The organism is Tolypothrix sp. FACHB-123 (assembly GCF_014697075.1).
In the GTDB taxonomy this organism is placed as follows: domain Bacteria; phylum Cyanobacteriota; class Cyanobacteriia; order Cyanobacteriales; family Nostocaceae; genus Aulosira.
Map to the genome: position 1 here is coordinate 1 of NZ_JACJRE010000026.1, position 57,671 is coordinate 57,671.

Annotated in this window: 32 protein-coding genes and 1 tRNA gene (1 of these 33 running past the window's edge); 20 read left to right on the forward strand and 13 right to left on the reverse strand. The window is 39.6% G+C overall.

What is annotated here, in order from left to right:
• Positions 1 to 243: 243 nt before the first annotated feature.
• On the reverse strand, positions 244 to 3,837 hold the full coding sequence (locus H6G41_RS17840) for a PAS domain S-box protein (protein ID WP_190747527.1): 3,594 nt from the start codon (positions 3,835 to 3,837) through the stop codon (positions 244 to 246).
• Positions 3,838 to 5,569: 1,732 nt separating this feature from the next.
• Here H6G41_RS17840 and H6G41_RS17845 point away from each other — a divergent pair.
• A complete protein-coding gene (locus tag H6G41_RS17845; RefSeq protein WP_190747528.1) occupies positions 5,570 to 9,298 on the forward strand; it encodes a PAS domain-containing protein in 3,729 nt (1,242 codons plus the stop codon).
• Between the two features lie 354 nt (positions 9,299 to 9,652).
• On the opposite strand, the gene H6G41_RS17850 is transcribed toward H6G41_RS17845, so the two are convergent.
• From H6G41_RS17850 to H6G41_RS17860, 3 genes are all read right to left on the reverse strand, one after another.
• Entirely contained in the window at positions 9,653 to 11,509 is a 1,857-nt protein-coding gene (locus H6G41_RS17850; RefSeq protein WP_190747529.1) for a response regulator, read from the reverse strand.
• A gap of 582 nt (positions 11,510 to 12,091) precedes the next feature.
• Positions 12,092 to 12,165, reverse strand: a tRNA-Val gene (locus H6G41_RS17855).
• Positions 12,166 to 12,219: 54 nt separating this feature from the next.
• On the reverse strand, positions 12,220 to 13,713 hold the full coding sequence (locus H6G41_RS17860; RefSeq protein WP_190747584.1) for a hypothetical protein: 1,494 nt from the start codon (positions 13,711 to 13,713) through the stop codon (positions 12,220 to 12,222).
• A gap of 182 nt (positions 13,714 to 13,895) precedes the next feature.
• Here H6G41_RS17860 and H6G41_RS17865 point away from each other — a divergent pair, with 182 nt between their 5' ends.
• On the forward strand, positions 13,896 to 14,672 hold the full coding sequence (locus H6G41_RS17865; protein WP_190747530.1) for an SDR family oxidoreductase: 777 nt from the start codon (positions 13,896 to 13,898) through the stop codon (positions 14,670 to 14,672).
• Between the two features lie 143 nt (positions 14,673 to 14,815).
• Here the strand turns inward: H6G41_RS17865 and H6G41_RS36215 are convergent, their stop codons facing one another.
• Both H6G41_RS36215 and H6G41_RS17875 read right to left on the reverse strand, forming a co-directional pair.
• Positions 14,816 to 14,962, reverse strand: a complete 147-nt coding sequence (locus H6G41_RS36215; RefSeq protein WP_190747585.1) for a transposase — start codon at positions 14,960 to 14,962, stop codon at positions 14,816 to 14,818.
• Between the two features lie 582 nt (positions 14,963 to 15,544).
• Positions 15,545 to 15,916 carry a response regulator gene (locus H6G41_RS17875; protein WP_190747531.1) on the reverse strand — a complete coding sequence of 124 codons (372 nt, stop codon included), beginning with the start codon at positions 15,914 to 15,916 and terminating at the stop codon, positions 15,545 to 15,547.
• 174 nt (positions 15,917 to 16,090) lie between these two features.
• Here H6G41_RS17875 and H6G41_RS17880 point away from each other — a divergent pair, with 174 nt between their 5' ends.
• The 4 genes from H6G41_RS17880 (at position 16,091) to H6G41_RS17890 (ending at position 20,322) form a co-directional block, all read left to right on the forward strand.
• Positions 16,091 to 17,272: a HAMP domain-containing sensor histidine kinase gene (locus H6G41_RS17880; RefSeq protein WP_190747532.1), complete on the forward strand. Its 1,182-nt coding sequence runs from the start codon at positions 16,091 to 16,093 to the stop codon at positions 17,270 to 17,272.
• 67 nt (positions 17,273 to 17,339) lie between these two features.
• Positions 17,340 to 17,813, forward strand: a complete 474-nt coding sequence (locus tag H6G41_RS36010) for a response regulator transcription factor (protein WP_306790435.1) — start codon at positions 17,340 to 17,342, stop codon at positions 17,811 to 17,813.
• A complete protein-coding gene (locus H6G41_RS36085; RefSeq protein WP_308796220.1) occupies positions 17,807 to 19,141 on the forward strand; it encodes a response regulator in 1,335 nt (444 codons plus the stop codon). Before H6G41_RS36010 ends, H6G41_RS36085 begins: the two co-directional genes overlap by 7 nt.
• An 89-nt stretch (positions 19,142 to 19,230) precedes the next feature.
• Entirely contained in the window at positions 19,231 to 20,322 is a 1,092-nt protein-coding gene (locus tag H6G41_RS17890; RefSeq protein ID WP_190747533.1) for an AI-2E family transporter, read from the forward strand.
• A gap of 315 nt (positions 20,323 to 20,637) precedes the next feature.
• On the opposite strand, the gene H6G41_RS17895 is transcribed toward H6G41_RS17890, so the two are convergent.
• The 5 genes from H6G41_RS17895 to H6G41_RS17915 form a co-directional block, all read right to left on the reverse strand.
• On the reverse strand, positions 20,638 to 21,237 hold the full coding sequence (locus H6G41_RS17895; RefSeq protein ID WP_190747534.1) for a hypothetical protein: 600 nt from the start codon (positions 21,235 to 21,237) through the stop codon (positions 20,638 to 20,640).
• Positions 21,234 to 22,604 (reverse strand): DUF2254 domain-containing protein, encoded by a 1,371-nt coding sequence (locus H6G41_RS17900; protein WP_190747535.1) that lies wholly within the window; start codon positions 22,602 to 22,604, stop codon positions 21,234 to 21,236. The genes H6G41_RS17895 and H6G41_RS17900 overlap by 4 nt, the downstream gene beginning before the upstream one ends.
• Complete coding sequence (locus H6G41_RS17905; RefSeq protein WP_190747536.1) at positions 22,601 to 23,608, reverse strand: mechanosensitive ion channel family protein; 1,008 nt, start codon at positions 23,606 to 23,608, stop codon at positions 22,601 to 22,603. The genes H6G41_RS17900 and H6G41_RS17905 overlap by 4 nt, the downstream gene beginning before the upstream one ends.
• A gap of 168 nt (positions 23,609 to 23,776) precedes the next feature.
• A complete protein-coding gene (locus tag H6G41_RS17910; protein ID WP_190747537.1) occupies positions 23,777 to 24,436 on the reverse strand; it encodes a general stress protein in 660 nt (219 codons plus the stop codon).
• A 105-nt stretch (positions 24,437 to 24,541) separates the two neighbouring features.
• Positions 24,542 to 24,775 carry a hypothetical protein gene (locus tag H6G41_RS17915; protein ID WP_190747538.1) on the reverse strand — a complete coding sequence of 78 codons (234 nt, stop codon included), beginning with the start codon at positions 24,773 to 24,775 and terminating at the stop codon, positions 24,542 to 24,544.
• 101 nt (positions 24,776 to 24,876) lie between these two features.
• Here H6G41_RS17915 and H6G41_RS17920 point away from each other — a divergent pair, with 101 nt between their 5' ends.
• Both H6G41_RS17920 and H6G41_RS17925 read left to right on the forward strand, forming a co-directional pair.
• Positions 24,877 to 25,998 (forward strand): universal stress protein, encoded by a 1,122-nt coding sequence (locus H6G41_RS17920; protein ID WP_190747586.1) that lies wholly within the window; start codon positions 24,877 to 24,879, stop codon positions 25,996 to 25,998.
• Between the two features lie 291 nt (positions 25,999 to 26,289).
• Entirely contained in the window at positions 26,290 to 30,270 is a 3,981-nt protein-coding gene (locus tag H6G41_RS17925; RefSeq protein WP_190747539.1) for a DUF2157 domain-containing protein, read from the forward strand.
• 100 nt (positions 30,271 to 30,370) lie between these two features.
• Here the strand turns inward: H6G41_RS17925 and H6G41_RS17930 are convergent, their stop codons facing one another.
• Positions 30,371 to 35,152: a tetratricopeptide repeat protein gene (locus H6G41_RS17930; RefSeq protein ID WP_190747540.1), complete on the reverse strand. Its 4,782-nt coding sequence runs from the start codon at positions 35,150 to 35,152 to the stop codon at positions 30,371 to 30,373.
• A 514-nt stretch (positions 35,153 to 35,666) separates the two neighbouring features.
• On the opposite strand from H6G41_RS17930, the gene H6G41_RS17935 reads away from it, so the two are divergent.
• The 7 genes from H6G41_RS17935 to H6G41_RS17965 all read left to right on the forward strand — a co-directional run bounded on the left by H6G41_RS17935 (position 35,667) and on the right by H6G41_RS17965 (position 47,331).
• A complete protein-coding gene (locus H6G41_RS17935; protein WP_190747541.1) occupies positions 35,667 to 37,106 on the forward strand; it encodes a hypothetical protein in 1,440 nt (479 codons plus the stop codon).
• Between the two features lie 109 nt (positions 37,107 to 37,215).
• Positions 37,216 to 38,571 carry a DUF1822 family protein gene (locus H6G41_RS17940; RefSeq protein ID WP_190747542.1) on the forward strand — a complete coding sequence of 452 codons (1,356 nt, stop codon included), beginning with the start codon at positions 37,216 to 37,218 and terminating at the stop codon, positions 38,569 to 38,571.
• 55 nt (positions 38,572 to 38,626) lie between these two features.
• Positions 38,627 to 39,118, forward strand: coding sequence for a hypothetical protein (locus H6G41_RS17945; RefSeq protein WP_190747543.1), 492 nt, complete (start codon positions 38,627 to 38,629; stop codon positions 39,116 to 39,118).
• A 32-nt stretch (positions 39,119 to 39,150) separates the two neighbouring features.
• Entirely contained in the window at positions 39,151 to 41,496 is a 2,346-nt protein-coding gene (locus H6G41_RS17950; RefSeq protein WP_190747544.1) for a CHAT domain-containing protein, read from the forward strand.
• Positions 41,497 to 41,541: 45 nt separating this feature from the next.
• Entirely contained in the window at positions 41,542 to 44,001 is a 2,460-nt protein-coding gene (locus H6G41_RS17955; RefSeq protein ID WP_190747545.1) for a CHASE2 domain-containing protein, read from the forward strand.
• Positions 43,994 to 44,698 carry a hypothetical protein gene (locus H6G41_RS17960; RefSeq protein WP_190747546.1) on the forward strand — a complete coding sequence of 235 codons (705 nt, stop codon included), beginning with the start codon at positions 43,994 to 43,996 and terminating at the stop codon, positions 44,696 to 44,698. The genes H6G41_RS17955 and H6G41_RS17960 overlap by 8 nt, the downstream gene beginning before the upstream one ends.
• 383 nt (positions 44,699 to 45,081) lie before the next feature.
• The gene (locus H6G41_RS17965; protein ID WP_190747547.1) at positions 45,082 to 47,331 is read left to right on the forward strand and encodes a caspase family protein; all 2,250 of its coding nucleotides are present in this window, start codon (positions 45,082 to 45,084) and stop codon (positions 47,329 to 47,331) included.
• Between the two features lie 253 nt (positions 47,332 to 47,584).
• On the opposite strand, the gene H6G41_RS17970 is transcribed toward H6G41_RS17965, so the two are convergent.
• Entirely contained in the window at positions 47,585 to 48,772 is a 1,188-nt protein-coding gene (locus H6G41_RS17970) for an ATP-binding protein (RefSeq protein WP_190747548.1), read from the reverse strand.
• A 207-nt stretch (positions 48,773 to 48,979) separates the two neighbouring features.
• Here H6G41_RS17970 and H6G41_RS17975 point away from each other — a divergent pair, with 207 nt between their 5' ends.
• From H6G41_RS17975 to H6G41_RS17995, 5 genes are all read left to right on the forward strand, one after another.
• Positions 48,980 to 49,969, forward strand: a complete 990-nt coding sequence (locus H6G41_RS17975) for a DUF6263 family protein (protein ID WP_190747549.1) — start codon at positions 48,980 to 48,982, stop codon at positions 49,967 to 49,969.
• Positions 49,970 to 50,502: 533 nt separating this feature from the next.
• On the forward strand, positions 50,503 to 51,402 hold the full coding sequence (locus tag H6G41_RS17980; protein ID WP_190747550.1) for an alpha/beta hydrolase: 900 nt from the start codon (positions 50,503 to 50,505) through the stop codon (positions 51,400 to 51,402).
• Between the two features lie 481 nt (positions 51,403 to 51,883).
• Positions 51,884 to 54,034 carry a long-chain fatty acid--CoA ligase gene (locus tag H6G41_RS17985; RefSeq protein WP_190747551.1) on the forward strand — a complete coding sequence of 717 codons (2,151 nt, stop codon included), beginning with the start codon at positions 51,884 to 51,886 and terminating at the stop codon, positions 54,032 to 54,034.
• A gap of 173 nt (positions 54,035 to 54,207) precedes the next feature.
• On the forward strand, positions 54,208 to 56,577 hold the full coding sequence (locus H6G41_RS17990) for a 3-hydroxyacyl-CoA dehydrogenase/enoyl-CoA hydratase family protein (protein WP_190747552.1): 2,370 nt from the start codon (positions 54,208 to 54,210) through the stop codon (positions 56,575 to 56,577).
• 202 nt (positions 56,578 to 56,779) lie between these two features.
• Positions 56,780 to 57,671 carry the 5' portion of an acetyl-CoA C-acyltransferase gene (locus tag H6G41_RS17995; RefSeq protein WP_190747553.1) on the forward strand. The gene runs 290 nt beyond the window's last position, so only the first 892 of its 1,182 coding nucleotides appear in the window; the start codon lies at positions 56,780 to 56,782; the stop codon falls past the right edge of the window.

Sequence of the window (57,671 nt, forward strand, 5' to 3'; positions counted from 1 at the left end):
CCCTAACCCCTTCTCCCTGAGGGAGAAGGGGAATTAAATCTCTTGCTCCCCTCTCCCTGAGGGAGAGGGGTTGGGGGTGAGGGCAAAACCTTGTCACAAAGAGGGTTTCACGTTAAGTTGACACCAATGGGCACGGCACGACAGTGCCCTTACGTGTGTATTGGACTCAACCGAAAACCGCTATATTAATGGGCATTGGAGATTGGTTATTTCTCCCCTGCCCCCTGCCCCCTGCTCCCTTGGCTAGACAGCGATGGGTAGGGTGAAGAAAAATGTACTACCTACACCTAGAGTACTTTCAACCCAGATTTTCCCACCATGTTGCTCGATGATGGTACGACAGATGGCTAAACCTAAGCCTGTACCGCCTTTGACACGAGAGTCGGAAGCATCTACTTGCTGAAATCTGTTAAAGATGGCTTCTAATTTGTCTGTGGGAATTCCTCTACCGCGATCGCTAATTTTAAATAATACTGTATCTGTTTGCTGTTGCGCACTTATGGTAATAGTGGAATCGGCAGGGGAGAATTTGAGGGCGTTACTTAAAAGATTTGTGAGCGTTTGAATTACAGCGTCGTTTGCTGCCCAGACTTGCTCATTGCTAGCATGGATATCAAAGGTAATATTTTGTTGTTTGGCGATCGCTTGTAGTGCTGCTACTGCTTGTTCAATTAAATCGGCAGCTTTGCAGATGGTTTTTTGTAAAGTTACACTACCTGAATCTAAGCGTTCTAAATCAAGAATATCGTTAACTAGGCGGACTAAGCGCTCGCTTTCTTGAGCGGCAATCTCAATCATCCGCTGAGATTTTTCTGGTTTTTGAGCGTAGATCCCACTTTTTAATAAGCCCATAGAGGCGTGAATTGAGGTTAAAGGTGTACGCAGTTCGTGACTGACAATGCCAATAAACTCACTCTTCATCTCCTCAATTTTTTGTTGCTCGGTAATATCTTCTGCCAACCCAGCAATCCGAATTATTTCTCCTAGTTCATTTTTAATCGCAAATGCGCGATCGCGAATCCAACGCATAGAACCATCAGGGCGAATAATGCGATATTTTTGCTCAAATTGCCCGGTTTTTAGCTGTTCTACCATTTCCAGGTTAACTTGAGCGCGATCGTCAGGATGCACGGCTTCTATCCAAGCTAAAACGTTTTCATAAAGCTCTGCACGACTGCGTTGCCAAATAGCTTCATAAGCTTGGCTGATATAAAGAACTTGCTGATAGTCCTTATCTGTCATCCAAAATACAGCTTGAATATTTTCTGCCAACTGGCGGAATTTTTCTTCACTTTCGCGCAAAGCGGCTTCGATGTGTTTGCGCTCGGTGATATCAAACAATGTTGAGCGACTCATAATAAAATTGCCAGCTTCATCTTTAATAGCTGTTGCATTCAAGCTGATCCATCGAGTTGTGCCATCTTTGTTGAAAAGCTCAAACTCCAGATTATTAATCCAACCCTGTTGCTGAAACTTAGGAAAATTATCGTGAAATAATTTTTTACTTTGGGGGGTGAGGAAATCGGAAAAATTCTTGTGCAGTATTTCCTCACGGGTATATCCCAGCAATTGGAGTTCTGTATCATTGATCCGAATAAAATTACCATCCACATCTAGGGAATGGTAACCACAAGGCGCATTATTATAAAGATCCTCAACTTCTTGTAAATACTTTTGTACAGCAGCTTGGGCTTGTTTTTGTGCTGTAATATCATTATTAATTTCTAAAATCTTGACTGGTTTACCAGCATTATCTTTTTGTAAAACCCAACGACTGGAAACAGTTACAGGTTGAGCATCCTGGCGGAAATTGATTAGTTCTCCTTCCCAGTAACCTGTTGCTAAAAATTCCGCTTCAATTTCACTTAATGGTTGGGGAAATTGGGTTTTTAAGAGAATATGGGAGATTTTCCCTAAAGCCTCAGCTTTGCTAAAGCCATACATAACTTCGGCTCCCTCATTCCAGAAGCCGATTACCCCGTTTAAATCTCTGGTCATGATGGTATCATGTGCCAAATCTAGGAGTTGTGTCTGCTCTAAAAGCAGGAGTTGGGTTTGTTGCTGCTGAATTACTGTGTCTAACAGGCGATTATTGGTTTGTTTCAATTCCTCTGTGCGCTGGTTTACCCGTTCTTCAAGCTCGGTATTCATTTGCTCCAGAGCAATTTGTGCCTGTTTGCGTTCTGTAATATCGTTCCCAAAAATGATAATGCCGCCAATTTCACCTGTTATTGTATGCCAAGGGTGAATTTCCCAGCATAACCACTTTTGGCTACCATCTGCCCGGACAAACAAATCTTCATCGCATTTTTCAATCACCCCAGCCAAACAGCGTTGGTGAATATGTCGCCATTGCTGGGTAATTTCGGGAAAAATTTCGTAGTGCGATCGCCCGATGAGGGATTCAATAGAATCAAGATGATACTCTTCTACCCATCTTTGACTAGCGATGACATAGCGCATCTGGCGATCGAACATGGCAATACCCGCAGGTGCATACTTGACAAATAACTGTAAAGTTGCTTCTCTTTCCTGCAAAGCTATTTCGGCTTTTTTTCGCTCTTGCAGTTCAGTTTCTACCTGTGCAAACAAAGCTGCTTGCTGGATGGCAATGCTCACCTGCGCGCCTAACTGTCGCAGCAGCTCAATTTCTGTTGATTGCCATTCACGGGGAGCCGCACAGTGATGCGCCGCTAATAATCCCCATAGTTCTTCGCCCAAGAGAATGGGAATTACTAAATTAGCTCTTACCCGGAGACTGGCGAGAAATTCAACGTGACAGGGACTGATTCCCGCCGTATAAATATCAGATTTAGCAGTAACTAAACCGCGTTTAAAAGGTTCAACGTTTTCTTCGCCAATACAAGGGTCGTAAATCTCAAGTGGTAAGATAGACATCCATTCAGAAGCTACCGATTCTACAACAGTTGTGCCACCCCAACCGGGAGAAAATTGGAAAATAGTAACGCGATCGCACTCCAAAAACTGCCTGACTTGATCAACAGTAGCTTGCAAAATCTCTTGTAAATTAAGCGATCGCCGAATGCGCTGAGTCATTTCCATCACTAAGCGCTGTTGCTCAAATTGTTGTTGCTCTATGCTTTGAGCTTGTTTGCGCTCGTCAATCGCCATGATAGTTCCACTCATGCGCACAGGCGCACCTGTGGCGTTATAAAATGCTTGTCCTCGTCCCTCAACCCAGTGAATACTCCCATCAGGCCAAATTACGCGATATTCACGCTGGTAAACGCTATGAGTTTGCATGGCCTGTTGTAGTGCCTGGTAAATTAAAGTGCTATCGTCTGGATGTAAACAAGCATCAAAAGTTTCATATTTACCATCAAAGCTACCAACAGTTAAGCCAAATAAATATTCATGTTCTGGCGACCATGTAATTTTAGCTGTCACCATATCCCAATCCCACATTCCCATTTGCGCCGCCGATAAAGCCATCCGCAGTTGCTCGGCATTTTCCTGCGCTAATTTTTGCCCTAGTTGCTGAATCTTATGTCTACTGTGGTAAAGAGTGCCCGTAATAAAATTAATTGTCAAGCCAACTAGTAGGAAAAGACCCAGGCGAAATACATCCTCTAGTTTAGAGATAGAAAATTCAAATCGCGGGGGGATGAAAAAATAATTGATTGCTAACGTAGAAAGGGTAACCGTGACGATCCCTGGACGAAAACCACCATACCAGGTAGTCACTGCGATCGCTATATAAAACAAAGTCCCAATAGTCCGTGATATTAGGTGTTCTAGGCAAAGTGACAGCAAAAGTGCGATCGCCGTTGAACCAATTGCGATCGCATAAGAGAATAATCGGCGATCGTATCTCATAATTCTTTACCTCTGCTGGCTCTAACTACCTGCCAGCGGGAGCGCACTCGCTGAATGCAGTTAATTACTCGCATCATAAGTTCCGACCTGACATCGGCTTGCTGATATAATCATTACTCCCACTGGCACAAGCTTGCTAAAGGGATGTTGGATCACTATAGGCTATCACGACCAAAAATCACAAAATCCTACCCCTAGGGTCTTGACAAATTACTTAATAAAATCCTCTGTCAGTCATGATCGTCAGACTGAAAAATTCTGCTGACACCATTTGCGCTCAATTACTGGCGATATGCCATTGCTCTGGAAGATAAACACCCCAAACAAAGCCATTCCCCCAGGGTAGGTTAGCGGAACGACGCAATTTTAAACAAAGTCGTTGCTTTATTAAATAAAGTTGTTCCGTTATTAAATAAAGTTGTTCCGTTATTAAATAAAGTTGTTCCGTTATTAAATAAAGTTGTTGCTTTATTAAATAAAGTTGTTCCGTTATTAAACAAAGTTGTTCCGTTATTAAACAAAGTTGTTCCGTTATTAAACAAAGTTGTTCCGTTATTAAACAAAGTTGTTCCGTTATTAAACAAAGTCGTTGCTTTATAGTGCTATTTAGATGATTATCTATATAGATCCGTCCCACACCAAACTTTCATGCTTGGCTGTGAAACTTGTTTCATTGGGACTGCCTTCTGCCTTGTCATAACGACAATTTTTAACACCGAGCTATTTACTTACAGTTGTTTGCAACTTGCTGAGGAACAGATAAACAGATGATTGTAGGGAAAATGTAGAAAATGTTCTTTAACCCTATATATCTTTGCCAAACCCAGAGCCTAACTAGCTTTTGTCTTTGTCATGGCGCGAGCGCAAAGCCCAAAACTCTTATTCATTCATGGACTCACGGCAACTTTATCCTTGAAAAAACGGCAAACAATGCCTTTAAGTCACACACATGAATCCTTACGAATCTCTTAACTACATCTGAATTATTTTTAAATTTTGATATTATATTTGATTTACATATAATTGTATAATAATTATTTACATCAAAAAATAGTGATTTAATTTTTGAAATTCTCTAAAAATGAGTTAAAAAAATAGTAAAATTTTAGATGATGTAAATCATAATACGATAAATTAATGCAACGTCTAATTATTTAAAAATATTTTTTATAAAATTTTTAACTTCCAAAATCAAGAAACTATAAAACTTTAATATATTCGGACAAATACATAATAAATAACTGAAATTGATAGTCAATTGATTAGTTGTCTATTTTAGTTTAATTTGTATTAAATCTCATTTTCAACTAACTAATTATCAATGCCATCTCTATACAAAAAACTGAAAGCTCCTGCTTTATTTGTAAGATTTATAAGAGATTGTTTGAAAAGTTGTTGGCTGTAATTTTAGATACTAATCGATCCCCCATACCTCCATTAAAAAGGGAGAAATACAATCCAAGTTCCCCTTTATAAGGGGAGCCACTGCGCCCTTGGTGGTTCCCCCTGTTGAAGCAAGTGGTGTGGATTTAGGGGGATCTAAAACTTTTTGCTACCAACGAAAAGACTTTTAAAACATCCTCTAACAATAATTTCACAGAAAACAATATCAAACACAGATAGAATTTACTGAGTTTGCTAATCATAATTATTATCAAAATATTTAATCACTGGTAGAATTAGTCTGGATATTTAAGTATTTTTGAGCTATCTACTAATTAATAAAAGATTTATGAGCCAGAAACAGCGTACTGTTTTAATTGTTGATGATAGCCCAGAAGACTGTGATCTGTATCAGCGGTATTTATTACAAGATAGGGAATACCAATACAATATTTTGGTAGCAGAATTGGGGCAAGTAGGCTTAGAACTATGGCGGGATCATCAACCGGATATTGTATTGCTAGATTACCAACTACCAGACTTCGATGGAGTGGAATTTCTCACACAATTGCAAACAATGATCCGCCAGTCATTCTTACCTGTAATTGTAGTAACAGGCCTAGGAAATGAGGCGATCGCTGTGCAGGCTATGCAAGCAGGCGCACAAAATTATTTAGTCAAAGGCGCAATTACTGCCCATGAACTCCGACAAACAGTAAATGGGGCAATTGAAAAGCTGAAGTTACGTACTCAACTGCAAAGGAGCCTAGAAAAAGAGCGATTATTAAACCAAATTATCCAACAAATTTATAAATCTTCTGGCTTGCCAGAAATTCTTCAAACCACTGTCAACGAGGTGCGGCAATTCCTACAAACGGATCGGGTAATCATTTTTCGATTACATGCAGATGCTAACGGCCAGGTAATTGCAGAATCTGTAGGGGCACAATGGCAACCTATTATCAATTATTCCATGACAGATCCCTGTTTGGCAGAGGATTATATTGAACGCTATCATCAAGGATTAGTCAACCTCGATCCAACTGCTGTAGATTCTTATATCGAACGCTATCGTCAGGGATTAGTTACCTTCAAAACAGATATCTATGATGGTACTATTGACCAATGTCACGTAGAACTGCTGGCTCAGTTTCAAGTCCGGGCAAATTTGGTAGTGCCAATTGTGCACGACAACTACTTTTGGGGGATTTTAATTGCTCATCATTGTGCCGCACCCCGAAATTGGCAACAGTCAGAAATTGATTTGCTTCAGGAATTAACAAATCATATAAGTATTGCCATCCGCCAGTTTGAAGCTTTACAACAAGCACAACATGAACTAGCCCAACACAAACGTACTCAGGCGATTTTGCAAGAAAGTGAACAAAGACTCCAGTTAGCTCTGAAAGCTGCCCATATGGGGACTTGGGACTGGAACATTCTTACAGGTGAAATTAAATGGTCTGAGAACTTAGAGGCTTTGTTTGGGTTGGAAGCGGGAGAGTTTGATGGCTCCTTAGCAATGTTTTTTTCTAGGTTACATCCAGACGATCGCGATCGCGTACAGCAAGCAATTAATGCTGCCATTACTACAAACGCAGAGTATAAGATCGAATTTCGGGTAGTTTATCCCAATCACAATATTCGTTGGGCACTCAGCCAAGCTCAAGTTTTCTACAACCAGGCAGGGCAAGCTGTACGCATGGCAGGTGTAGATTTAGATATTACCGATCGCAAACTTGCCGAAGAGTTACTCAAATCTAGCGAAGAGCGTCTGCAACTTTCACTAGAAGGATCGGGTAATGGTTTATGGGACTGGAACATAGTCACTGATGAGCTTTATCTCAGCCCCCGGTGGCTAGAAATGCTTGGTTATCAAGTTGGGGAACTGCCAAGTCACATTGATACTTGGAAAAAACTGATTTATCCAGAAGATAAACCTTTTGTCATAGAGCGTTTAAACGCCCATCTGCTCGATAGCTCGGTACCTTACAAATTTGATTATCGAGTGATCGCAAAATCTGGGGAACCAAAATGGATTGGTAACTACGGTAAAGTAGTAGTACGAGATGAGAATGGTCAGCCTTTGCGGATGGCAGGTATTCATCAAGATATTAGCGATCGCAAACTTGCCGAAGCAGAACTGCAACTAAAAGCACAAATCCTAGCGCAAACACATGACTGTGTCGTATCCACTGATCTTAATGGTTACATTACCAGTTGGAATCAAGGTGCGGAAAGAGTCTTTGGTTACTCTGCCCAAGAGGCAATCGGTCAACCAATTGAGATGCTTTATGCACCCCAAAGGCATGAATTTTTACAAAGTCAAGTGATCGAGCCGCTAAAAGCTCAAGGTAGCCATGAGGTAGAAGTTACAGCACAAAGCAAATCGGGTAAACCCATAGAGCTTTTGCTCTCACTTTCTTTACTGCGCGATCGCCATCAGAATCCTGTAGGTATGATTGGATTCTCAATGGATATCACTGCTCGCAAACAAACAGAAGAAGAACTTCGCCAAAGTGAAGCTCGTTACCGTTTCTTAGCAGAAACCATTCCTCACCTCGTCTGGACTTGCGATGCCAATGGTAATTGTGAATATGTAAACCAAAAATTATGTGAATATACTGGATTAACATTTGAGAAAGCCTTGGGATTTGGTTGGCTATCGGCAGTACATCCAGAAGATCTAGAATCAACCCAAGCTATGTGGTTATTAGCCGTCGCAAATAGTACATTTTATAAACATGAATACCGCTTCCGGCGAAACTCAGATGGTAGTTATCGCTGGCATTTAATTTTAGGATTTCCACTCAAAGATGAACAAGGGCAGGTAGTGAAGTGGTTTGGTAGTTGTACAGACATTCACGATCAAAAAGAATTAGAAATTGAACGCGATCGCATTTTGCAATTAGAGCAAGTAGCTCGCAATGAAGCTGAAAGAGCTAACCGCATCAAGGATGAGTTTTTGGCAATTCTCTCCCATGAGTTGCGTTCCCCCCTCAACCCTATCCTTGGTTGGACGAAACTGCTACAAAGTCGTAGATTGGATGAAAACAAAACAGTTGAAGCCTTAGCCACAATCGAGCGTAATGCCAAGTTGCAAACTCAACTGATTGATGACTTACTTGATGTTGCCAAAATTTTGCGCGGTAAACTCAGCTTTAACTCTAACCTCGTTAATTTAACACCTGTGATTGAAGCTGCCATTGATACAGTCAGAACAGCTGCTGTTGCTAAATCAATTCTGATTCATCCAGAGTTACCCAATATTGGGCAGGTATCTGGTGATGCTGGGCGCTTACAACAAGTAGTATGGAATTTGCTTTCCAACGCCATCAAGTTTACTCCTAATGAGGGACGGGTAGAAATCCGGTTACAACGCTTAGACAACCAAGCCCAAATCATAGTCACAGATAACGGTAAAGGTATCAACCCCGATTTTCTTCCATACATATTTGAATCTTTCCGTCAAGAAGATGTCTCAGTTACCCGCAAATATGGCGGATTAGGGTTAGGTTTAGCAATTGTGCGGCACATAGTCGAAGCCCATGCAGGTACAGTGACTGTTGACAGTCAAGGCGAAGGACAAGGAAGCACTTTCACTGTCAGTTTACCCCTGATCAACATTGAACCAGAAAGCGATCGCACTGAGGCGTTATCCGCAGATGAACTCAATCTTACAGGTATTAAAATCTTAACTATCGATGATGAAGTAGACAGCCGTGATTTTCTCACAATTATGCTAGCTTATTACGGCGCAGAAGTAATGACAGTTGCTACTGGTTCCGAATTTTTAGCAGCCATAGAATCATTCCAGCCAGATGTTTTGGTCAGTGACATTGGTATGCCTGAAGTTGATGGTTATACACTAATGAGACAAGTGCGTTCCCTACCATCAGAACGCAGCAAACAAATTCCCGCGATCGCTCTGACAGCTTATGCGGGTGAAATCAATGAACAACTTGCTTTAGCTGCTGGATTCCAAAAGCATTTATCCAAACCTATAGACCCAGATATTTTAGTACAGGCTGTAACTCAATTAATCAGGGGTGTGGTTAAAAGCAGTTGGTCGATCTGAATTTTCACGGGATGTGGAAAAGGGGGAGAGGTTCGCGGAAGATTTACGCGAAGGGAAAAGTTGAAAAATTTTTTTAAACTCTCTCTGGGTAGCGTTGTTAGCCGTTACGGCGTAGATCTAGCGTAGCTGACATCAGGGGCAAAATAGTACAATTTGACCTAAAACCAAGGTTTGTAGTATGCCAATGACAGGACTGAAACCCTTATTATTTCGTTATAACCTTGTCTAACAACAAGCAAACAAAACTTGGATGATTTATCAAAAATCGATAATTAAAAGCTTATACAGCAATACTTTCAGTCCATCTTGCCCCTAGTGTCAGCTACGCTATATTTACCCCAACTTAGCAAATTTCTAGCGACGACCAGCCGCCATGCAACTACGCACGCGCTGAATGCGGTTAAATATTCTTGTCACCAGTTCCGGCCCTTGCACCGGCTTAGTAATAAAATCATCGGCTCCAGCTGCAAAAGCTTGCTGAAGAGATTCTCCATCAGTATGGGCTGTCACCACCAAAATCGGTATATTTCCCCAATCAGCATCTTGCCTAATGATTTGACACAAATCTAAACCATTAACTGTCGGCATTTGTAAATCTAATATCACTAAATCTGGAGCATTTGCCTTCAGTGCTTCCCAGAATTGTTGCGGTTGGGAAAGAGTTGTAACTTCCAGCCCCCAAGGAGTGAGTAAGGCTGATAAGCCAGCTAGCATTACCGGATCGTCATCAACAATTAATACTTTCGCTTCTGAGGTTTGGCGTTGAGGTAGCACATAAGCGATCGCTTGCATAATTTGCTGGATGGTTGCGGGTTTATGCAGATATTGGCTTGCGCCTAATTGGGACACAGTTAAGCGATCCATGAGACTATCACGCCCAGTAAAGACAATAATCGGTAATTGAGGCGATCGCTCTTTTAATTCCCGCAACAGCGTTAAGCCATCTTCTTCTGTACCCGGAAAGCTTAAATCTAGTAGTACCACATCAGGCATTGCCAAAGCTAAGCGCGAGCGAGCAGTCGCCAAATCAGTAGCAATTTTGATCCGCAATCCCCAAGCATCAGCTTCTGCCAGCAATCCTTCAGTTAAAGTAGTATCATCATCAATCACCAGTACCCGATAAGTTTGGCGCATGGGTACAGGTTTAGTAGTTACAGTTACAGGTTCCTTAGTTAATTCCTCTTGCAATGCCGTTACCAAATGAGAAAAGCGAGTAATTTCCTCATCACTCTGGTAATGGTTATGCATAAGTAATTCTTCTAATTGCTTTGCCAGCTTGGAACCTTCAGGATAGCCAAAAGATCCCATTGCTCCAGCCAGCTTGTGTGCTTCCTGTAATGCTTGCTGTTGTAAATCCTGGTGCCAATTTTTAGTCAAAAGTGCAGTTTTCGCTTCCTCTAGCACTGCTAACCTTTGACTAAATGAATTACGAAATTTTTCTAATACCCGATTAACTGTAGCTAAATTTTGGCTTTGGGGTGGTGCTTTGGTTTCTGGCTCATCGACAATTACCCCAGAACTCGCCACAGCAACATCCGGTGCAGGCTTTAACCGATAGCCAATTCCATACACCGTTTCCAGAATCTCTGTAGTTAAACCAGAAGCTTTGAGTTTTTTACGGATATCTTTAATATGAGTTGTAATTGCATTTTCTAGTGGCGCATCATCAAAGTCCCAGAGGCGATCGAGAATGACTTGTCTACTAAAGATGCGATTGGGATTTTGTAAAAATAATTCCAGTATCTTGTATTCGATTGCCGACAGGGGAACTATCTCCTGTTCATAAGTAACTTTGGCCGAGATTTGGTCTAAACAGAGATTTCCCCAAGTTAACTTTGACGAACAGATGGCTCCACTACGCCGCAACAAAGAGCGAATCCTTGCCAGCAATCCTTCCGAGTCATAAGGCTTGATGACATAATCATCAGCTCCCGCATCTAAACCCGTGACAACATCGACATTACTATTCTTCGCACTCAGCAACAGAATTGGTTTATTGTAACCTTGCGATCGCAGTTGCTTACATAAACTAATCCCATCTAATTGAGGAATTTGCCAGTCCAGTAAAATTAACTGATATTCAGCCGATATAGCCATATCTAACCCAGTTTGCCCATTATTGGCTATGTCGATATTGTAATTATTTGCACTTAGCAACTCTACCAGCGCTCGACTGAGTAATATATCGTCCTCTACCAGCAAAATTTTCATCAGCTGCATCCTTGGTTGACTGACTACCAAGAGTCTGCAAATATTTTACTTATTCCCCAAGGCGATCGCCCTTAATTTAGAGAACGATTGATCGATAATTTTTCCGCGATCGCGCATTTGCAATAACTAGAAAAATTCACTGAGAGAATTAATTAATATCACACCTTATTTCTGATGTCTTTACATTCGTAAACTTTGATAGTAGAGGTTATTGGAGAATTAAGGGAATTCCAGAAAATAAATTATCCAATTTCCCAGAGAAGATATTGTTATTTTTCCCCCTGCACCCTGCCTCCTGCCCCTCTGCCTACACAGTGATAGTATATTTTTTTAGTTGCAAGTCCCTAATCCTGGATATCTCCGTTACAAACAGGTTCGTGCTGCTTTAAATGAAACACGACGTGAAATTGGAGTGTAAAGGTATTAAACTTAAAAAGGGTAGACTTTAGTTAGCTTCTGTCTTTACAGATGGAAAATTGCAAGGATAACTTTGCCGCCCTCTATTGGAACCATAAGCTTGCCATCGCGGCAAATTTATGGGTAAAGTCACAACGACAGTAATTAGTCACTATAAAAATATAATGGACGTAACTGGATTCGAACCAGTGACCTCTACGATGTCAACGTAGCGCTCTAACCAACTGAGCTATACGTCCTTAACTCACGATTATCAACGTTAGCATACCTATTTACGATAAGCAAGCATTTAATTATTGCAATCTTTTCTGAGCAGATGCTAGCAGTTTTTGGGCTTCAGGGTAGGCAGTTGTCCCTGCTTGGATAGTTTTGAGACGATTTATAATGCCTTGAATTCTACCTTTGAACTGCTGAGGATCGCTGGGAGGAGAAGCAATTAAACTTTGGATTTGCTCATTCGCAGCTTTTAAAGATGCTTGTGCTTCACTTTCGGCTGTGCGGCGAGTTTCGATAATACCTAAATTAGTTTGATACTCAGCGAGTAATTTTTGTGCTGCAACATAGCCAGGTTCTTCAACGCGAATGTTTTCAAGCTGATCGATTGATTTGCGCCATAATTTAGCGATTTGCTCCCATTTAGCTACAGAATGGGGGGGATTTTGTGATGCTTTGGCGGCGGCTAAAGCAAATTGCTTTGCTGCTTCTATATATGTATCGCTACGCGGATCAACAACTGTTTTGAGTTTGACTTGATAGCCAGCTAGTAATCGTTGTGCTTCTAAATAGCGAGGATTTTCTGTGGGGATTTGGTTGAGACGCTTCACCGCCTGTTCCCATAGTTCAGATGCAGCTTTAGGTTGAGTAGCTTGAATTTTTTCTGCTTCTAAATCAAATTCTTGTGCAGCTGCGATAAATGTACCGATACGTGCATGATCAAAATCGCGTTGATAAGCTTTGAGTTTAGCTTGTGCAGTTTCTCCCGCAAATGTGGAGTCGGGGATTTGTTCTAATTGATCTATGGCTGCTTGCCAAGATGCGATCGCATTTTCTTTATCCTTAATAGTAATAGCTTTTTCATACTGCTGGCGTGCTATATTTACCAGCTGTTCCCCTTGAACCAGTGGTGTCAAAGCATTCTTATCTTGAAAAGCTGTAGCTTCTATCCGCGCCACTCGTCGGCGCGCTGCTTCAAACTCATCTACAGTAAACTTCCAAGTGCAACCAAAAAAATTACAGTAAGCTTGAGGATAGTAACCTAAAAACCAAACTGGTAAATTATCTAAATTTTTTTGTGCTGCTTTCGCTTTTAGGGAACCTTGCTCAATATCAACCGCACTAGTAGCTTGATTAATGAACTGATCAGCTTGCTCTAAGTTTTTAATAGCCTCGCGATAGTGATAATCCATATTGATATAGCTAGGCAACAATAGAATCGGCGCAGTCTTCGCAATAGGCCAGCGTATCATTGGATAAGGTAAATTAATTACCCATACTATCCCTGCTGAACTACCTAAAAGTATAGTTGCCCATTTGATTTTGCCAAAAATACCAGCTGGTTGATTAGCTTTTGCGGCTTGTTTGAGTACCTTCTCGCTAAATTGGGGATATATATCAATAACACTATCCCGCAATTCATCTAACTCTGCTGGCGAACCTTTTTCCTGAGAGAGTTTTTCTAGGCGCTTACTAACTATTTCCTGTTCAATTTTGCTGACTTGATCGTTACCACTACATCTTTGAACTTCAACACGCAAAATTTGCCAGGCTCTTTTATTTAACCGATACATAGACACAAGATGTAACTTATAATTCTAGTATTCCCAGCTATTGGTCAAAAATTAGCAGTCAAGAGTCAAGAGTCAAACAAATGAAAAATGACCAATTTGGCATATTACTCTAGATGGTTAAAAATGTTAATTATTATGGTTAATATTTATAAGCTGATTTAATTTTTATCAAAATACCTAGAATGTCAACTGCTTTAATTACAGGTGCCTCTAGTGGTATTGGTAAAGCCTTTGCCCAACAACTAGCAGCACAGAATACAAATCTTGTCTTAGTTGCCCGTTCGCAAGAAAAACTCTATCAAATCACGAAAGAACTACAAGAAAATTATCAGATTCACATAGAAGTTATAGTTAAAGACTTAACAGAACCTCATGCAGCACAAGCCGTTTTTGATATTATTCAAGCCAAAGAACTAACTATTGATTTATTAATTAATAATGCTGGTTTCGGCGATTATGGCGATTTTGCAAGTTCTGATGGAGAAAAGCAAGTCAAGATAGTGCAATTAAATATTCTAGCTTTAGTAGATTTAACTCACAAATTTTTACCTTTAATGCGGCAACGTCAATCGGGAAGCATAATAAATGTTTCTTCAATTACTGCATTTCAACCTATGCCATATCTTTCTGTTTATGCTGCCAGCAAAGCTTTTATTGTCAGCTTTAGTCAGGCATTATGGGCAGAAAATCGTCCTTATGGGATTCGAGTTATTGTTACCTGTCCCGGCCCCATAGAAACTAACTTTTTTGCCCAAGCTAATTTTCCTCCTCGTTTGGCAGGAAGTAGCGAGCAAATGTTTACTAGTGAAGAAGTAGTACAACAAACCCTAAAAGCTTTGGGAAATTCGCAGCCAGCCGTTGTGATTGGAGATGTCAAAACTCAAATTAGAACTCTATTAGCCAGAATAGTTCCCCGCAAAATTTTGTTGAATATGTTAGCAAGAAGCTTTAAATCGTAATTCGTAATACCAATTTAAATCGTGTTTGCTGCACATCAATTTATTCTAGAGGGCATGGCATTGCCATGCCCCTACCGTCTGTCGTATTCTTTTTTCAAATTGGTATAATTCGTAATTCGTAATTATAGCTGTAGCCACATGAGTTAGGACGCTGCTTGCTTGAGAACGGTTTCTATTGCATCACGCAAATTATCGGATTTGGGTAACAACTTACGAACCCTACTTTTCAGCCATGCCCAACACTTTTCAATCCGATTGAGGAGGAGTGAGTAGGGCGGAAGGTAGACGATGTGGCATCAGGCGGCTTCAATTTAGGCATTTATTATAGTTATATAAATTACTTTTTTCTACTTAAATGCCATCTCACTTCTGGAGTCACTTTTTTACGCTTCTATTTGTGTATTAGTGGTTTATCCCGATAAGTGCAAGATATAAGGTACCCAAAAAGTAATTCGGCTTACTAAACGAAAAGTAACTGCAAATTCTTGTTTGCTGGGTGGATTAGAGAATGATTTTAAATTATTTAACATTTACACTTCATAATAATTATTTCATCAAGGGTTCAGAGTAGCTAATTTAAAAGCATTGCTGACTTTAATTGCTTAATCTTGCAAATTTTAATTAAAAAATATCGGATTAATTTAGAGTCAAATTAAAATCAAAAATGAACTATTTATAAATTAAAGATTAAAAGTGGAAAACTAGTGGAGAATATGTATATTCTGCTTAAATTACTACTTGGGAAAGACCTTGCTCAAACTATAGATAGATTATTTGTTAAGCAAATAAACCATAATTATATGGCAGGATTAGTCATAATTTCGGGCTAACAATAGCTAAATAGTCAATAATATTTCTGATTGATTATGTATTTATTTCAAAGCTGCTGCTACTTGAAGAGCTAGTTTCTGAGGATTAAATGGTTTACTGATGATGCCTCTAATACCCATTTTAACAAATAAACGCTGATCAAATGTACGCCCTCTAGCTGTTAATAAAATTACGGGTATATCTTTAGTTAATTGATTAGCTTGCAGTTTTTGAAAAGTTGTCAAACCATCCATATCAGGCATCATTAAATCCAAAAGTATGGCATCTGGTCGAGATGACTGAGCTAAAAGTAATCCTTGACTACCTGAATTAGCTGTCAACACATTCCAACCACCCATTATTTCTAGACAAGTCTGAATCAATTGGCGGATGTCTTCTTCATCATCTATAACTAAAATTTTTTTAGTATCCATCGTTCTTATTTTAGTTGCTGTGGAAAATTATTATTTCTGACTACTTTAATTCCTAAGATCCACGATTTATAATTACCATACTCTTAAGATTGATTTTCAAAGGTAAAACTTGAAAGTGGAAAACTCGTGTAGAACCAACATCAACCTCAGGGCATAATTTAGAGTTAATAAGCAATGTGGAGATTGAGGCGATCGCAAATTCTAGGCTATAGCATTGCTTGCTTCAGCGTTCTAGTAGCTTTAGTGCTGAAACTGCTGTTATGGAAACTACATAGACTAAATTCTATTTATCCATTATTTTTAGCTGCTGTCATGGTGAGTTCCTGGTATGGTGGTTTCAAGCCAGGATTGGTGGCTACTCTTTTGTCTGCTATCGTCTGCGCCTATTTCCTTTTACCGCCTTTGGATTCACTGGCGGTGAGTGGGTTTAGTGTAGTGGGATTAGTTCAGTTTGTGTTAGTGGGATTGTTGATTAGCTCACTCAACTCTGCACTGCGCCAAGCGCGATCGCAAAAAGAACAACTACTACGAAGCGAACAAGCCGCCCGCGCTGAAGCAGAAGCAGCAAATCGTTCTAAGGACGAGTTTTTAGCAATAGTTTCTCACGAACTACGCACCCCCATGACTGCAATTATCGGTTGGGTGGGGATGTTGCAAACGGGTATGCTGGATAACGCTAAGGCTGATGTTGCTCTGGAGACGATTGAGCGTAATGCTAAGTTGCAAATGCAACTCATTGAAGACTTACTTGATATTTCCCGAATTGTCAGGGGTGAACTCTCTGTTTCCTTTGGTTGGGTTGACTTAGCAGAAGTGATTACAGCCGCAGTTGCGGTTGTACAATCACTAGCCGATGCTAAGACTATTCAACTTGAGACTATATTTGATGATTCAGTAAATCCGATTTGGGGTGATAGCGATCGCTTGCAACAGGTTGTGCTAAATCTACTTACCAATGCCATCAAATTTACACCCAATGGCGGACGGGTTGAGGTGCGCTTGTCACAGAGAGTGGGGATGGGAGAACAAGGGAGCAAGGGAGCAGAGGAGCAGAGGAGCAAAAGAGAAATAAGTAATGACTATTGGCTCTTGCCCTATACCCAAATTCAAGTCAGCGATACTGGTAACGGTATCAGTCCTGATTTTCTGCCTTATTTATTTGAACGTTTTTGTCAAGCAGACAGTACTGATACTCGCTCAAATAAAGGATTAGGTTTAGGATTGGCGATCGCACGTCATGTGATAGAACTTCATGGTGGTACAATCACAGCCCAAAGCAAAGGAATAGGAAAAGGAGCGACATTTACAGTCAGGCTACCATTTACAAAAATATTCAGCATTCCTCCTTGCCTTTGATAGATGTTTAAGCGCGTAAAAATAGACATAATTTATCTGTGGAGATTGTTATTGGCAAAATATTTGAATGAGAATTCTCATAGTTGAAGACGATAGTTCCCTGGCTCAAGCTGTTGCAACAGTTCTTGCTCAACAACATTATGTAGTTGATATTGCTGCTGATGGGCAAGAGGCTTGGGAGTTTGTGAATGTGTGTAACTATGATTTGATTTTGCTCGATATCGTTCTGCCCAAGCTAGATGGGATTAGCCTTTGTCAACAATTACGGCAACAAGGCTATCAAATGCTGATTATTCTGTTAACTGCAAAAGATACCAAGACTGATAAAGTTATGGGTTTAGATGCAGGAGCAGATGATTATGTTGTTAAACCTTTCGATTTTCAAGAGTTATCGGCTCGTATTCGTGCTTTACTTCGTCGGGGAAATTCTTCTTTACCTCCAGTTTTAGAATGGGGGAGTTTGCGTCTAGATCCGAGTAGTTTTGAAGTTACTTATGATAGCCAAACCCTACATTTAACCGCAAAGAATTTAGTATTTTAGAACTTTTTTTACGCAACAGCCAGCGCGTATATAGTCGGAGTGCAATCGTAGACTTATTGTGGGGCGCGGAAGAAGATCCACCAGTAGCAAATACTATTAAGTCTCATATTAAAAGTCTGCGGCAAAAACTCAAAGCAGCAGGTGGTAACTATGATTTTATTGAAACGGTTTATGGTGTGGGTTATCGCTTAAAACTTTTATGCCAGGAAATCGAGCAAGAAGCAACACAAGAGCAGCAGCAAACTTTGTTAACAGCAGTTGCTCAGGCGCGAGAGGCTTTCAAAGCTAAAGTTGGCTCGCGCATTGCTGTATTAGAGCAAGTAGCCAATACTTGCAGACAGGGTACCCTTGACGCTCAACTGCTTCAACAAGCAGAACAGGAAGCTCATAAGCTAGTTGGTTCTTTGGGAAGTTTTGGTTTTACAGAGGGTTCACAATTAGCTGAGGAAATAGAAAATTTACTTGAAGGTAAAGCATTTATCTCATTATCACAATGTTTACGTTTAGATAAACTCGTGATGCAGTTACAACAGGAGTTAGATAAAACTCCTGTTGAGCTAATAAATAGTGAACCTCGTCAAAACCTGCTACTTGTAGTTAGCAATGATGTAGAAGTAGTAGAACCCTTAGTTAAAGAAGCTGCGACTGAGGGAATGGAAGTGAAGATTGTCAATCATCTTGCTGCTTTAGGTGATGCGATCGCATCTTCCAACCCCAATGCAATTTTACTTGACTTGAGTGTTGGCGATTACACTCAAGATAGCTTAAATTTTTTCAAGGAGTTGTCTAGGCGATCGCCTGCAATACCTACATTAGTAATTACAGACAAGAATAATTTTCTTGAGCGTCTCGAAGTAGCGCGTGCTGGCGGATGCTCTTTTTTGCAGAAATCTTTGCCACCCCAGCAAATTTTACAGGCTATTACTCAAGTCATACAACCAACTCAGATTACTGGTAAAAGAATCATGGTTGTTGATGATGATCCAAAAGTCTTAACTGATATACAAAAACATTTGGCACCTTGGGGAGTGAAATTAAATACCTTGAATGATTCACGACGCTTTTGGGAAATTTTCTTAGAATTTTCTCCCGATTTATTGATTTTAGATGTAGATATGGCTGATATAAATGGCATCGATATTTGTCAGGTAGTACGCAATGAACCCAACTTTAACTTATTACCAGTGTTGTGTCTTATTGATAGTTTAGATGCAAATATTGTTGAGCAGTTATTTGCAGTTGGCGCTGATGATTGTTTGAGTAAGCCTATCCTAGGTGCAAAACTTATCAACCGCATTTTTAACCTCTTAAAACGAAATCAACCTTAGGTGGATTTAATATCAGTATTTTAGTAGCTATTTTAAATTACATAGGTAGACAAAATTGCTAAAAATAACAGCAACCTTGGGGGTGCATTGTGGGGTTGGGACAATTAATCGGCTTTCTCGCTCTTGTTATATGTCTTTACATTTCGTGGCAAATTCGGCAAATTCTGTTAGTGATATTTGCAGCCATAGTTTTAGCGACAATTCTCAATCAAATCGCGATTTTTTTCCAAAGATTTCGTATTAAGCGGGGTATTGCCGTTACTATCTCAGTTGTGCTTGTGCTGCTTGTTTTAGTTGGTTTCTTTGCCCTGATTGTGCCGCGTCTTGTAGAGCAATTGCAACAATTTAGTGATATTATGCCTATGGCATTAGAACGGTTGCGATCGTGGAATAACTGGTTACTAAATGTTATTCCTGACCAAATGCTAGAAAATATTCGAGGGTTGAGATATATAACTCAAGGTTTACAATCTTGGTTAGATCAACTAATTAATAACTTCTTTTCATTGCTTAGTAGGTCTTTGAGCATTGCTTTAGGATTATTGCTCTTTGTTGCCCTCACTATCATGCTCTTAGTTAATCCAGCGCCATATCGCCAAGGATTTATACTTTTATTTCCTGCTTTCTATCGTCGGCGGATTGATCAAATTTTAGACAAGTGTGCAGCATCTTTAACTGGCTGGATCAAAGGCACACTTTTGACGATGTTACTTATCGCCACATTGAGCTATATTGGCCTATTAATTTTAGGAATACCATTACCACTAGTAAACGCTGCTTTAGCTGGATTGCTAGAGTTTATTCCCAACCTAGGCCCAACATTGAGTGTAATTCCACCTGCACTTTTAGCTTTGAGTGTAGCGCCTTGGAAAACTGCTGCGGTGGTAGCTCTATACTTTGGTATCCAGCAGTTTGAAAGCCTAGTTATACTACCTTTCATTATGAAAAGTCAGGCCGATGTGTTGCCAGCAGTTACTTTGGTAGCAGTAGTAATTTGTGGTAACTTTTTTGGCTTTTTAGGTGTGTTTCTGGCTGTACCATTGGTAATTGTGCTGCAAACTTGGATCAAAGAAGTTCTAGTAAAAGATATACTCAATAATTGGCAGGAACATAAGAAAGATAATCAAGCACCACAACCTGTAATTACAGATAATAAGCAAGCTAATTCACTAGTTAAGTAACTGAGTTTATCACATAAAACTTGCCTATAAATTAATACGGTTCAGTTAAGGATAATTGTAGGTTGGGTTGAACGAAGTGAAACCCAACAAACTCCTGGAGATGTTGGGTTTCGTTCCTCAACCCAACCTACGCAGCTTAATGTTTTTGGCGCTAACTGAACTGTATTGGCCTATAAATTTAAGGCTGGGTATTAGGTTGTGATGGTAGTAGTTCAGGTATGACTGTTAATTGCAAAGTCTGTCCATATATTTGATACCTTAGGCTTTCCGCTTGATAATTCAGGTAATTTTAGACTTCAACCTTCAGTTGACATATTACCTACCTCTATGAGTAATTGAATACTCAGATGTTGCATGAGTCTTTGTCCATTCTTGTAATGCCCAAAGACTAATTAAAGCTGCTAAACCAGCCCCTAAAGAGTCCATAATTAAATCGATGATAGTATCATCTAAGCTGCCAATTACTTCAGTACTCAAAATTTTGCCAGCCGACCATTCCGTAACCTCCCATATAGCACCAATGGCAATACCAAAACTGGCAATAGTTACCAAATACAAAAGTGTATGATTCCGAAAAATATTCAATATAGAACTATAAACTAAAAAACTCAGTGCTAAGGTAATCGCAAAAGTTGTATAAGCATGAACAATTTCGTCATAGGGCCCCGGCATATAAAACAAACCCCAAACCCAGCCCATCGCATTTACCAAAGCTGCTACTACAAATAAAAAATCAAATAAAGTGGGTAATTTGTCATCCCGAATCACAAATACCAAAGATGCAATCAGAAAAAATCCTAAAGCTAAGGCATTTAACCAATTACCCTGAACTGATGCAAAAATTACAAAGATTGCTAATACTGCCTGTCCTACCCAAGCGATCGCTCGATATCCTCGCCAAGTTATACTTTTCATCTGGTTTTTTTATGTTCTACAAAATTCCAATTTTTAATAGCATTGTTGTAGTCTAAAGCTTTAATAATCGCATCATACTGTCGCTCTACATCTTGGCGGTCTTGCTCTTGCACAAGTCCTTCTCGACTATCTTGCAAAATCATTTCAGCATGACGCTTGAGGGATGCACAATATTGGCGATTATTTGTGTAGTTAGCAATAGTCCCTAGAGCTTCTAACAACCTAATAGTTACTCCTACATCCGACTTACTATACTGCCGAATTTGGTTAAAGGCGCGATTGATTAATTCTGTAAAATTAGTTCCTTCCGCAATAACGCGCAGTTTGTGATTGTGATCGTAGCGGTAAGGTGAAGGAAAATCTCTTTGAATTAATTGGCAAAAACCTGCACTAAGTCTGTCAATACAACGAATTGCTGTAAATGGATCATTGATACCAGGAGAGATGGCACGTAAGGCAATTTCTACTAATTGATCGATGGGAAATTCTATATCTTGTTGCTCTGTACGTTCTATCCCTAAAATAAAAGCATCATTGATTTGTTTGACAAGTTTGGCATTCACTATTTCTTCCGGAAAAACTCTGACTAAATCGCTACCTTTAACTAAAAATTTTCCTGGTCGTGTTTGCAAGCCTATCAATAGATTATACTTGCAAGCAATATTCATGATTTCTTCGTCATCAATGGCTTGCAGATAACCTGTTTTCATTGCTGGAATGGGGTATGATTCTTCCTCAAAAGAAATGAGAATTGATGCAGTAACGTCTTGTTCGGTTTTACCTTCTCCAACTTTTTCGGGAAATAGGCGCTTGATTGTTTTCTCTAAATCATCACTTACATTGATAATGACGTGGGATGCCTGAATAATAGTTGAAGCATGATGGATAAAATAAATCAGGACACCAATGCTAATAATTGCTAGTAAAATACCGACTGTAACAGATAGTTGCGGCACAAATTGGCTGTATCCATCTCCCTCGCCACGAATCGTCCGCAGTACCAGCAAGCAGTAAATAAACGTACTAAGAAATGTACCCAGAGCAAATTGATTACCCGTATCTTGCATAAAGTTACGTAGCAACCGAGGGCCAAAATTGGATGCAGCAAGCTGAAGGGCGACGATTGTAATTGAAAAGGCTGTAGCAGCAACACTCACCATCGAACCTGCAACAGCTTCCAGTAGCGATCGCGCTCCATCGGCACCACCAGTATAAATCCACCAGTAATTAATATCTGCATTGCCAGAGCGGTCAAGACTTAGCATAATGAATGCCAAAGCTGTAGCCGCTACCGCCATAACTGCGGGAATAAACCAGTAGCTTGAGTGGAGCTGATCCCAAAGCTTGCTTAACTTAACGTTTCTCATTGTTCTTCAAATTGAGAATCTATGTTGCCATTCCCATCATTAGAGGAACGTTTTTGCGCCAGGAACCTCAGAGAATCGCTGATGCGGCGAGGTTTTGGTACTTCCCGATTCCCAGCCGGCCAACCTTCACGCTGACGGGAGCGATCGCCATCTGTTTCTTCGGTTTGGTCGTGAAATAAAATTTGTTGTGTGGGGAAAGGCAGATCTATGCCATTGGCGGTGAGGGTTTTCTTGATTGCAGTTAATACGCGATCGCGTGAAATCAAATTATCTGCCCTTCTTGGTGGTTTAACCCACCAACGGGCGCGGATATTCACAGTACTTTCAGCTAATTCCATTACCAATACATCAGGCGCAGGGTCTGACAACACCTCATCGACACTCTGCATTGCTTCCATAATTAATTGCTTGGCTCGGTCGATATCATCACCATAACCAATACCCACATCATACTCTAAGCGGCGACTTTCAAAGGCAGTGTTTACAGTTACAGAATTGGTGAATAATTCGGAGTTAGGAATTACAATCCGCCGACCATCATAGGTTCTGATTGTGGTGGCGCGTGTCTCAATATTTTCTACAGTTCCCTCAAAGTTTTTAAAGACTATTTGGTCATTAATTTGAAAAGGTTCAGTGAGTAAAATTAAAATTCCAGCTAAAAAGTTCTGTAAAATATCACGGAAAGCAAAACCAATTGCTACCCCACTAATTCCTAAAAGTTGCACTAAATCGCCTGCTCTGAATGTCGGTATCACAATTGATAGAGCTATAAACAGCCCTATTAAAATTGTTGTACCCTGTGCTAAACGTCCTAGTACCAGTCCTAAATTACGAGCTTGACGACGGTTACGTGTTACTCGTTTGACCAGGCGCTTAATTGCCCTAGCTATGATAAAGAAGACGACAAAGACAATTAATGCCAACACCATATTTGGAAGCAGTGCAATAAATCCATTGATCATGCCTTGAATTTGCTTCCAAACTACGGTTATTTCTCCATTCATGTTAATAAATTAATGGGTGTAATTTTCTAATTTAGTGCTTACGCTAGCTGTAACTAGCCAAAAATTTTAAAGAAACTACCAGCAATAAATTGTGCTTTATTGCTGGTGGACATCAATAAAGTTTTCTCCTCAATGCATTTGCGATCGCTATGCAAAATTGCACTGCAATTAGTGCATCTGTTGACGCTTATCAACAATTTCTACTGTGGAATCATTGCTGGTAGCGGGAGTATCTACAGTTCTTTGACGATCGCCATACATCTCATTGGCTCTATCAGGAGTGCGATTGGGAGCATTAGAGATGTTATATGTTTTCCAATCACGAACCCCACGATTTCTGAGAATTGAACCAGCACGCTCAATTTCATTACCAAAGCCTTCTACCATTACCAAGTAGTCACCTTGGGAGACGCGATCGCCGTAACGTCTGGCTTCTTCTTCTGGAATACCTAAACCAGTTAGCGCGCCGATAATACCGCCTGCTGCTGCGCCAATTCCCGCACCAGCCAAGGTAGTTGCCAAGGTTCCGGCTGCTAAAAATGGGCCTGCGCCTGGAACTACTAAACTTCCAAGACCGACAAGTAAGCCACCTACACCTCCCAATACTGTACCTGTGACTGCACCAGCACCAGCACCTTCTCTAGCCTCATTATCACTTGTATCTCTCACCTGGGTACCAGCAATTTGCTCATTGCGTTCTGTATCTCTCGCCAATACAGAAACTTGATCCATTGAAAACCCGGAATTTCGCAGTTCATTTAAAGCTTCTTCGGCTGCTTGTCGGTTAGAAAATGTACCAACTGCACGTTTGTATTGTTGAGTTGTCATTTTTCCTCCTAAGACTATGACAAATGTATTCACATTTGTTCAATTACTGTTACAGTCTCTCTTCTCAAATGAAAATTTTCATCAGTCAAGAGGTTTACTTGTTATCTATCTAAAGTCAGTATTACAGAGACAGCAAGGCATAAAATCGCAATCATATAAAATTCCAGCAACGGTATACCAATTTACAAAATGATGGCATTGTTGGTCGAAATACTTGGAGTACCACCCTGGATACTGTAAGTTAGTTTGAACAGTAGCGATTGCACCATTCTCATAACAATCATATGCGATCGCTATTACCGCCATAGCAAGCAAAAAAGCCAATGGGGCATTGGGCATGGGGTATGTGTTTAATGCGATCCCTTGTTGTCCCTGTGTAATTTTTTTCTAGCTCTTTGCTTTTCTTCGATAATTTATTTGTTGAAATTGCCTAAAGATAAATTTTGAATAACCATACAATCTCCCCTGATAGTTCTTACATCCGCCCCGATCGCCGGGGGAAGCATAAAATTTTCATCGGTATGGCTCCCGGTGTCGGTAAAACTTACAAAATGCTAGAAGAAGCACATCAGCTCAAGGAAGATGGGATTGATGTTGTCATCGGGATTGTGGAAACTCATGGACGCAAAGAAACAGCAGAAAAAGCTCTAGGTTTAGAGGTGATTCCTCAAAAAATCACTATTCACCAACAAGTGACTTTGCAGGAAATGGATACTGATGCAATTTTCAAGCGATCGCCTCAACTTGTATTAGTCGATGAACTGGCGCACACTAATGTACCTGGCTCGGTGCGCGAAAAACGCTACCAAGATGTAGAACTAATCTTAGCTGCTGGTATTGATGTTTACTCCACCGTCAACATTCAGCATTTAGAAAGTTTAAATGACTTGGTAGCTAGAATTACAGGCGTTGTCGTGCGTGAACGGATTCCTGATAGGATACTTGATGAAGCTGACGCGGTTATTGTTATTGATGTGACTCCCGAAACTCTAGAAGAACGCTTGCGGGAAGGCAAAATTTATGCATCTGAAAAAATCCAGCAATCCTTAGAAAACTTCTTTCAGCGTCGTAACTTAATTTCTTTACGCGAACTCGCCTTAAGAGAAGTTGCAGATACAGTTGAGGAGGAAGCAAACACTTCTCCTTTACAAGCACAAAGCTGTAATATTCACGAACGAGTTTTAGTTTGTATATCAACTTATCCTAATTCCGTGCAATTGCTGCGTCGAGGCGCACGTATTGCTAATTATATGAATGGGCGACTTTATGCCATTTTTGTCGCCAACCCCGAACGCTTCCTGACGAAAAAAGAAAGTTTACACATCGATACTTGCGAAAAATTATGTAAAGAATTTGGTGGAGAATTTTTACATGTTAAGAGTCCGAATGTAGCTCAAGAAATTGCTCAAGTTGCAGCTAAGTATCGCATCACTCAAATTGTCGTTGGTGAAACTCAACAGCCTAGATGGAAAAGATGGATTAAAGGCTCTTTTACCCAACGATTGATGGAGTTAATTAGAAAACAAAATATTGATTTGCATATTATTGCAACGGAAAAATAATTTTTAATTCGTAATTCGTAATTAATATAAAGTATTAAATGTATGGTGTGTTGTCGCCTAGCGCAACGCACCAATACCTAAATTACAGTCAACACTTCGAGTGAGCTTCAGTGCGGCGCAGTCAACAGTCAACAGTCAACTGTTAACAATTAATAAATAAATTGATGCTTTGCTCTTACCCTATCGTAGGCTTACTGAGTATTGGTTAGGTAAATTAAGTGGCACATATCCAGCCACAATATATTTTCTAGCAAGATTTGATAAACGTATATCCTTATACAGATGCGGTTTATGTTACCAGATATCCCGCTAAGATTTGAAATTAAGCTGCCATCTTACCATCCTCAGTTATTGGAGGGACTGGACTTATGGTTGCGTTTCGGTTTGATATCGGATAGCCAAGTTAGACAAATTTGTCGCGAATATCTTGTGTGTCCGATAACAGTGCAGGTTCCCGTAGTCAAAGCAACTGTCGATCCGGTGAAACCATTACCTGTAGAGATGTTACAGGGAATTTCTATACCATCAACAGTATCGCCAGTCACAGCAGAACCAGCTAAGCCAGCAAAACCCAATTTTTTCACGACCATGTTGCAGTCTTTGGGTGAAGAATTGAGTGTCCGTTGGTTGCTGTTTTTAGGCGTATTTTTAGTAGTGGTATCCTCTGGGGTACTGGCTGCGAGTCAATGGGAAAGGTTTCCGGCTTCGGGACAGTATGGGGTTTTATTTGCTTATACTTTAAGCTTTTGGGGCTTCGGTTTTTGGGCGGCGAAACAAAATAACTTGCGATTGACGGCGCAAACATTACTTTTGGTGAGTCTGTTATTAGTTCCTGTCAATTTTTGGGCAATGGACAGTTTTAAACTGTGGCACAATCCTTTAGATTGGATTACGGTGGCGATCGCAGCTCCAACCCTGACAGTGATGACTACTTTACTGTTCAGTAATCGTCTATTTTCGATTAATTTACGTACTGATAAGTTACTGTTAGTTAATATTCTGGGCTTATCTTTCTTACATTGGGGTTGGAAATTACCCAATTTTCCCCTAATTGCCGTTTATTTGGCAATGATTGGCACCACTATTATTACTATTTATCATAATCGCTACCGCAGACAGAAAACTCCAGATGCTACACCGACTGAAGGTAGTAGCCGCATTAGTTTAGGAATTCGCTTACCAGCTGCGATTATTGTATATGCCCTGATAGTTCTATTAATGCGGGCAATTTTTATTGTCCAAGTAGATGTTACTCAGCTGGGGTTAGCGATTGGTATTTGCGGCTGGTTAATGACTTGGTTGGCGCAGCGGGAGATAACAGAGCAGGCTTCTCTGCGAGAGGCTGCGCCAACGGCTCCGCTCAGCCTGCGAGGTGGGAGCAGGGAGCAGGGAGCAGGGGGAGTAATTTCTTCCTTGTCTGCCTTTATCATCTGGGAAAGACTGGGCAGCATTGTACTATTCTTGGGTTGGTTGGTTGCAGTTTTCAACTATCCGGGGCAAGCTATTGCTGTGAGTGGGTTGGCTTTGCAGTTTTATGGAAGTCGCTTGCAAAGGTATAGTTTACAGACTGATTTCGTTGCAGTATTTGTCATTGGTTTACAGGCGATTTGGTTAGGTTGGCGGTTAGTACCTGCAAATATCCAAGCACAAGCGATCGCATTTGGTACACAATTAACTAATTCCCAAAATGAACCTTGGGCTTTGTTGAGTATTGCTTTCTTTCCCTACCTGCTTTTAATGGCGGGGTTGACGGATTTGTTTTATCGTCAGCAAAAGCGCCAGTTGGTAATCTGTGGTGATGGATTGACGCTGATTTTAGGGACTGTGTTAACGACAATCGCCTTGGTAAATCCGATATTGCGATCGCTCAATTTATTATTATCTACCATCACTTTAGTTAACATCACCAAACGCCGCTTACCCAGACAAACAGAATCTTCTCCCTTGGTATATCTCACCCACATCATGGGAGTTTTGACGCTTTGCTCGACTGTGAATTGGTTATTCCCAACTTTGGGTAGGGAATTCTGGGCAACTATTTTGTTAGTGTTGATGGTGGTGGAGTTAGGATTAAGTCTAACTCAGGGAATTTGGCGACAAAGTGCTTGGCTGATTGGTTTAGGATTAGCCGCCGCCAGTTATATGTTACTTTGGGCAAATGGCGAATCAGCTTGGTATGGTCAGGTGCGCAGTCAGCACCAGTGGGGAATTATCTGGTTAGTTACGCCGTTAACTCTCACAGCTATCGCCAGCCGTAACAATACCCAGGAGCGCAGAGTTAATACTACCTTGAGTATTGTCTCCTTAGGATTGGCGCAGTTACTAACTATACATTTACCAGGGACAAGATTAATCGCTTTAGCAGTAGCTACGGCGGTGATGTATTTTAATACGAGTTATTTACGCTACGAACTAACAGCCGCAATTACTCTAGGCTTTGGACTGAGTTTTATCGGGACGCTGTTGTGGAAAGGAATACCTGGATTACCCCATTTAAGTGTTGCAGGTTGGTTTTTAGTAGGCGCGATCGCTACTTTTAGTTTATGGTTTGGGCGGGCAGTTTTAATTCGCCAAAACAACCCACTCGCAACTATATATGCAAAGGCTAGCGATAAATGGGCGATCGCATTTTGTAGTCTAGAATTATTCTTACTGACAGTCCATTCCCTGGCTGTTTACGAGAAATTTCAGACACCGGGAGTTTTATATTTAACTAGTATCGCCATCACCTTGGCGGGTATTGTCTATCGCAGTTGGCGCGAACCTAATAACTGGGCGTTTTACGGTATCGGCTGGGGTTTAGAATTACTGGTAGCAGAAATCCTTGGCTTTTGGGGACGTTCGACAGTAAATATGGCGATCGCGAATATTGCCTTGGGTTTAAGCGCCGAAGTTGTGGGAGAATGGTGGCGACGACGCTATCAAGTACGCCTCAGCAGCTTGCATATTCTGCCATTGGTGTACGCTGTCTTAAGTGTGATATTACGCTTAGATACCTTTGAAAGTTGGACAGGCTTATGTTCTCTTGGCGTAGCTTTAATTTTCATTGGTGTTGGGCGCAGAACCGAGAAATTCCAACCCCTGCTGTATTTGGGAATTATTGGTGTTTCCCTTTCTGCTTATGAACTGCTGTTTTACCAAATGTCCCAAGCCAAAGGTGGCGCTTATGGGGATGCATTAATTGCAATGGCAGCTTTGGGTACAGGCATTATGTACGCCTACCGGATTTTATCACCTTGGGTAGGGGATTATTTACGCCTAACTCCCAGACAATTAAAAGCCATTACTCATCTGCACTGGGCTTGGAGTAGTTTTCTGTTATTAGCGGGAATTCTTGCACCCATCGAAGTGAATCGCCTGTTAGGTTTGGGTACGGGAATTGTCTTGATTCAGTATGCAATATTTGAAGGCAGGAATATTACTGCATCTAGCCAAATCCTGGGTAACATCACCATAGCCGAGATGTGGGTGTACCTCGGTTTATTACAACTAGCCGCCCTGAGAATATATTGGCGGGGGACAATTGTCGAGCATCTTCTCAGTCATGTATTAGTACCTTGGAATGGTGCGATCGCTTGTGTGTTTGCCTACTTCCTCTACATTTTACCTTGGGAGGATTGGGGCTGGTCAAGACGACCTTGGCGCAACGCTGCATATATTATCCCACTGATAATTTTAGCGGAAACCAGCCTGAAAGTTTACCCGATTACTTTAGCGATCGCCGCTTGTTACTATATCTTCCTCGCCAAAATAGAAAACAACATCCGCTTTACCTATATCAGCGCCGCCTTAATTGATTGGGCGTTATGTCGCTGGTTTGCTGACTTACGCCTCAATGATAGTTTGTGGTATGTCACAGTCATTGGTTTATCTTTACTGTATATTGCCCAAATAGATCCTTGGCTCAGGCTACCAGAAGGTAAAGGAACTCGCCACAGTTTAAGGATGGTGGGGAGTGGCTTAATTTGCGGTTGGGCTGTTTTCTTTAATCAAGATACCGCCGTCATACCGGGAATTTTCAGCTTAATTGCTATTTTCGCCGGCTTAGGATTGCGAATTCGCGCCTTTCTCTATGTGGGTACAGCCGTCTTTTTATTTACTAGTATTTACCAGCTAGTAATTTTCAGCCTGCGTTATCCATTTTTAAAATGGGTAGTTGGCTTGTTTGTGGGGATAGTTTTGATTTCTATCGCTGCTAACTTTGAAACCCGACGGGCGCAGATTAGTTCCTTATTGCGCAATACCAATGATGAATTTCATCATTGGCAATAGGGGAATTTGTAACTGAATTTTATCCCAATTTGCAAAAAGAAAGCCACATATGGTATGGGCATGGCAGTGCCATGCCCTCTAGAATATTATTGATGTGCCACTATAATCCATTACCCATTAAAATAAATGGTGACCAATAGTAAGGATGTGCATAATTATTTGCATTGTCTTGATTTCTTGGAGATGCACCAGGCTTGGGTCTAACTTCAATACCACCACGTTGTTTATCATTTCCTTTCGTAACTTTATTCGCGTGTAATAAACTCAATTGTGCTTGCCGTAATGCTTCTGATTTTGTCATTTTACCAGTAGCTAAATTTTTATAAAATTCTTGCATTAATTGGGCAGTACTAGCATCACTAACTAACCATAGAGAAGCGATTACAGATTTAGCACCACGTACCATAAACTCATGAGCCGTAGAGTTAATTTCTATCCCATCTTGCTCAAGTGAATCAGCAAGGGCGCTACGACAAGCAGACAGTACAACTAAATGAACTTTTCCCAAGCCAGTCAGAGTTTTAATTTTAGGAATCGTTAAATAATCGCCTGTTCCTAAGAGTATAAATGACTCGTATTTCTTAGCTTGTTTGTTAGATACAAATTCACCATGAGTAGCTAGGTGTAAAATTTGCTTACCAGCAAGATTATCTCGTAGAGTCCGAAAGTCAAACTTTTTATTCAGGAACTGCAACCCCGGATAAATTTTAACAATGGTTTCAATTTCTTGTTGAACACTCGGTAAACTAGAAAATTGTCCCACAGCTTCAGATACACCCATTGCTAATACTTGAGTATCTTTACCTGCTTGTAAGTTGGGTTCTTTAACATCTGTTAGACTCGATGAAAGTAGGTTGTGAACGCTGTATTTTTCAATTAAATATTGTTTGCCATCATACAATGCACTCATAGGAACATAACGCACCACCCTATCAAGCGCAAATACAAGATTTTTCACTGGGTTTGCGTTCAACTCTGGTTCTAAGGGTTTAATCAGTAAGTTATATAGCTTTTGACTAGCTAATTGTATTTTGGGAATATCAGCAGCCGTGCAAACAACACCAGGTTTTTCACAATGTTCCATCAAATTCCGAAATTCTTTGACTGCTTTTCCTAAATCTTTTCTACTAACTTGCACTTCAACAGCCTTATGTACTCCTCCAGGTGCAGTCAATAGCAACCACATTTTATCTTCTAGAACAAAAGGAGAAATCATGACTGTACCTGGTTGGGCTTCCACAATTTCTATAGCTTTACTTTTAATTCGTGGATCAAAAGCACCATCATCTTTTTCAATTCGGGAACGTATCTCTTCTTCGATTGCTTTTAAGTCTTGATCGTATTGGGTATTGATAGCCTCAACTTGGTCTAAAAGTTGACTTTTTTCACTTGGGGAACATTTCTTTTGTTCATCACATTCTTTAATCTTTAATCCCAAAGCAATTAAAGAGTTATTTTTTGCTTGAGTTCTCGCTTCTCTGAGATCTCGTACATTAATTAAATCTAATACCTGCTGTGCTTCTGCTGTACGTCCCTGTTTAAGTAATAAATCAGCATATTGACGATACATATCAACGGTTTTTACTTTGTCAAAGCCAGCGATTGTTTGCCAAAAAGATGCTTGTAAATCTGGTGTCAGTCCTTGAAAACCGCGTCTTATTTCCTCTGCACGAATGAAAGCTTCTCTAAAATTTTTAATCGCTTCTTCAGGTTGATTTAAATCGGCATAAGCACGACCTAATCCAGCATATATACTGGAATCATCACCTACAGCTTTCGCTGAAACTTTAATTGCTAAAGCTTGTTTATATATATTTATTGCCTCTTGCTTTCTACCAAATTTGTGATGAATCAGCCCTAAAAGTGTCAGTGCAGTTTTTTCATCTTTAGGACTTTGAGCTTTTCTCGTAAGTGCTAGGTAAGCTTGGGCTGATTCCATTGCTTTTTGGTCATTATTTAAATCACCATAACCTACACTTAGTACTACATTCGCTAACATTTCTAACCAAATCGTCTTTGTTTTTTGAGAAATAGCTAACCCCTGATTAGCCAATTCAATAGTTTTTTGCGGTTCGCCTTTAGCAAAGTGTACATAAGCGAGCAAAAATAAACTCAATCCCTCCAATTGGGGGTTTTGCAGTTTCTTGGCTGTCGAATACGCCTGTTGAGATAAATCGAGGGCTTTTTGATAATCTCCAAGTGGGGACACGTAAAATGTGGTTTGATTAACTAGTGCCAAAAATTCAGAGAAGGGATTTTTATCTTGCTTGGCAATTGTTAAGCTTTGTTGTAATAATTCCAGAACTTTCTGCAAGTTTCCTTGAGCAGTATAAACATCCTTAAGGATATTCAGTGCATCTAATTTAAGTTTGATATTTTTGGTTTTGTCTGCTGTCTCCAACAGTAATTTTGCTAATTCCGTAGCTTGTGAATAATTTCCCATTGCAACATACACTGTAGCAAGTTGCTTTAATGCATCTGCTTCCATAGCAGAATTTTTAATTTGTTTAGCTATATCTACAGCTTGTTGAATAAGTTTAATAGCCCGATCAAATTCTCGCAGCGCAGCATATAAATCACCTAAACTAATTAATGCTGGTGCTTCTAGTTCTGGTTTTTTTAGTGTCTGTACTAAATCAAGACGCTGTTGAGCAAATTTTAAAGCTTTATCATACTCTGCTAATGCAAGATAAGACCTACTTAAATTTGAAAAAACAAATGATTTTGTTTGCCAAGCATTAGATTGTTGCTCTTGAGATAATTTTTTAATATCAATCGCTGCTATCGTTGTTAAAGCTTGCTCTGCCAATTCAATCGCTTTTTGGTAGTTTCCTAGTACCTGGTTACTACTGGCAATATTTAATAAAGCTAGCACTTCCCAAATCGGGTTTTTAAGTTGTTGAGCAATTTCTAACTGTCGCTGATTGAGTTCAATTTTTTTGGTTTGATTTTCTAGTGATCCATAAATTATAGCTAGAATAGATAAAGCAAAATCTTCCGCTTCCAAATTTTCAGACTGTTGGGCAAGTTTGAGACCTTGTTCAGCAAATTCCTGTGCTTTATTTAAATCTCCTAAATTTTGATAGATATTTCCTATTAAAGTATAAGCGTTGCTTTGGATTCTAATAGACTCCTTTTCATCTGATTTTTGTTTCAAATTTTTGGCAATCTTTAACCCTTTTGGTGCTAAATTAATAATTTTATGAGCTTCGTTGATAGCGAAAGTATAATCTTTTTTGTTTTTAGCAGAGAAAGCGATTGAGTAGTGCGATCGCATGGTTAATATCAGAGTTTTTAGCTGCATATCCTGAGCATTAACTGCTTTAAAAAGAGTTAATGCCTGCTGATAAAATTCTAAAGCCCGCGCTTTATCATCTTTATCATAGTAAGTATTGCCTAAAAAGAAGAGAATGTTACCTTGTACTAACTTTTTATCTACTTTTCGTGCATTTTGTAATTCTTGTTGATAAAAAGCTATCACCAGTTTATCTTGTTTTTGATTACCGTAAGTATTCCCTATATTAGAAATAATATTGATTTCCAGAGATTCATTTTTAGCTTTTCTGGCAAGTGAAAGTGCTTGTTGATAAAATTTTAAAGCTGAGTCATATTGTTCCTGGAGAAAGTAAGAACTTCCTATTTGATTGATGATTTTACCTTCAATATTAGTCTCTTCTGCTTCTCTCGCAGCCACAATTGCTTGTTGATAAAAATTAATTGCTTGTTGATATTGTTTTTTCCTAAAATAACAATCTCCTATTCCAGCAATAATATTAGCTTTAAAATCCTTATATCTTATCTCTGGTGCAAATACTAGTGCTTGCTGAAAAAATTCTAAAGCAAGGTCATATTTTTCTTGAGTAAAATAAGTATTTCCTATCCATTGAAGAATATTACCTTGCAAGGATTTATTATTAGATTTTCTCGCATTAACTAATTCTTGCTGATAAAAGGCTATTTTCTGATCGTATTGTTTAAGATCGTTTAAGGCATTTCCTATTGACGAGATAATATTTTCTTCTGCTGGGCTAATTCCTGCTTCTCGAATTAGAGGTAAAGCCTGCTGATAATACTGAATTGCTTGCTCGTATTTCTCTAGCTCAAAATACATTGCTCCTATCTGCTGCAAACTTCTACCTTCCCAAGCACGGTTTCCTACCTCTCGGTTTACTGTTAGTGACTTGTTGTACCATTCCAAAGCGCGAGTATAATCATCTGCATTCCAATAAACTTGTCCTATTCTAAATAGAGTAAATCCTTCTTGAAACTTGTCTTTTAGTTCTTGGTGTAACACCAGTGCTTCCTGTAAAAGTTTCAAACCTTGTTCTTGTTTTTTCAAGAAAAAATAAGTAAATCCCATTTTACTCAGAGTCACTGCTTCCCCATTTCTATCTTTTACTTCGCGACGAATTGCTAAGGCTTGTTGTAAAGTTTGTAGCGATTTTTCATCTTGTGACAAACTGAGGTAAACCCCACCCAAAATATCTAGGGTTTCGCCCTCGCCAGCACGGTCTTTAATTTCCTGACGAATTGTTAAAGCTTGTTGTAAAATTTCTAATGCTTTGTCGTTTTGCTGTAAACCGTTGTAAAGCAGTCCGATATTATTCAGGGTTTCTCCGATTCCAGCTTTATCCCCCAACTGTCGCCGTATTTCTAGCACCCGTTGATAAGTCTGCAACGCTTTGGGATATTCCCCACGCCGATATTGCTGTACCCCTTCTTGAAATAGTTTATCTGCTTCTACTTTCCGGTTGTCGCTTGTTAGGTTTTGTGCAAAAGCCTGTGATATCAGCGTCTCGCCTGTTTTAGATACACAAGGAATTGCAACGGATAAAAGCAGAGAAGATGCAATAAGAACAATATATTTCAGCCGAAAGTTCATGGTTCAAACCCTAAGGTATTCTGATTGACAAGATTCACAATCAGTATTTCTCGTGTTTTTACGGAGAAATACTAGATTATTGTCTTATATCTATGTATATTTCTGGACGAAGGGGAGGTATGCAAGTTTTAACGCGAAATTCTCGCTTTACAGAAAAATCCTCACTCAATCCTGATCAAATAGTTCTCTCACTTACCCGAAATAACGCCCGCAGGCTGGAAGCCTGAGGCTAACTCTACAAAGCCCGGCTTCGCAGGCTCAATTTCTTTAGCCTGCTAAAGCCGGCTTTGTTCTATTAGCCGCACCCTTATAGGGTGACGGCGGAAATTCGGGTAAGCGATAAGTACTTATGGCTAAGAAAGGGATTTGTGGGGTTTTTTGATGACTGAATCGATGCTTTAGCCGCCCAAAAACTGCATATCCCCCACTCGCCCAGAGTTAAGAAACAATAACGACTGGAATCCAGGGGAGATGAGACAATTAACAACTAATAATTAACAAGACCAAATTACCAATGAGCAAGTTAAAATATTGGACACTAGTAATACTGGATGGCACAGGCGTAGACGCAAAGCGGCTTGTCGCTAGACATCGCACAACGAAAGAATTGGAAAATGCCAAGTCTTTTTTTGCTGCTACCTTTGCAGATTTCCCAAATATTAATGAAGTCTCAGACACAGCTATACAACAGCGATTACTGGAATTATCTCGCCATCCTGAATCGCAGCAAAGCTTATTAGCCCAACGCTGTTTACTCTGTTTTATATCCTGGCAAATTCAACAAGCTTGTTCCAACCTCGCCCGCCAATTTGGCGATTTTCACGGATTTACTGAGGGCGATTTATTAGCTTATGTTCTTGATGACGATGGAAGTTTACAACCATCAACTAGTTATCAATCCTTTGCTAGAGAAATTTTACAAACATTTGACCCCGAAAAAAGCCTACTCAGTAGTTGGACAAGCCGCAAATTAAAACAGCACGATGAACTAGAAACTTTTCTTTTAGAATGTGGCTTGTATCTTGTAAGAGATTGGGCAATTTTGAATGATACCCAACCAAAACAATTACCAAAAATTTTAGGTGAATTTCATTACCTCACGCCCAAAGAAGTTGAACAAGCGCAAAAATTGCTTGCAGTTTATCACAAAATATATCGTGCTGAACGCTGGCAAAAACTAGCTGAGGGCAGTAGAGTAAAATGCCAACCGCCAACAAATCAACAATTACAACAAATGGCACAATTATTAGAGTCAAAATTAACGCCAAAAGCCGTATCTCGCTTATCTCCTGAAAATGTGCTGCGACAATTACAAAATCTCGCCGCAAAACTCAGACAGTACCGCATTCATGTTAGGGGTGGGTTTTTACCTACAGAATCTTTAGATTTAAATTTTCAAGAAAATTACTCTTTATTAGAGAAAGTCGCTGCTCCAGATTCAGGAAATATTCTGGATGATATTGATGAAGAAGAAAAATTTTTAAAATTATATAAACAACAAATTTTAACTTGTTTAGATTCAGCCTTAAATGAGGTGACAAAATCCCGTATCAACAAGCTGAAAAAGAAAGATTTAACTCAAGCTAATAGATTTTTACTAGGGCTACAATTGTTTCACTGTCAGCGTTTATCAATGAGTGCGATCGCCCAACAATTAGGCTTAGGTGCGCAATATAAAGTCACCCGCTTATTGAAACTCAAAGAATTCCGTGCTGATGTGCAACATAAGACATTAGAAAAATTAAAACAAGCTGTTATTCAACTAGCCCAGGAATACTCCACACCTGAGCGTTTAGCCAACTTAGATCAGCAAATTACCGCTGCATTAAATGCAGAGATTACTAATTTAATCAACCAAGCAGAAATTGAAGCTGTAAGTATGCACCATCAACCCCAAATGAGTAATTTTTCTCAAAGACTTTGCCAACAATTAGATAACAATTTGATTCAATAAACAGAAATTTTAAATTTAGAAAACTACAAAATTTTAAACAAGTTAAAAAAATTTCTTAACTTCTGCCCTCAGTCTTCACAATCAATATTCACGCATTTTTACTATTATCATGAATACCTTACCCATGTCCTTTGAATTTGAAAGTTTACCAACCGAAGCCATTAACCTAGACAATCAAGAAATTGATCGCGCAATAGAACTTAGTCGCCACATTCCCAATGATGCACATCAGTGGCAAACTTACTTAAATGCTTTGGGTTTATTTATATTTAAAAAATGGTTGCAAGAACGCGATACCAATCTCAGCATTAATTGGGAAGATTCAACAATTAACCAACCAGCTTTAACAAATATTATTCCTACTGTCACTAATTTACAGACTGGGAATTTTAAACTTTGTCTAATTACCATTGGTAATTCCTGGAATGAGCAAATCTCTTTATCTAGATTAGTCGTAGACTTACCCGAATTTGTTCCCCATTTCTATGTATTTATCGAAGTTTTAGAAGAACAAGCATGTGGAGTAGTTAGGGGATTTATTTCTTATCCTCAACTACAAGAAAATCTCAATAATTTTCCAACAATATCACCCCAAGCAGACTGGAGTTATGAAATACCTCTAACTTGGTTTAACAACGAACCAAACCGCTTATTATTGTATTTACGTGCTTTACAACCAGATGGGATTACCTTACCCCCTATACCCGCCAACCGCCAGCAAACATTAGCCGCTCTAGAAAGCGAATTAGTATCATTACTTTTGCAATTACAAGAACCAGATACCGAACTTTGGCAAATTTTAAATTGGCAACAAGGAAGCGCCGTTTTAACTTCTGATGAATTGCTGGATTGGATTTATAAATTACAAACTAATAATCTAAATATAGAAAATCCCTCCAGCGAAACATCTTTATCAGCAACATCTATTAGGGATTTAATTAAATTAATTACACAACCAGCCATCAATGTCGGACGCTGGTTATGGGATGAATTAGACGAAATAGGGGAATCATTATCTTGGACATTATTACCAAGATTAACACCAACTAGAGAAATGCGCAGTCCAGCCGAAGAATTACAGGCGATCGCATTCCAATTGCAAACACAAGGTGTAGAAATTCCTTTAGTAGCTAGGAGTGGATATCAAAGTTTTCTCTTAGCTGGAATTCCCTTAAGATTATATGCAGTAGCCTGGAATTCCTCGACAATAAGCGAACCCAATTTATGGAGTTTGTTGTTAATTTTAGGTGCGCCTTCCCCAAATACCCTACCAGAAAATTTTAAATTTCGCGTCAGCGATAAAACTGGGATATTAACAGAACACAGTGTGAATCCACAACAGCGCAACTCTTACTTATATACTTGTTTGGTTGGCGGTTGGGATGAAAAGTTTATTGTGACTGCAAGTTTAGGTGATGATGTAGAGGTGACATTACAGCCGTTTGCTTTTGATATTACAAGGTAAAAAACGGTTGACGGTTGACGGTTGTCGGTTGACTGGGAAAACAGAGTTTTTGTGATTGACTAGCTTAAAAGTCAAATGCGATCGCAGTAAGACACAGTTTGAAGTACCCAAAAACGACTTTGAGGTACCTCAACACGACTTTGAGGTACTCCAACACGACTTTGAAGTACCCAAAAACGACTTTGAGGTACTCCAACACGACTTTGAAGTACCCAAAAACGACTTTGAGGTACTCCAACACGACTTTGAGGTACCTCAACACGACTTTGAAGTACCTCAACACGACTTTGAAGTACCTCAACACGACTTTGAAGTACCTCAACACGACTTTGAAGTACCTCAACACGACTTTGAGGTATCTGTTACTTGTAGCAAATTGCTTTTAGTTGTCATTACAGTGTCATCAACGGTTAACAAAAGCTTATTTTCTGCAATTTTGGCAATTTTCACGGCAACTTCACGAAATCTTCAGCATTCTTACTTAAAGAAATACTCGACAATATCTTTAACCGCCAAAACTGCATACCCCCCCTTGGCTGAGAAGTAAGAGTAATTACACAGATGCTGAAGGACTAATCAATGCGCCATAAGCTAGATTTGGATAAAAACCGCGAAAATCGTTTGTCAATATTGTTTTACCAGGTGGTAGTAGCGATCGCCTTACTTTCCTTGGCGTTCCCCCCTAGTGTAGCGCTATCACAAGTGAAGCAAACTGGGAATCGGAGAACAGATAAATTAACAGCGCAAGCGCAAACAAGAGAACAGCGCCAAAAAGAGGCTATTACCCTAAGTAAACAGGGATTTGAGCTTTATAGTCGAAGTCAGTACCGACAAGCCTTAGAGTTATATGAACAAGCGTTAGTAATTTGTAGAGAAATTGGTGAAAAAACAGGTGAAAGTGTAATTCTCAACAATATTGGGGCAGCTTACGACAGCCTGGGAGATTATCAAAAAGCATTAGTTTATTATCAACAAGCTTTAGTCATTGCTCAAAAAATCGGTGATAAAGCTGCTGAAGGTAATCGGTTCAATAATATTGGGCTAGTTTACAAAAAAATGGGACAGTATCAACAAGCATTAAATTATTACCAAAAAGCTTTAGAAATTGCCAAAGTCACTGGTAACAAGGCTGCTGAAGCTGTAATTATCGATAATATTGCTAACATTTACCATAGCTTAGGACAATACCAAAAAACATTAGATTATCGTCAACAAGCATTAGCTATTTTTAGACAAATTGGTGCTTTAGCTAATGAATCTACTGTTCTTAACAATTTGGGAGGATTTTACCTCGATAGGGGAGACTACCAACAAGCATTAGATTATTATCACCAAGCTTTAACCATTTCTCAAAAAATTGGGAATAAGAATAGTGAAGGCATTACTCTCGATAACATTGGTGCGATTTACATGAAGCTAAGAGAATATAAGAAGTCATTAGAATATAGTCAAAAAGCATTACTAATTTTTCAACAAATTGGTGCTAAGGAAGATGAAGCTATTACTCTCAATAACATGGGATATTCTTATATTGCATATGGTAATTATTCTGAAGCAGAAAAATCCCTAATTGCGGCTATTGATATTTTGGATTCGCTACGCACTAAATTAACTGATGACCAGAAAATATCCATATTTGAACAACAAGCTAAAACATATCTCTTTCTACAAATAGCCTTAATATCTCAAAATAAAATTGCTCAAGCATTAGAAATTTCTGAACGTGGTAGGGCTAGAGCATTTATTGATTTATTAGAATCACGTTCAAACAATTCTCCAAAAAATACAACCCTTAAACCATCTAATCCATCCATTGCTCAACTTAAACAAATTGCCCAAAAGCAAAAAGCGACATTTGTTGAATATTCTATAATTGACGATTCACAAATCTACATTTGGGTAGTTAAACCCACAGGTGATATCGCTTTTCAAAAAGTTGATTTAACATCTATCAAAACACCACTGCGCAAATTAGTAGAATCAAGCCGCGAATCAATTGGTGTTGTAGGACGTGGTATCAGGGTAGATTATAAAGGAGGAACTAAACAAGCCGAAAAGTTAAAGCAACTTCATCAATTATTAATCGCACCTATTGCCAAACATCTACCCAATAACCCAGATGAACGGGTAATTTTTATTCCCCATGAATCCCTATTTTTAGTTCCCTTCCCAGCGCTTCAAGATGCTAATGATAAATATCTAATTGAAAAACATACCATCCTGACTGCCCCAGCAATTCAGGTATTAGAATACACAAATAAACAAAATAATCAAGCATTAAAAACTAAATCTTTATCAACAGATAATGCATTAATTATTGGCAATCCAATTATGCCTTTTATTGGTATTCCACCTAAACAATTGATTCCTTTACCTGGTGCAGAACAAGAAGCCCAATCAATTGCTAAATTACTCAACACTCAACCTCTCATTGGTAAACAAGCAACGAAATCTACTGTATTAGAGAAAATCCAAAATGCCAAAATTATTCACTTTGCTACACATGGTTTACTCGATGGTTTTGGGGAACGGGTACCGGGTGCGATCGCACTTTCTCCCGACTCTCCCCCATCAGCCAAGCAAGCAAACGAAGGACTATTGAAAACCACGGAAATTATTGATTTAAAACTCAATGCAGATTTAGTAGTTTTAAGTGCTTGCGATACCGGAAGAGGTGAAATTACTGGTGATGGTGTGGTGGGTTTATCCCGTTCTTTATTGACTGCGGGTGCAAAAAGTGTGGTTGTGTCGCTGTGGTCGGTTCCAGATAATTCAACCGCAGAGTTAATGGTAGAGTTTTATCAACAATTGCAGCAAAATCCAGATAAAGCTAAAGCATTACGTCAAGCGATGTTAAAGACAATGAAAAAGCACGATCATCCCATACATTGGGCGGCGTTTACATTAGTAGGTGAGTCAGAGTAATCGGGGGATTTTCCATCCATGAAATTTATTAATAATTAATCACTTATGACTAATTTTTATTTAAAAATTCAAAAAGTTGAGCAAACCTGCTTATTTGAATTATCTTGGGGTCTGCATCAGCAAATAATTGCGAAACTTAATTATCCACAAAATATCATCACTTCTCACGAACAATGGCAGAGAACTTATATTAATTTTTATAGTAGCCAATTGCGGGGGAAAGTAGTCAATAAGGGTGTAATTATACCGCCTCCTGTAGATTGGCAAGGTCAATTGGTGCAAGCGGAAGCTAAACTTTTATATGACTTTCATCAATGGTTACGTAGTGAACAATTATATGATATTCGCAAAAAAATTACTAAGCAAGCTGTAGATAATTATAAGCATGAATTAAAAGGAAATCATCCTAACAATATTAATATTTTTATTAGTTGTAACTCATGTGAATTAGAACATTTACCTTGGGAAGCATGGGAAATCAGCACCGAATTTACTGCCGCTAAACTGCGGATTGTGCGTCAACCGCTGAATATTCTTCAAGCAGTGACAACTACTCAAAAACCAGGTTATCGAAAATCTAAAATACTCGCGATTTTTGGCGATGACACTGGTTTAAGCTTTGCCGAAGAAACTCGCGCTATAGCATCACTCGAAAAACTAGCTAATGTTAAAGTTAAAGTTATTCGCTGGCAAAAAGAGAAAAATATTAATCATTGGAAAGATGAAATAGTTACTGCTTTAACTACTGAAAACTGTGATATGCTTTTTTTCGCTGGTCACAGTAATGAAACTACTTTTACTGGTGGACAACTTTCAATTGCGCCGAATGTGACTATTGCTTTAAGCGAAATAGAAAAGCCGCTAACTACTGCAATTGATCGTGGTTTAAAATTCGCTATCTTTAATTCCTGTGATGGTTTAAGCATAGCGAATAAATTAATTGACTTAGGTTTAAGTCAAGTAGCAATTATGCGCGAAAAAATCAACAATCGCGTAGCCGGGGAATTTTTTGTGCAATTTTTAAATGCACTTAAAGAATATCAGGACGTTCACGAAGCATTATTAACAGCTAGCGATTATCTCAAAATTGAAAAAAATCTTACCTATCCTAGTGCTTACCTAGTTCCTTCTTTATTTCGTCATCCCAATGCAGAATTATTTCGTTTGCAACCGTTTGGATTTAAACCTTTTATTGAAAAATTGTTACCAAAACGCCGGGAAGTTTTGGCATTAAGTACATTAATTTTTTTAAGTCTGATTACGCCTGTCAGAGAAATTTTACTCGATACACAAATTGGAATGCAAGCAGTTTATCGAGATGTGACGCAACAATTACCAAAAGACAAAACACCCCCAGTTATATTAATTCATATTGATGATAAATCGTTAAATGCAGTTAATACTAAAGCTAATAAATTTAATCCCCTTGATCGCAGCTATTTTGCTAGGTTAATTGATAAATTGACCATCGATAAAGCCAAAGTTATTGGTATAGACTATCTTTTTGATAGAGTCACCGATGAAGATAGTATATTAGCAAAGTCAATAATAAATTCTCTCAATAAAAACGGTACGTGGTTTATCTTTGGCTCAATATTAAATCGCCATCATCAAGAGGAAAGAGTAATTAAGAGTGTTGCTAATCTTAATCAAACTCAGCAAGGTTATGTGGATCACCGCAATGGTCATTTATCATTAGTCAGTACAAATAAAGATTGTCTGCAAAGCTGTCCTTTTACTTACTTAATCACATTAGTATCTTGGCTAAATCAAGAAAACTTACCGCAGAACCTACCCCAGCCACAAGCTTTGAGGAACCATGATTTACGTACAGATTTAATGCAATATTTAGGCGATCGCCCAGCAAATTCATCGTTAAATCAAAAATTAGATAAATTACGTTTAGCAAAAATTAGTAGCTTTTCTGAATATTTTGGACAAGCCTGGTTATACCCCATTATTGATTTTTCCCTACCGCCAAATCAAGTTTATCAGGTAATAAATGCAGGCAATTATTTAGATAATAAAACTACTATAAACAAAGAAAATTTAAAACAGCAAGTTGTCTTAATTGGTGCGGCTGGCTATAAAGAATCAGGATTAGCGAATGGCCATAGCGATACTTTTACCCTACCACTGGGGGTGGCTTATTGGCGGATGCAAAATCCTCAAACGGGCTTGTTACGAGATATCACTGGAGTCGAAATCAATGCTTACATGATGCAAAATCTCATCAAACAACATCTGATTATTCCTATTCCTGACTTGTGGGCGATCGCAATAATGATATTTTTGGGTAAAGGGACACAATTATTCTTATTGCAACGTCAACAAAGTAAAGGTGGTAGTCGTTTATTAATGGCTTTACTTGTGGGTGGTAATGTAATTTATGCATTGCTAGCTATGCAAATGTATATATCCTTAAGTTTGTTAGTACCTTTGTTTTTACCATCTGCTACTTTCTGGGTTTATATGTTATCGGTATTGAGGAATAAAGATGCTTAATAAAATTACTGCAATTCGGTTGTTAATGTTGGCAGGTTTAACATCGGTGATGATTGTTCCTGCTTTGTTAATGATGCCAGAAGTCACTATTGGTCAAAACAGAGTTCAGCGTACATCATTAACAGGAATTATTGATTGGTTACTCGGCAAGAATCGCAAACAAAAGCCAATTTCCCGCGGTGACTTATGTCTTGTTTCTCCCCAGGGAAAAATTTATAGTACTAATCCGGTCTTTTTATGGAAGGGAAAATTAAATAAAATTGCTGTGGCGAAATTACCCAGCCGGAATAATTTTTGGAATGCAGACAATTTGACACAGGATAATTTAGCAACTTATACAGGTGCAGAAGCATTAGAACCAGGAGAACAATATCAATGGAAAGCTTTCCTACATAAAAATCCCTCTCTATTTGCCAAGTTTCAAGTATTGGATGGAGAAGAAAGACAAAAAATTACTGATGGCTTGGCGGCTTTAGAAAAGCGATTGCAAACCCAAGGTGCAGATGAAAAAACAATTGCTTTAGAAAAAGCGGCTTTTTTTGCAGAACATAATTTAAGGTCTGATGTTTTACAGCAAGTTTATTCTGTACCTAATTTGGCACAGGATTTATCATTACAGACAAAAGATTTATTAGATAAATTATGTAAAAACGAGCAAAATCAGCAGCAAGTTGTATCTGCGAAAGTCGTGCAGTAGTTTTATAGACGGTTGACTGTTGACTGAAGAAAGGCAGAGGGCAGGAGGCAGCTATGATGAAATACAATTTTTGCCCGATGTCAAAAGGGTATTGAGCCGCCTAAATTTATTTATGAAAAAAAGTAAAAATATTTTTTTCGAGACGCGCAAGCGCAAGAAAAAAGCGGACTTATCAAATTCCCTAAATTTATTTATGGGGATTCCCTTCTGCCCTCTGCCCGACGCTCGAAGACTCGCTAACGCTGCGCTATCGTACTTCTGCCTTCTTAATGTTGCTTTGATGTAATTACCCTACCCAATTTTTTGATGGACAAATTTGCATAGCTTCCATACTTCCAGAACTATAAATAAGCAGTAAATTCCCAAGATAAAATTTAAAACCTATGTCTCAAATCAAACGCCGTCAATTTTTGCAATTTGCTGGTTCCGCATTGGCGACAATGGGTATTAGCCAGTTAGATATTATGCAGCAGGGAGATAAATACGGCAAAGTTTTAGCCCAAACTTCTCAGCGCAAACTGGCGTTACTGGTGGGAATTAATAACTATCAAAATGGAATTCCGCAACTTTCTGGTTGCACATATGATGTGCAGTTACAAAAACATTTACTAATTCACCGCTTTGGTTTTAAAGCGGAAGATATTGTCACACTCACCGATGCACAAGCTACGCGCCAAAATATTTTAACAAAGTTTGAAAAACATTTAATTAATCAGGCTCAACCTGGCGATATTGTTGTCTTTCACTTTTCTGGACATGGTTCGCAAGTAGTTGATCCCGATAAGGATGAGGAGGATGGACTCAACAGTACGCTGGTTCCCATTGATTCCAGAATAATTCCTGGCGATCGCAGTGGTATAGTTCAAGATATCATGGGACATACGCTGTTTTTACTCATGTATGCATTAAAAACAGATAACGTCACTATGGTTTTAGATTGCTGTCATTCTGGTGGTGCAAAGCGGGGGAATTTTCTGTTACGCACTCTTCCCGGAGGAACAGATTATCGCGCTATGGATGCAGAATTCGCCTATCAGCGCCAATGGTTAAAGCGATTGAATTTATCAGAAAAAGAATATATCAATTTGCGTCGTCAAAATATTGCTAAAGGAGTTGTTCTGGCTTCTGCTAAACGCGATCAATATGCTGTTGATGCAACTTTTAGCGATTTTGCTGCTGGCGCATTTACTTATGCTTTGACTCAGTATTTATGGCAAAAACCAGCAAATCAATCTGTTAAAAAAGTATTTGCTGATGTCAGTCGGAGTACGGCGAATTTGGCATATCAAAATTATGCAATGCAATACCCAGAGTTAGGAATTAATGTCAAAGAAAATTCTAACCCACCGCTTTACTTTACTCCCTTTACAACAGCCTACGCCGATGCAGTTGTGACCCAAACTAAAGGTAATGAAGTTGAATTATGGTTAGGTGGTTTAGATCCCCAATCATTAGAAGCATTTAACCAAGATAATGCAGCTTTTAACTTTGTTGATAGTAACGGTAGAGAACGGGGATTAATTAATTTAAAATCGCGTCAAGGCTTAGTTGCTAAAGGCAAATTCAGCATAATTACCAAAGGAGTTTTTCAATTACAACCAGGAATGCTTTTACAAGAACGGGTGCGGGGTATTCCCACTGATATAACTTTAAAAATTGGCGTTGATGACTTATTTGATAGTAAAACTGCTGCCCAAGCTACACAAGCTTTAAAAGCTCTGAACCGCATTACTCCCGTACCTTTGAGACAACAAGAAGTACATTATATTTTGGGTCGAATGACTCAAGAAAGATATCAGGAATTACAACAATTTAAGTCCCCATATTTACCCGCTATCGGCAGTTTAGGTTTATTTTTCCCCTCTCTAGACCAAATTATTCCCAAATCTTTTGGTAATGCTAATGAAACTGTAACTGCGGCTGTAGAACGCTTAAAATCTAAATTAAAATCATTATTAGCGGCGCGAATTGTCAAAAATATGGTGGGTAATACCAATTCATCCCACCTGAAAGTTAATGCTTCGATGAAGATTGCTAATAGTCAACAGGTTATAAGTGAAACTTTTACAGTTCGCGGTCGGGATAATACGAAACAACCTGTAACTACAACTGATACCACAGATAATGGAATTCCCAGATTACCTGTAGATACGCAAATTGCTTTTCAAGTGGAAAATTTAGAATCTGTCCCGCTTTATCTCAGCATTTTAGTGATTGATTCTGAAGGGGAAATGGCGGTGATTTTTCCGGATAATCAACTTGTAACTAATTCAGCAGAAACAGTGCTAATAGAACCAGGCGAAAAGCGAAATATTCCCGAAAATGATGAGATGACTCTGACTATTAGCGAACCATTTGGCATTACCGAAGCTTTAATTATTGCGAGTACATCCCCATTAAAAGAATCATTGCAAGCGCTGCAAAGAATTGCCAAAAGAGGAGATACTACTAAACGTTCTGCATTTGCTGCAACTGACGAATTTTTAGATGTAGCAGATAAAATCCTCCAAGATTTAGATACTGCAACACGTAGCGGTACAAGTAATATAGCTCAACAGTTACCTCCAGGGGTGCGCGGCGTTGATGTGAAAAAACTAGCGGCAATGTCAATTACATTAGAAGTAGTGCGTTGAATTTGAAAAGTGCGATCGCATCCTGATTGTGATGAATGCGATCGCATTTTCAATAAATTTAAATATAAATTATACCAATTGGAAAAAAGAATACGACAGATTGTAGGGGCACTGGCACTGCCATGCCCTCTAGAATATTTTGATGTGTTGCAAAGATTATTTGAATTGGTATTAGATTGTAAATTGCTTCAATCCCAATATATCTTCAGGTCACGGCAGTGCCGTGCCCCTACAGCGTGGTGTTTCACCGCTTTCAATCACCATACACATGCAAAATATTCGTCTCCCCAAAATCACCATCCTGTACAGGTAAGTTAGGAAATATTTTATACGGCTTTAATACATTTTCAATATCATTACGGAGATGGTCTAAATTATCACCATCAATAATGCCGTTTTCCTTGAGCGCAGATATCAGCGTTTTCAGGCTTTCTTCACCCGAATCTGGCACAACTGGATGATGCACAATCCAGCGAATTGTTTGCATCAACCTTTGAAACGTCGCTAAATCAGAATATGGGTGAGGCGGTGAGGGGGATACAGAGGGATGAACAACTGACAACACTTCGGCAATCTCAGAGCATCGCTGACTACTGACTACTGATAAATCACCAATGAAATTATTTTTTTGTAACCAGTGTAAATCAGATGCGATCGCCTGAGCATCGGCGTAGACGCTACCACACAATTTCCCCATACAGGCGCTAACTTCTTCCAGAGAACTGGCAAACTCAGGAAGCTTACCAAATATACTTTCTAGCTGGCTGGGTTGAGTTGCTTGGAGATTTCCTATCCCTGGATAGCGAATAATCAGCGAAATCAGATGCATTAACCGTTCAAAATCTACTAGTTCGCTGTAGGGGTGTAAGGTAATGTGGCGATCGCGGTTAGCGCGGTTAATAATACTATGGGGAAGCTGTTCGATGTGGTGGTATATTTCCTGAAAGTCGAAACTTGGTGAAGTAATATTAATTTCCTTTACCGCCGCAAAGCCTTCTGCTGCTATCGGTGGAAAATCTTGCAAAGATTTATACATACTCTCAATGATTACCTGTGGTACTTGGCGATCGCGCTGTTGGTTGTGTAATTTGCAAATGGCGATGGGAGTGCGTAAATACCAAGCCATCCACACAGCAGCAGGAGTCAGCGCTTTGAGTTTCATCAAAAAAAGCATCCGCCACATCCGCTTAGCGTTAGTCGCATCATAAATTACACCATAGCTCTGAGCGATACCTTCGGTAAGCGGCGCTAACGCCTCGACAATCTCAGCAATAACTTTCTCCTCAATCGCTAACCAATCACCTTGAATACTTGCATCCCCATACAGTTGTTGACGAATTGTATCAGTAGAAACAATCCGATAATTGCCCAACTTTGCTAACTCCGCTGCAAAAGTAGACTTTCCGCTACCAGGAACACCAATGAGAAAATGACAAATCATAACCAATCCAACATAAAAGTTTTTCCGTCCCCATTTTTTTGTGAAGTTGCGCTAAATTCTCTATATAACCACCCTTGTCTTTTTTGTTCAAAGATCAAATAGGCTTGCTAGATAATTCGGTTTTCTGAATTTTCGCGATCGCATCTTCATCCAGAATGGCTATAAATAGATCGAGCAAAATAAATATAACTTTACTTGGGAAAATTTATGAAAAGAAACTTTTTGACCGCTGGGACGATTTTTGTGATTATCGGCTTGGCAATACAACCGTCAATCACATCCGTCAAAGCAGAAACTTCATTAGAAGCTAAACAAGTCATCAATAACCCGCCAAAAACTTCCCCTACAGCCAAAAACAAGCCTATAGTAGTAGAATTGCTCAACCCAGGAACGGGAGACAAGCAGCAATTGCGCTTTCAACCTCAAGTCAACTTTCAGCAAACTTCCAATATGACTATGAAAATAGACATGGAAATGTTGATAGCAGGTCAAGCCTTACCCAGCATCAAACAGCCAGCAACCGTAGCAACAATACAGTCAAAAGTCACCAATATCGATGCCAATGGTGATATTCACTTCGAGTTTTCTTACTCTGATATAGATTTAGTAGGCGATACAAATTTACCACCACAATTACTTAATCAACTACGTTCGCAAATCCAAAAGTTACGCGGTGTCAAAGGTACTGCAATTGTAGATAATCGCGGCTACACCAAAAAAACTAATATGGATGTGCCAACGGGGTTAGATCCAAACCTCAAACAAATGATGCAACAAATGTTGAGTTCGATTGAGCAATTCTCTTCTCCACTTCCTCAAGAAGCAGTAGGTATAGGATCTCAGTGGCGAGTTAGCTCAACACTAAATTTAGGCGGGATGAATTTTCAACAAATCACTACCTATCAGTTAGAAAATCTCAAAGATGGTGTAGCTACTCTCAAGGTAGGTGTAGAACAGATAGCATCACCCCAAAAGTTGACTACACCGGGATTACCTAAAGGAGTGACATTAAATCTTAAATCCTATAAAGGCACCGGTCAGGGGCAAATAATTATGGCACTTAATCAACTGATGCCAATTAAATCAACTATGTCCTTAGTAAGTAATACAGAGATGACTCAAAACGCTGTCGGCACTGTAGAAGAAACTACCATGAATCAAGAACTGTCTATGACAATGGACATAGAATCAAAGTGATATTGGGTATGGGGCATTGGGCATTGGGCATGGGGGAGCCACTGCGTTGGACGGGTTTCCCGACTTGAAGCAAGTGGCGTCATTGGGCATTGGGCGTTTCCTGCGCTCTGCTCTCTGCCTTTTTTCGATCAAGCACTAATAATTGTTGAGACTTCCAACTGAATTGAATAGAATTAATACAATATAAAAAGATGCTCTAAGACTTTTGAAACTTAGCCCTGAGACCTGACAGATTGCTCGCTCAATTTGGATTTAAGGTCTCAAAACGTAGATTGTTTATACCAGCATTTGTACTTAGTTAAACGGCAAGCCGTATAGTATTGTCATACCCCTAAAAGTAGAGATGAAGGGTGCAAAACAATATCTATTAATTGGCAAAGTTACTACTAAGTATAGAGGAATTATTTTTAATAATTTGTAGTCAGGGATATGCACTTGAATGCTAATCACAGAAACTACATGAAAAAATCTCCAATTGCGTCTTGAGACATAAATTTTCAAAAAATAGAAAAACGCATTTGGTAGGTACAGCAATGACACACATCGAAGGCACCTTCACAGGAGCAGGAGGGCTTGACCTTTATTACCAAAGCTGGCAACCAGAGGGGGAATTACGGGCGATTATTGCCATAGTCCACGGATTTGGGGCGCATAGCGGCTTATTTGTCGATGCAGTACAGCATTTACTCCCGCGAGGTTATGCTACCTACGCTTTTGACTTGCGAGGACATGGGCGATCGCCCGGACAACGAGGACATATTAATTCCTGGGCTGAGTTACGAGAAGATTTACATACTTTTTTAACCAGAATTCAGGAACGAGGGCCGAGTTGTGCGTGTTTTTTGTGGGGTCATAGTTTAGGAGCTGCGATCGCAGTAGACTATGCTTTACGCTTTCCCCAAAGTTTGCAGGGCCTAGTCTTAACAGCACCAGCTTTGGGAAAAGTTAACCTCCCAGTGCTGCAAGTTGCATTAGGGCGAATGCTTTCCCAAGTCTGGCCTAACTTTAGCCTGAAAGTAAGTCTGGATAAAAACTCTAAGTTACACAGTGCAAATGTAATTCATACTCAAGATCCATTACGCCATGAGTATGGCACTGCTAGACTAGCTGCGGAGTTTTTCGCGACAGAAAAATGGGTAGAAAGCCATGCTAGTGAATTACAAGTTCCTTTGTTAATTATGTATAGCAGCGCCGATTCCATTACACCCCCAGAAGGTAGCATGGCGTTTTTCCAAAAAGTCAGCTTACCAGACAAAGAATGCTATGAATATCCTGGAGACTATCACGACTTCCACCTAGAGGTTAATTACCAAAAAGTACTAGGAGATTTGGTGAATTGGCTAGAAAAGCATTTAGATACAGAAATAGACAATCCATCTGCCAGATGTATGATAAAAATACCTACTTTACAAACTGAAAATTTTACCAGGTAAAGTTTTTCTTTGCGAAAAAGATACAAAGGTTGTCGTTGATCCCCAGCATGTTCTACATTATTATTAGTACAGAAAAGCAGAGTTTAAGGCAATGGCTCTGTAATAGCCTGATGTCTTAAAAACTGATAATCCTGTCTTTAATAGAATCAAATTAAAAGGGTAAATTTAGCAGTCTTCAGGCGTTAGGTATCAAAAGTCGGCATCTGAGACATTACCTCGTCTGGCATTTATTTGGCTGAAGTAGAAAAAGATAATTGATTATTGAATCAAACTGATATCTTGTGAGGATGAACGCTGGTAATTAAAACAAAAGCGGAGGCTCAGTGACAGAGTAAAGCTGGGATTTTTGAATTATTAGTTATTCACCAAATTTGATATTCAAGTCTGTTGATTGACAAAATCATAGTTATCAGAAAATAACTCATAAAAACATCTGATAACTGATAACGAGGGGAAGAATGATAAATTCTTCTGTAATCAAATGTTATCTACAAATAAGACTTATAGAGCGCCTCCTAATTCTGGAGAGGTAATTTTAGGGCGAACTTTGCTTTCTTTATTAGATGAAGCGTGCGATCGCTTTCCTAACCCCAGCGCTTTCAACCAGTTTACAGACAAAGGCTGGGAACCTTTATCTAACCACGAATTGCACACGGCTGCGGCGGAATTGGCTTTAGGCTTGCTGGATTTGGAGCTAGAAAAAGGCGATTGTATTGCTTTACTCATGCACAGCGATGTCAAATTTTGCATTGCTGATATGGGTTCCTTACTCGCAGGTTTGGTAAATGTGCCAATTGATTTAACTCAAACAATTGAACACATTATTTTTATCTTGCAGCACACAGAAGCAAAGGCGCTGATTATTTCTAATTTAGAATTATTGTCTCAAATTCTGCCTTATTTAGAAAATACAACTCATCTCCAGACAATCATAGTTGCTGATGTGCCTGATGATTGGCATCAACAACATAAAATAGGAATGAAAGTCTTTTCATTAGATGAAATTCGCTCTCAAGGTAGAGATAAAAACTCTGAAGTTAGGGTAGAAGCACTCAAAGCCAAAATCATAGCTGATGACTTAGCAACTATTATTTACATTCCGGGAATTACAGGAGAACCTCAAGGGGTAATGCTTACCCATGAAAATCTCTCTGCAAATGCACTCGCAATGTTTACAGGAATTCCTGATTTAAAATTTGGTTCTCAGGAGGTAATTCTTTCTTTTTTACCATTAACGCATGTTTTAGCCCGTGTTTTTGTTTACGGTCATATTAACTATGGGCATAGTATTTATTTTAGTAATGCCAATAAGGTATTAAAACACCTGAAAGAAGTTAAGCCAACAATCTTTGCTACCGTTCCTTTGCTGTTAGAAAAGGTTTATGCAAAGTTGATAGACGTAGGAGATAAACACCCAAAACCGAGTAAAAAAGTAAAAGAAAATTTACCACATCAGCGCGTTACCATCTTACCCTTTAGATTTCCGACTGCAAGTGAGGCGAAAACAGCACTTTCTAACCTGCGAGAAGCTACTTTAAAATTGTCTACCACGGGGAGAAACTTAAAAACGCATTTACTGTCTTCTCGTAATGCGATTTCCACCAGACAACTTTATCTTCCCATATCCCAATCGATGATGAAATGGGCAGTAAAATTAGCTCATAAATATGAATTGGGGAAAAAATTACAACATCACGATGCGTTGATGTTGAAAGTAGCAGATAGTTTTGTATTTTCTCAATGGCGGGCTGTTTTTGGTCGGAATATTAAATATCTACTTAGTGGAGGTGCAGCTTTAAAACCAGAGATTGTAAATTTATTTGCGGTTGCGGGAATGAAAATTTTACAGGGATATGGTTTAACAGAAACTAGTTCAGCCGTAAGTTGTAATCGCAGTCAATTTAATCGTGCTGGAACTGTAGGCGTACCCATTGCGGGTGTAGAAGTTGCGATTGCTGAAGACGGGGAAATTCTTACGAAAAGTCCCTACAATACTCAAGGTTATTACAACAATTCAACAGCAACTCAGCAATTAATTGATGTTCAAGGTTGGTTACATACAGGCGATTTAGGAGAATTTACCCCTGACGGTTTTCTGAAGATTTCTGGTTTAAAGAAAAGTCGGTTTAAACTTTCTACAGGTAAGTATGTCACACCCCAACCGATAGAAAGCAAGCTGGAAAAATCTCCTTTAATAGCGCACGCTGTGACTGTAGGCGCTGATTGTAAGTTTTGTTCGATGCTGATTTTTCCAGATTTAGAAAATTTACATCAACAGGCTATAGCTATTGGAATTGATGTATCAGATGAAGAGTTGCTGCAACATCCTTGTATTATCGCTTTATATCAAGCGTTGGTTGATGAAGCTAATTGTCATTTACCCCATTGGTCGAATGTAAAACGATTCCATCTGATTAATTTTAACCTGAATGTTGAGAATGGTATGTTGACATCAACTCAGGAGGTAAATAGGGTCAAAATTTTAGAGGTGTTTGCTCAAGAAATTAATGCGATGTATGAAGAAAAGAGGGCAGTGAAGGCAGGAAATGTCACAATAGAACAAATAAATGAGTTATGTCCGGCTAATCAGACTTTTTCTTGTCCTACGTTTGCGCAGTCTCTTAATTCGTAATGCTTAGGTGGTGAAGATTATTAAGAAATGAACCGCCAAGTGCGCCAAGTACGCCAAGAGAGGAAATTTATTAGGAGTTTTTGCATTAGTAACGTAATTTTTTGATAAATAAGTCTTTATTCAATCCAAAATCCAAAATCTAAAATCTAAAATCGAAGAAGGAAGGGTGATGTATGTTTAAGCCGTTCCGAACAGCCGCAGTATTAGGTGCGGGGGTGATGGGAACTCAAATCGCCGCCCATTTAGCGAATGCTGGTTTAACAGTTCAATTATTAGATATTGCGGCTAAAGGCGACAATAAAAATGAGATTGTAGAAACGGCTTTTAAAAAAGCACTCAAGCAATCTCCGCCAATTTTATTTACAGAAAAAACAGCGCGACGCATTATTTTGGGCAATTTTGACGAACATTTTCACCGCATTGCTAATGTTGATTGGGTAATTGAAGTTGTCGTGGAAAATCTCGCTATTAAACAAGATTTGATGGCGCGAATTGAAAGTACTATTCGGGATGAGGTTGTAGTATCTACTAATACTAGTGGTTTACCCATCAATCAAATTGCTCAAGGGCGTTCTGAGTCTTTTCGTCAGCGGTTTTTAGGTACTCACTTTTTTAACCCTCCTCGCTATCTTAAATTATTAGAGTTAATTCCTACACCTGATACTGATACGCAAATCCTCGCAAGAATGCAATGGTTCGGGAGGATACATCTAGGTAAAGGTGTGGTAGTAGCTAAAGATACACCCAACTTTATTGCTAACCGCATCGGGATGTATGCAACGATGTTGGGGATTAAGGGTGTGACTGAGCAAGGTTATACAATTGAAGAAATTGATACTTTAACAGGAGTCATCGCCGGACGAGCAAAATCAGCGACATTCCGCACGGCTGATTTGGTAGGTTTGGATACATTGATGTATGTGGCTAGGAACCTTTACCCAGCTATTCCCAACGATGAAAGCCGGGAGGTTTTGCGAGTACCAGCGTTAATGAAAAAACTTGTAGAAACTGGGACGTTAGGTGCAAAAACAGGTCAAGGATTTTACAAAAAGCAAGGTAAGGAAATTCTCTCGATTAATCCGACGACTTTAGCTTATGAAGCAGCGAAACCGTTAGATTTAGGGGATATTGAGGGAATTGGGAAGATTGGTAATTTAGGCGATCGCCTGCGCAAACTCTACCACGATCCTGGTCGTGCTGGTAAATTCTTCCGCCAATCCACCTTGGAAATATTAGGTTACAGCGCCCGTCGCATTCCCGAAATTGCTGATAAACCCGCAGATATTGACAGGGCGATTCGTTGGGGTTTTGGTTGGGAACTCGGCCCCTTTGAAATTTGGGATGTCCTCGGCTTTGAGACTGTATTAGCAGACATGAAAGCGGCTGATATATCTGTGCCAGATTGGGTTGAAAAGATGCATGATAATAGAGTGCATAGTTTCTATCGTCAAGACAGACTATCTTGGGCTGAACAAAAGGTAGTTGAAGCCTGTGCTGTTTGTATTAGCGAACAACCAAAAGCGCCAACAGACGAAATTCTGATACCAGCTATCAAAGAAGATACCAAAAATATCTTGTGGGAAAATTCAGAAGCTTCTTTGTTAGACTTGGGTGATGGAGTCGTTTTATATGAATTTCATTCCAAAGGACATACCCTAACTTTAAAAGTCGTAGAAGGATTAGCTCAAGTCTTAGATATTATCGAGAACAGCGATTACCGGGGTTTAGTCATTGGAAATGAAAGTGCAAACTTCTCTGGTGGCGCGAATTTGGCAGAAATGGCCATGTTGGCGCAGACAGATAACGGTAAAGGGATTGCTGATTTAATCGTTAAATTCCAAGCATTACTGCAACGCATTAAATATTTCCCCAAACCAATTGTTGCAGCGATTGTGGGGCGGGTGTTAGGTGGAGGTTGTGAATTAGTTTTAGCTTGTCCTCATGTGGTAGCAGCAGCAGAGACTTACATCGGATTAGTAGAACTCAGTGTAGGTTTAATTCCTGGCGCTGGTGGGATTATGCGCATGGTTACCTGGGCTAATGACAAAGCCGCTAGTGAATCACCACAAGATATTCAACCCTTCTTAAGGAAAGTATTTGAAACGATTGGGATGGCGAAGGTTTCCAGTAGCGCCTATGAAGGACAAGAATTAGGTTTCCTTTCACCCACAACCAAGATTGTGATGAATTCCGACAGACTTTTATCTGTGGCGAAAGAGGAAGTGCTGTGTTTGGATCGGATAGGTTATACACCACCAACAGAACGTAACGCCATCATGGTGTTAGGGCGTCAGGCGCGGGCGATGTTGGAACATGCGGCCTATGTGATGCAGCAGGGCGGTTATATTTCTGAATATGACCATTATTTAGCAACTCGTTTGGCGTATGTCATGACTGGAGGGGAATTAACTGCGCCTGCGTTGGTTGATGAGGACTATTTATCGAAATTGGAAAGAGAGTCCTTTTTACCATTGTTGCAGCAAGCAAAAACCCAAGAAAGATTTGCTCATACGTTAAAGACAAAGAAGCCTTTGCGGAATTAAGGGTAGAGAGAGTAATAGCAGTTCTATGTGAGTTGTGAGAATTACTTTTTTTATGAACCGCCAAGTACGCCAAGTACGCCAAGAGAAGAAAGAGAGAATTTTCTGAATCATTTAGGACTTATGCACATTGTACAAATTCTTGGCGCTCTTGGCGGCTTGGCGGTTCGATAAATAAACATTTAAAAATAGGTGGGAGTTATTTATGAAAGAAGCCTATATAGTAAGTAGCGTGCGCACGCCTGTAGGAAAAGCGCCACGAGGTACATTACATAATATGCGCCCGGATGATATGGGTGCAGTGGTTGTTAAAGCAGCAATTGAACGAGTTAAAGATTTAGAACCTGTATATATTGATGATGTAATAATGGGTTGTGCTTTCCCGGAAGCAGAACAGGGGTTTAATATTGGACGGTTAATCGCCCAACGTGCAGGGTTACCTGATTCTGTCGCCGGGATGACTGTGAATCGCTTCTGTGCTTCGGGATTGCAAAGTATTGCGATCGCATCTCAAGCAATTATGGCAGGACATGCAGAGGTCATTGTTGCTGGTGGTGCGGAATCGATGAGTTTGATTCCAATGGGAGGACATTATTTAGCGCCTAATCCAGACATGATGGTGGATATACCCAAGGTTTACTGCACGATGGGGATTACAGCCGAAAATGTCATGCAGCATTACGAAATCTCTCGTCAAGAACAGGATGCTTTTGCGCTGCGTTCACACCAAAAGGCTGTGGTTGCTATTAGACAAGGGCGGTTTGCAGAGGAAACTGTACCGCTGACAGTTCAGGAAGTACTCTATGTTGATGGTACTCCCAGAGCGATAGAAAAGGTATTGACGGTAGATGAAGGGCCCCGTCCAGATACCAGTCTGGAAGCCTTGATGAAATTGCAGCCTGTATTTCGCATGGGTGGTGCGGTGACGGCGGGTAATTCATCGCAAATGTCCGATGGTGCAGCTGCTACAGTGGTGATGAGCGATCGCATGGTGCATATGCTCGATGTCCGTCCAATGGGTAAAATGTTAGGTTATGCAGTTGCAGGTGTCGCCCCGGAAATTATGGGTATTGGCCCTGTGGAAGCTGTTCCCAAAG

Excerpts from the sequence above, each read along its gene's own strand:
- H6G41_RS17865 (WP_190747530.1), top strand. The coding sequence starts at position 13,896 with ATGTCAACTGCTTTAATTACAGGTGCCTCTAGTGGTATTGGTAAAGCC.
- H6G41_RS17915 (WP_190747538.1), bottom strand. The coding sequence starts at position 24,775 with ATGCCCAATGCCCCATTGGCTTTTTTGCTTGCTATGGCGGTAATAGCG.
- H6G41_RS17910 (WP_190747537.1), bottom strand. The coding sequence starts at position 24,436 with ATGACAACTCAACAATACAAACGTGCAGTTGGTACATTTTCTAACCGA.
- H6G41_RS17965 (WP_190747547.1), top strand. The coding sequence starts at position 45,082 with ATGTCTCAAATCAAACGCCGTCAATTTTTGCAATTTGCTGGTTCCGCA.
- H6G41_RS17990 (WP_190747552.1), top strand. The coding sequence starts at position 54,208 with ATGTTTAAGCCGTTCCGAACAGCCGCAGTATTAGGTGCGGGGGTGATG.
- H6G41_RS17975 (WP_190747549.1), top strand. The coding sequence starts at position 48,980 with ATGAAAAGAAACTTTTTGACCGCTGGGACGATTTTTGTGATTATCGGC.
- H6G41_RS17955 (WP_190747545.1), top strand. The coding sequence starts at position 41,542 with ATGACTAATTTTTATTTAAAAATTCAAAAAGTTGAGCAAACCTGCTTA.
- H6G41_RS17950 (WP_190747544.1), top strand. The coding sequence starts at position 39,151 with ATGCGCCATAAGCTAGATTTGGATAAAAACCGCGAAAATCGTTTGTCA.
- H6G41_RS17940 (WP_190747542.1), top strand. The coding sequence starts at position 37,216 with ATGAATACCTTACCCATGTCCTTTGAATTTGAAAGTTTACCAACCGAA.
- H6G41_RS17850 (WP_190747529.1), bottom strand. The coding sequence starts at position 11,509 with ATGAAAATTTTGCTGGTAGAGGACGATATATTACTCAGTCGAGCGCTG.
- H6G41_RS17970 (WP_190747548.1), bottom strand. The coding sequence starts at position 48,772 with ATGATTTGTCATTTTCTCATTGGTGTTCCTGGTAGCGGAAAGTCTACT.
- H6G41_RS17845 (WP_190747528.1), top strand. The coding sequence starts at position 5,570 with ATGAGCCAGAAACAGCGTACTGTTTTAATTGTTGATGATAGCCCAGAA.
- H6G41_RS17925 (WP_190747539.1), top strand. The coding sequence starts at position 26,290 with ATGTTACCAGATATCCCGCTAAGATTTGAAATTAAGCTGCCATCTTAC.
- H6G41_RS17880 (WP_190747532.1), top strand. The coding sequence starts at position 16,091 with ATGTGGAGATTGAGGCGATCGCAAATTCTAGGCTATAGCATTGCTTGC.
- H6G41_RS17930 (WP_190747540.1), bottom strand. The coding sequence starts at position 35,152 with ATGAACTTTCGGCTGAAATATATTGTTCTTATTGCATCTTCTCTGCTT.
- H6G41_RS17980 (WP_190747550.1), top strand. The coding sequence starts at position 50,503 with ATGACACACATCGAAGGCACCTTCACAGGAGCAGGAGGGCTTGACCTT.
- H6G41_RS17985 (WP_190747551.1), top strand. The coding sequence starts at position 51,884 with ATGTTATCTACAAATAAGACTTATAGAGCGCCTCCTAATTCTGGAGAG.
- H6G41_RS17960 (WP_190747546.1), top strand. The coding sequence starts at position 43,994 with ATGCTTAATAAAATTACTGCAATTCGGTTGTTAATGTTGGCAGGTTTA.
- H6G41_RS17875 (WP_190747531.1), bottom strand. The coding sequence starts at position 15,916 with ATGGATACTAAAAAAATTTTAGTTATAGATGATGAAGAAGACATCCGC.
- H6G41_RS17840 (WP_190747527.1), bottom strand. The coding sequence starts at position 3,837 with ATGAGATACGATCGCCGATTATTCTCTTATGCGATCGCAATTGGTTCA.
- H6G41_RS17895 (WP_190747534.1), bottom strand. The coding sequence starts at position 21,237 with ATGAAAAGTATAACTTGGCGAGGATATCGAGCGATCGCTTGGGTAGGA.
- H6G41_RS17900 (WP_190747535.1), bottom strand. The coding sequence starts at position 22,604 with ATGAGAAACGTTAAGTTAAGCAAGCTTTGGGATCAGCTCCACTCAAGC.
- H6G41_RS17860 (WP_190747584.1), bottom strand. The coding sequence starts at position 13,713 with ATGTATCGGTTAAATAAAAGAGCCTGGCAAATTTTGCGTGTTGAAGTT.
- H6G41_RS36010 (WP_306790435.1), top strand. The coding sequence starts at position 17,340 with ATGAGAATTCTCATAGTTGAAGACGATAGTTCCCTGGCTCAAGCTGTT.
- H6G41_RS17935 (WP_190747541.1), top strand. The coding sequence starts at position 35,667 with ATGAGCAAGTTAAAATATTGGACACTAGTAATACTGGATGGCACAGGC.
- H6G41_RS17905 (WP_190747536.1), bottom strand. The coding sequence starts at position 23,608 with ATGAATGGAGAAATAACCGTAGTTTGGAAGCAAATTCAAGGCATGATC.